General features: G+C 70.9%; 68 protein-coding genes (2 of these 68 cut by a window edge). 55 read left to right on the top strand and 13 right to left on the bottom strand.

Going from position 1 to position 53276, the window contains the following annotated elements:
* The 30 genes from EIO00_RS01085 to EIO00_RS00940 form a co-directional block, all read left to right on the top strand.
* On the top strand, positions 1-252 hold the final stretch of the coding sequence (locus EIO00_RS01085; RefSeq protein WP_140174790.1) for a hypothetical protein. The gene continues 1275 nt to the left of window position 1, outside the view; the window shows 252 of its 1527 coding nt (coding positions 1276-1527); its start codon lies beyond the left edge, outside the window; it ends in the stop codon at positions 250-252.
* 548 nt (positions 253-800) lie between these two features.
* The gene (rpsL, locus tag EIO00_RS01080) at positions 801-1175 is read left to right on the top strand and encodes a 30S ribosomal protein S12 (protein ID WP_019632621.1); all 375 of its coding nucleotides are present in this window, start codon (positions 801-803) and stop codon (positions 1173-1175) included.
* Positions 1175-1645: a 30S ribosomal protein S7 gene (gene rpsG / locus EIO00_RS01075; RefSeq protein WP_140174788.1), complete on the top strand. Its 471-nt coding sequence runs from the start codon at positions 1175-1177 to the stop codon at positions 1643-1645. The genes rpsL and rpsG overlap by 1 nt, the downstream gene beginning before the upstream one ends.
* Before the next feature lie 46 nt (positions 1646-1691).
* Positions 1692-3803: an elongation factor G gene (gene fusA, locus EIO00_RS01070; protein ID WP_140174786.1), complete on the top strand. Its 2112-nt coding sequence runs from the start codon at positions 1692-1694 to the stop codon at positions 3801-3803.
* A gap of 109 nt (positions 3804-3912) precedes the next feature.
* Positions 3913-5106, top strand: a complete 1194-nt coding sequence (gene tuf / locus EIO00_RS01065) for an elongation factor Tu (protein WP_140174784.1) — start codon at positions 3913-3915, stop codon at positions 5104-5106.
* Between the two features lie 135 nt (positions 5107-5241).
* Positions 5242-5550 (top strand): 30S ribosomal protein S10, encoded by a 309-nt coding sequence (gene rpsJ / locus EIO00_RS01060; protein WP_012854632.1) that lies wholly within the window; start codon positions 5242-5244, stop codon positions 5548-5550.
* A 15-nt stretch (positions 5551-5565) separates the two neighbouring features.
* Positions 5566-6216 (top strand): 50S ribosomal protein L3, encoded by a 651-nt coding sequence (gene rplC / locus EIO00_RS01055; protein WP_140174782.1) that lies wholly within the window; start codon positions 5566-5568, stop codon positions 6214-6216.
* On the top strand, positions 6213-6830 hold the full coding sequence (gene rplD, locus EIO00_RS01050; protein ID WP_140174780.1) for a 50S ribosomal protein L4: 618 nt from the start codon (positions 6213-6215) through the stop codon (positions 6828-6830). The genes rplC and rplD overlap by 4 nt, the downstream gene beginning before the upstream one ends.
* Entirely contained in the window at positions 6827-7129 is a 303-nt protein-coding gene (rplW, locus tag EIO00_RS01045; protein ID WP_140174778.1) for a 50S ribosomal protein L23, read from the top strand. The genes rplD and rplW overlap by 4 nt, the downstream gene beginning before the upstream one ends.
* Before the next feature lie 49 nt (positions 7130-7178).
* The gene (gene rplB / locus EIO00_RS01040; RefSeq protein ID WP_140174776.1) at positions 7179-8012 is read left to right on the top strand and encodes a 50S ribosomal protein L2; all 834 of its coding nucleotides are present in this window, start codon (positions 7179-7181) and stop codon (positions 8010-8012) included.
* Between the two features lie 9 nt (positions 8013-8021).
* Positions 8022-8303, top strand: coding sequence for a 30S ribosomal protein S19 (gene rpsS / locus EIO00_RS01035; protein ID WP_140174774.1), 282 nt, complete (start codon positions 8022-8024; stop codon positions 8301-8303).
* Between the two features lie 34 nt (positions 8304-8337).
* Positions 8338-8721 (top strand): 50S ribosomal protein L22, encoded by a 384-nt coding sequence (gene rplV / locus EIO00_RS01030; RefSeq protein WP_140174772.1) that lies wholly within the window; start codon positions 8338-8340, stop codon positions 8719-8721.
* Positions 8721-9539 (top strand): 30S ribosomal protein S3, encoded by an 819-nt coding sequence (gene rpsC, locus EIO00_RS01025; protein ID WP_140174770.1) that lies wholly within the window; start codon positions 8721-8723, stop codon positions 9537-9539. Before rplV ends, rpsC begins: the two co-directional genes overlap by 1 nt.
* A gap of 7 nt (positions 9540-9546) precedes the next feature.
* Complete coding sequence (gene rplP / locus EIO00_RS01020; RefSeq protein WP_140174768.1) at positions 9547-9966, top strand: 50S ribosomal protein L16; 420 nt, start codon at positions 9547-9549, stop codon at positions 9964-9966.
* On the top strand, positions 9966-10223 hold the full coding sequence (rpmC, locus tag EIO00_RS01015) for a 50S ribosomal protein L29 (RefSeq protein ID WP_140174766.1): 258 nt from the start codon (positions 9966-9968) through the stop codon (positions 10221-10223). Before rplP ends, rpmC begins: the two co-directional genes overlap by 1 nt.
* Entirely contained in the window at positions 10216-10494 is a 279-nt protein-coding gene (gene rpsQ / locus EIO00_RS01010) for a 30S ribosomal protein S17 (protein WP_140174764.1), read from the top strand. Before rpmC ends, rpsQ begins: the two co-directional genes overlap by 8 nt.
* A gap of 63 nt (positions 10495-10557) precedes the next feature.
* Positions 10558-10926 (top strand): 50S ribosomal protein L14, encoded by a 369-nt coding sequence (rplN, locus tag EIO00_RS01005; protein ID WP_140174762.1) that lies wholly within the window; start codon positions 10558-10560, stop codon positions 10924-10926.
* Positions 10927-11229: a 50S ribosomal protein L24 gene (rplX, locus tag EIO00_RS01000; protein ID WP_012854620.1), complete on the top strand. Its 303-nt coding sequence runs from the start codon at positions 10927-10929 to the stop codon at positions 11227-11229. It begins immediately after the preceding gene.
* Between the two features lie 5 nt (positions 11230-11234).
* Entirely contained in the window at positions 11235-11813 is a 579-nt protein-coding gene (gene rplE / locus EIO00_RS00995) for a 50S ribosomal protein L5 (RefSeq protein WP_140174760.1), read from the top strand.
* Between the two features lie 2 nt (positions 11814-11815).
* Positions 11816-12001, top strand: coding sequence for a type Z 30S ribosomal protein S14 (locus tag EIO00_RS00990; RefSeq protein ID WP_012854618.1), 186 nt, complete (start codon positions 11816-11818; stop codon positions 11999-12001).
* A gap of 99 nt (positions 12002-12100) precedes the next feature.
* Entirely contained in the window at positions 12101-12499 is a 399-nt protein-coding gene (gene rpsH, locus EIO00_RS00985; RefSeq protein ID WP_012854617.1) for a 30S ribosomal protein S8, read from the top strand.
* 16 nt (positions 12500-12515) lie between these two features.
* The gene (gene rplF, locus EIO00_RS00980) at positions 12516-13073 is read left to right on the top strand and encodes a 50S ribosomal protein L6 (RefSeq protein WP_140174758.1); all 558 of its coding nucleotides are present in this window, start codon (positions 12516-12518) and stop codon (positions 13071-13073) included.
* Between the two features lie 2 nt (positions 13074-13075).
* A complete protein-coding gene (rplR, locus tag EIO00_RS00975; protein ID WP_140174756.1) occupies positions 13076-13462 on the top strand; it encodes a 50S ribosomal protein L18 in 387 nt (128 codons plus the stop codon).
* Positions 13463-13541: 79 nt separating this feature from the next.
* Positions 13542-14162, top strand: a complete 621-nt coding sequence (gene rpsE, locus EIO00_RS00970; RefSeq protein WP_140174754.1) for a 30S ribosomal protein S5 — start codon at positions 13542-13544, stop codon at positions 14160-14162.
* On the top strand, positions 14159-14341 hold the full coding sequence (rpmD, locus tag EIO00_RS00965; protein WP_140174752.1) for a 50S ribosomal protein L30: 183 nt from the start codon (positions 14159-14161) through the stop codon (positions 14339-14341). Before rpsE ends, rpmD begins: the two co-directional genes overlap by 4 nt.
* Before the next feature lie 2 nt (positions 14342-14343).
* Positions 14344-14805, top strand: coding sequence for a 50S ribosomal protein L15 (gene rplO, locus EIO00_RS00960; RefSeq protein ID WP_140174750.1), 462 nt, complete (start codon positions 14344-14346; stop codon positions 14803-14805).
* A gap of 217 nt (positions 14806-15022) precedes the next feature.
* Positions 15023-16318, top strand: coding sequence for a preprotein translocase subunit SecY (secY, locus tag EIO00_RS00955; RefSeq protein WP_140174748.1), 1296 nt, complete (start codon positions 15023-15025; stop codon positions 16316-16318).
* A complete protein-coding gene (locus EIO00_RS00950) occupies positions 16318-16971 on the top strand; it encodes an adenylate kinase (RefSeq protein WP_140174746.1) in 654 nt (217 codons plus the stop codon). The genes secY and EIO00_RS00950 overlap by 1 nt, the downstream gene beginning before the upstream one ends.
* Positions 16972-17036: 65 nt before the next feature.
* Entirely contained in the window at positions 17037-17864 is an 828-nt protein-coding gene (gene map, locus EIO00_RS00945; protein ID WP_140174744.1) for a type I methionyl aminopeptidase, read from the top strand.
* A 19-nt stretch (positions 17865-17883) separates the two neighbouring features.
* Entirely contained in the window at positions 17884-18315 is a 432-nt protein-coding gene (locus EIO00_RS00940) for a DUF1707 SHOCT-like domain-containing protein (protein WP_140174742.1), read from the top strand.
* A gap of 7 nt (positions 18316-18322) precedes the next feature.
* Here EIO00_RS00940 and EIO00_RS00935 read toward each other — a convergent pair whose 3' ends face one another.
* A complete protein-coding gene (locus tag EIO00_RS00935) occupies positions 18323-19138 on the bottom strand; it encodes a phosphodiesterase (protein ID WP_140174740.1) in 816 nt (271 codons plus the stop codon).
* A 113-nt stretch (positions 19139-19251) separates the two neighbouring features.
* Positions 19252-19824: a helix-turn-helix transcriptional regulator gene (locus EIO00_RS00930; protein WP_140174738.1), complete on the bottom strand. Its 573-nt coding sequence runs from the start codon at positions 19822-19824 to the stop codon at positions 19252-19254.
* Positions 19825-20077: 253 nt separating this feature from the next.
* Between EIO00_RS00930 and infA the strand changes: the two genes are divergently transcribed.
* The 8 genes from infA (at position 20078) to truA (ending at position 25144) form a co-directional block, all read left to right on the top strand.
* Positions 20078-20299, top strand: coding sequence for a translation initiation factor IF-1 (gene infA, locus EIO00_RS00925; RefSeq protein WP_067912209.1), 222 nt, complete (start codon positions 20078-20080; stop codon positions 20297-20299).
* 230 nt (positions 20300-20529) lie between these two features.
* A complete protein-coding gene (rpmJ, locus tag EIO00_RS00920; protein WP_103937854.1) occupies positions 20530-20643 on the top strand; it encodes a 50S ribosomal protein L36 in 114 nt (37 codons plus the stop codon).
* A gap of 179 nt (positions 20644-20822) precedes the next feature.
* Entirely contained in the window at positions 20823-21203 is a 381-nt protein-coding gene (gene rpsM / locus EIO00_RS00915) for a 30S ribosomal protein S13 (RefSeq protein WP_140174736.1), read from the top strand.
* 98 nt (positions 21204-21301) lie between these two features.
* Positions 21302-21703, top strand: coding sequence for a 30S ribosomal protein S11 (gene rpsK, locus EIO00_RS00910; protein ID WP_140174734.1), 402 nt, complete (start codon positions 21302-21304; stop codon positions 21701-21703).
* Between the two features lie 20 nt (positions 21704-21723).
* On the top strand, positions 21724-22353 hold the full coding sequence (gene rpsD, locus EIO00_RS00905; protein ID WP_140174732.1) for a 30S ribosomal protein S4: 630 nt from the start codon (positions 21724-21726) through the stop codon (positions 22351-22353).
* Between the two features lie 121 nt (positions 22354-22474).
* Complete coding sequence (locus EIO00_RS00900; protein ID WP_140174730.1) at positions 22475-23488, top strand: DNA-directed RNA polymerase subunit alpha; 1014 nt, start codon at positions 22475-22477, stop codon at positions 23486-23488.
* 102 nt (positions 23489-23590) lie between these two features.
* The gene (gene rplQ, locus EIO00_RS00895) at positions 23591-24109 is read left to right on the top strand and encodes a 50S ribosomal protein L17 (RefSeq protein ID WP_140174728.1); all 519 of its coding nucleotides are present in this window, start codon (positions 23591-23593) and stop codon (positions 24107-24109) included.
* A 174-nt stretch (positions 24110-24283) separates the two neighbouring features.
* Complete coding sequence (truA, locus tag EIO00_RS00890) at positions 24284-25144, top strand: tRNA pseudouridine(38-40) synthase TruA (protein WP_175596079.1); 861 nt, start codon at positions 24284-24286, stop codon at positions 25142-25144.
* 44 nt (positions 25145-25188) lie between these two features.
* Here truA and EIO00_RS00885 read toward each other — a convergent pair whose 3' ends face one another.
* From EIO00_RS00885 to EIO00_RS24705, 3 genes are all read right to left on the bottom strand, one after another.
* On the bottom strand, positions 25189-27264 hold the full coding sequence (locus EIO00_RS00885; protein ID WP_140174726.1) for a hypothetical protein: 2076 nt from the start codon (positions 27262-27264) through the stop codon (positions 25189-25191).
* Between the two features lie 21 nt (positions 27265-27285).
* Entirely contained in the window at positions 27286-28512 is a 1227-nt protein-coding gene (locus tag EIO00_RS00880) for a chromosomal replication initiator protein DnaA (RefSeq protein WP_140174724.1), read from the bottom strand.
* Between the two features lie 237 nt (positions 28513-28749).
* A complete protein-coding gene (locus tag EIO00_RS24705; protein WP_241661040.1) occupies positions 28750-29547 on the bottom strand; it encodes a CAP domain-containing protein in 798 nt (265 codons plus the stop codon).
* Positions 29548-29956: 409 nt separating this feature from the next.
* Between EIO00_RS24705 and rplM the strand changes: the two genes are divergently transcribed.
* The 3 genes from rplM to glmM all read left to right on the top strand — a co-directional run bounded on the left by rplM (position 29957) and on the right by glmM (position 32520).
* Positions 29957-30391, top strand: coding sequence for a 50S ribosomal protein L13 (gene rplM, locus EIO00_RS00870; protein WP_140174722.1), 435 nt, complete (start codon positions 29957-29959; stop codon positions 30389-30391).
* Between the two features lie 85 nt (positions 30392-30476).
* Complete coding sequence (gene rpsI, locus EIO00_RS00865) at positions 30477-30995, top strand: 30S ribosomal protein S9 (protein ID WP_140174720.1); 519 nt, start codon at positions 30477-30479, stop codon at positions 30993-30995.
* Between the two features lie 178 nt (positions 30996-31173).
* Positions 31174-32520: a phosphoglucosamine mutase gene (gene glmM, locus EIO00_RS00860; protein WP_140174718.1), complete on the top strand. Its 1347-nt coding sequence runs from the start codon at positions 31174-31176 to the stop codon at positions 32518-32520.
* Positions 32521-32598: 78 nt separating this feature from the next.
* Here the strand turns inward: glmM and EIO00_RS00855 are convergent, their stop codons facing one another.
* Positions 32599-32916, bottom strand: a complete 318-nt coding sequence (locus EIO00_RS00855) for a hypothetical protein (RefSeq protein ID WP_140174716.1) — start codon at positions 32914-32916, stop codon at positions 32599-32601.
* 98 nt (positions 32917-33014) lie between these two features.
* Entirely contained in the window at positions 33015-33659 is a 645-nt protein-coding gene (locus EIO00_RS00850) for an HNH endonuclease family protein (RefSeq protein ID WP_140174714.1), read from the bottom strand.
* A 250-nt stretch (positions 33660-33909) separates the two neighbouring features.
* Here EIO00_RS00850 and EIO00_RS00845 point away from each other — a divergent pair, with 250 nt between their 5' ends.
* Genes EIO00_RS00845 through EIO00_RS25480 form a run of 4 tightly spaced genes read left to right on the top strand, consistent with a single transcriptional unit; the run spans position 33910 to position 37370 of the window.
* Positions 33910-34857: an ABC transporter ATP-binding protein gene (locus EIO00_RS00845; protein WP_175596078.1), complete on the top strand. Its 948-nt coding sequence runs from the start codon at positions 33910-33912 to the stop codon at positions 34855-34857.
* Positions 34854-35732, top strand: a complete 879-nt coding sequence (locus EIO00_RS00840) for an ABC transporter permease (protein WP_140174712.1) — start codon at positions 34854-34856, stop codon at positions 35730-35732. The genes EIO00_RS00845 and EIO00_RS00840 overlap by 4 nt, the downstream gene beginning before the upstream one ends.
* Positions 35729-36640: an ABC transporter ATP-binding protein gene (locus EIO00_RS00835; protein WP_140174710.1), complete on the top strand. Its 912-nt coding sequence runs from the start codon at positions 35729-35731 to the stop codon at positions 36638-36640. The genes EIO00_RS00840 and EIO00_RS00835 overlap by 4 nt, the downstream gene beginning before the upstream one ends.
* Positions 36641-36653: 13 nt before the next feature.
* Entirely contained in the window at positions 36654-37370 is a 717-nt protein-coding gene (locus tag EIO00_RS25480) for an ABC transporter permease (protein WP_140174709.1), read from the top strand.
* A 58-nt stretch (positions 37371-37428) separates the two neighbouring features.
* Here EIO00_RS25480 and EIO00_RS00825 read toward each other — a convergent pair whose 3' ends face one another.
* Together EIO00_RS00825 and coaA are read right to left on the bottom strand one after the other, a co-directional pair.
* Positions 37429-39657, bottom strand: a complete 2229-nt coding sequence (locus EIO00_RS00825) for a DUF4132 domain-containing protein (RefSeq protein ID WP_140174706.1) — start codon at positions 39655-39657, stop codon at positions 37429-37431.
* A gap of 93 nt (positions 39658-39750) precedes the next feature.
* Positions 39751-40689, bottom strand: a complete 939-nt coding sequence (gene coaA / locus EIO00_RS00820) for a type I pantothenate kinase (protein WP_140174705.1) — start codon at positions 40687-40689, stop codon at positions 39751-39753.
* A 128-nt stretch (positions 40690-40817) separates the two neighbouring features.
* On the opposite strand from coaA, the gene glmS reads away from it, so the two are divergent.
* Entirely contained in the window at positions 40818-42665 is a 1848-nt protein-coding gene (gene glmS / locus EIO00_RS00815) for a glutamine--fructose-6-phosphate transaminase (isomerizing) (RefSeq protein ID WP_140174703.1), read from the top strand.
* A 40-nt stretch (positions 42666-42705) separates the two neighbouring features.
* Here glmS and EIO00_RS00810 read toward each other — a convergent pair whose 3' ends face one another.
* The 3 genes from EIO00_RS00810 to EIO00_RS00800 all read right to left on the bottom strand — a co-directional run bounded on the left by EIO00_RS00810 (position 42706) and on the right by EIO00_RS00800 (position 44311).
* Positions 42706-42900: a DUF397 domain-containing protein gene (locus tag EIO00_RS00810; RefSeq protein WP_140174701.1), complete on the bottom strand. Its 195-nt coding sequence runs from the start codon at positions 42898-42900 to the stop codon at positions 42706-42708.
* A gap of 286 nt (positions 42901-43186) precedes the next feature.
* Positions 43187-43393: a DUF397 domain-containing protein gene (locus tag EIO00_RS00805; protein WP_140174699.1), complete on the bottom strand. Its 207-nt coding sequence runs from the start codon at positions 43391-43393 to the stop codon at positions 43187-43189.
* A 57-nt stretch (positions 43394-43450) separates the two neighbouring features.
* Complete coding sequence (locus EIO00_RS00800; protein ID WP_140174697.1) at positions 43451-44311, bottom strand: helix-turn-helix domain-containing protein; 861 nt, start codon at positions 44309-44311, stop codon at positions 43451-43453.
* Between the two features lie 305 nt (positions 44312-44616).
* On the opposite strand from EIO00_RS00800, the gene EIO00_RS00795 reads away from it, so the two are divergent.
* The 9 genes from EIO00_RS00795 to tsaD all read left to right on the top strand — a co-directional run bounded on the left by EIO00_RS00795 (position 44617) and on the right by tsaD (position 52871).
* Positions 44617-44997, top strand: a complete 381-nt coding sequence (locus EIO00_RS00795; RefSeq protein ID WP_140174695.1) for a holo-ACP synthase — start codon at positions 44617-44619, stop codon at positions 44995-44997.
* On the top strand, positions 44994-46493 hold the full coding sequence (locus tag EIO00_RS00790; protein WP_140174693.1) for an NAD(P)H-hydrate dehydratase: 1500 nt from the start codon (positions 44994-44996) through the stop codon (positions 46491-46493). Before EIO00_RS00795 ends, EIO00_RS00790 begins: the two co-directional genes overlap by 4 nt.
* A 48-nt stretch (positions 46494-46541) precedes the next feature.
* Complete coding sequence (alr, locus tag EIO00_RS00785; RefSeq protein ID WP_140174691.1) at positions 46542-47672, top strand: alanine racemase; 1131 nt, start codon at positions 46542-46544, stop codon at positions 47670-47672.
* A 28-nt stretch (positions 47673-47700) separates the two neighbouring features.
* Entirely contained in the window at positions 47701-48795 is a 1095-nt protein-coding gene (locus EIO00_RS00780; protein ID WP_140174690.1) for an alpha/beta fold hydrolase, read from the top strand.
* 272 nt (positions 48796-49067) lie between these two features.
* The gene (gene tsaE / locus EIO00_RS00775; protein ID WP_140174688.1) at positions 49068-49604 is read left to right on the top strand and encodes a tRNA (adenosine(37)-N6)-threonylcarbamoyltransferase complex ATPase subunit type 1 TsaE; all 537 of its coding nucleotides are present in this window, start codon (positions 49068-49070) and stop codon (positions 49602-49604) included.
* A gap of 116 nt (positions 49605-49720) precedes the next feature.
* Positions 49721-50605: a hypothetical protein gene (locus EIO00_RS00770; protein WP_140174686.1), complete on the top strand. Its 885-nt coding sequence runs from the start codon at positions 49721-49723 to the stop codon at positions 50603-50605.
* Positions 50606-50647: 42 nt separating this feature from the next.
* A complete protein-coding gene (tsaB, locus tag EIO00_RS00765) occupies positions 50648-51340 on the top strand; it encodes a tRNA (adenosine(37)-N6)-threonylcarbamoyltransferase complex dimerization subunit type 1 TsaB (RefSeq protein ID WP_140174684.1) in 693 nt (230 codons plus the stop codon).
* Positions 51337-51837: a ribosomal protein S18-alanine N-acetyltransferase gene (gene rimI, locus EIO00_RS00760; protein ID WP_140174681.1), complete on the top strand. Its 501-nt coding sequence runs from the start codon at positions 51337-51339 to the stop codon at positions 51835-51837. Before tsaB ends, rimI begins: the two co-directional genes overlap by 4 nt.
* Entirely contained in the window at positions 51834-52871 is a 1038-nt protein-coding gene (gene tsaD, locus EIO00_RS00755; protein WP_140174679.1) for a tRNA (adenosine(37)-N6)-threonylcarbamoyltransferase complex transferase subunit TsaD, read from the top strand. Before rimI ends, tsaD begins: the two co-directional genes overlap by 4 nt.
* Before the next feature lie 40 nt (positions 52872-52911).
* Here the strand turns inward: tsaD and EIO00_RS00750 are convergent, their stop codons facing one another.
* Positions 52912-53276: the 3' portion of a phosphotransferase family protein gene (locus EIO00_RS00750; RefSeq protein ID WP_140174677.1), read on the bottom strand. Its footprint extends 580 nt past the window's final position; 365 of the gene's 945 nt are visible here — the last part of the coding sequence; the start codon falls outside the window, past its right edge — the gene reads right to left on this strand; it ends in the stop codon at positions 52912-52914.

Here is a 53276-nt window from a genome sequence, read left to right as displayed (position 1 = left end):
CAGCCGCAGGGCGGGCAGGGGCAGCAGCCGGCCTACGGTGCGCCGGGCGGTCAGCAGGGGTATCCGCAGCAGCCCTATGGTCAGCAGCCCTACGGCCAGCCGCAGGGCGGGCAGGGCCAGTACGGCGCCCAGCAGTACGGCGGAGGCCAGGCCGACGGCAAGGGCGGCGGCAAGAAGGGGCTGTACATCGGGATCGGCGCGATCACCCTGGTGGTGATCATCGTCGTCCTGGTGATCCTGTTCGTGCTCTGAGGACCCGGAGCGGACCGGCCCACCGATCGGAGACTCTTCCCTTCCGGGAATAATCGGGACACAATGCCGACGGGAACCTCCCGTCGGCATTGGTCCGTTCCAAGGACGACTTCCGTTCGGTTTCTCTTCGACCCGGCCGCGGTGCGCGGAACCGATGCACCGGATGGCGCGTTGCATCGGTGCGTCGCGGACCGGACGGCGGCGGCGTACTCGCTTTGACCAACGCCGCCAGGCTGGGTAGTCTCTTCCCTCGTGCCCGTGGTTCGCGGGTCACATGTGCGTGCGCGCCGGCAAGGCCCTCTGGGTGCCAGTCCTAGCGCCGCAATCCACTCCCCGACTTTGATCGGCCCACGCGGGCCGTGGCGGTCTCGTGACGCCCTGGAGCGGGCGACACGCCCGACCGCGGGGGTCGGAGAGGCCGGGAAACCGGCAGGTCACAGCCTCTCCGGGGGCGGTGATTGACGGTCTGAGCCCGAGTCGTCCGACTCGGGCAAAAGGCCATTCAGTTCCAAGACTTACCGGCTCGGTACGAGGAAGACGGAGACGCGGTGCCCACGATCCAGCAGCTTGTCCGCAAGGGCCGCCAGGACAAGGTGACCAAGAACAAGACGCCTGCGCTCAAGGGCAGCCCCCAGCGCCGGGGTGTTTGCACGCGCGTCTACACCACGACGCCCAAGAAGCCCAACTCCGCGCTTCGCAAGGTCGCCCGTGTCCGACTGACCAGTGGGATCGAGGTCACTGCTTACATCCCTGGGGTTGGGCACAACCTGCAGGAGCACTCGATCGTGCTGGTGCGCGGCGGTCGTGTGAAGGACCTGCCGGGCGTCCGCTACAAGATCATCCGCGGTTCGCTCGACACCCAGGGTGTGCGGAACCGCAAGCAGGCGCGCAGCCGCTATGGCGCAAAGAAGGAGAAGAGCTGATGCCGCGCAAGGGCCCCGCTGGCAAGCGCCAGCTCGTCGCTGACCCGGTGTACAACTCGCCGCTGGTCACCGCGCTGATCAACAAGGTGCTCCTGGACGGCAAGCGCTCCCTTGCCCAGCGCATCGTGTACGGCGCCCTGGAGGGCGCCCGGGAGAAGACCGGCACCGACCCGGTCGTCCTCCTCAAGCGTGCGCTGGACAACGTCAAGCCGACCATCGAGGTCAAGAGCCGTCGGGTCGGTGGTGCGACCTACCAGGTGCCGGTGGAGGTGCGGCCCGCGCGCAGCACCACCCTGGCCCTGCGCTGGCTGGTGCAGTACGCCCGGCAGCGCCGTGAGAAGACGATGACCGAGCGGCTGATGAACGAGCTCATCGACGCCAGCAACGGTCTGGGCGCTTCGGTCAAGAAGCGCGAGGACACGCACAAGATGGCGGAGTCCAACAAGGCCTTCGCCCACTACCGCTGGTGATCCCGGCGGACCCACCGACGACGAACGACGCGAGGACGCGAGCACAGTGGCTACCAAGACCGGCGTAGACCTGGCCAAGGTCCGCAATATCGGGATCATGGCCCACATCGACGCGGGCAAGACCACGACGACTGAGCGCATCCTGTACTACACCGGGATGAGCCACAAGATCGGGGAGACCCACGAGGGGTCGGCCACCACCGACTTCATGGAGCAGGAGCAGGAGCGGGGGATCACCATCACCTCCGCCGCCGTCACCTGCCGGTGGCCCGTCGATGAGGTCCAGCACACCATCAACATCATCGACACTCCCGGTCACGTCGACTTCACCGTCGAGGTGGAGCGGTCGCTGCGGGTGCTCGACGGTGCGGTCGCGGTGTTCGACGGCGTCGCCGGCGTGGAGCCGCAGTCGGAGACGGTGTGGCGGCAGGCCGACCGGTACAACGTCCCGCGGATCTGCTTCGTCAACAAGATGGACCGGGTCGGCGCGGAGTTCCACCGCTGCGTCGACATGATCAGGGACCGGCTGAACGCCACCCCGCTGGTGGTGCAGCTGCCGGTCGGCGCCGAGGCCGACTTCAAGGGCGTCATCGACCTGGTCAAGATGAAGGCCCTGATCTGGTCGCCCGAGGCGAAGCTGGGCGAGATGTACGACGAGGTCGACATCCCCGACAGCCACGCCGACGCCGCCCAGGAGTGGCACGACAAGCTGGTCGAGGCGGTCGCCGAGGCCGACGACGAGATCATGGAGCTGTACCTGGAGGGCGACGAGCCCACCGCCGAGCAGCTCTACCCGGCCATCCGGCGCGCCACCATCGCCGGCAAGCTGACCCCGGTGCTGTGCGGCAGCGCCTTCAAGAACAAGGGCGTGCAGCCGCTGCTGGACGCGATCGTCCGCTACCTGCCCTCGCCGCTGGACATCGAGGCCATCGAGGGCCACGACATGCGCGACGAGGAGAAGACGATCGCGCGCAAGCCCAGCGAGGACGAGCCCTTCTCGGCTCTGGCGTTCAAGATCATGAGCGACCAGCACCTGGGCAAGCTCACCTTCGTGCGCGTGTACTCCGGCGTTCTGGAGGCCGGCTCCACCGTGCTCAACTCGGTCAAGGACCGCAAGGAGCGGGTCGGCAAGATCTACCGGATGCACGCCAACAAGCGTGAGGAGATCGACCGCGTCGGCGCGGGCGACATCGTCGCGGTGATGGGCCTGAAGCAGACCACCACCGGCGAGACGCTCTGCGACGAGAAGGACCCGGTGGTCCTGGAGTCGATGACCTTCCCGGCTCCGGTGATCCACGTGGCGATCGAGCCCAAGACCAAGGCCGACCAGCAGAAGCTGGGCACCGCGATCCAGCGGCTGGCCGAGGAGGACCCCTCCTTCCAGGTCCGCACCGACGAGGAGACCGGCCAGACCGTCATCTCCGGGATGGGCGAGCTGCACCTGGAGATCCTGGTCGACCGGATGAAGCGGGAGTTCAAGGTCGACGCCAACGTGGGGCGCCCGCAGGTGGCCTACCGCGAGACGATCACCAAGAAGGTCACCGGCGTCGAGTACACCCACAAGAAGCAGACCGGTGGCTCGGGCCAGTTCGGTCGCGTGATCATCGACCTGGAGCCGCTGGGCGACGGCAACGACGGCTACGAGTTCGAGAACAAGATCACCGGTGGCCGCATCCCCCGGGAGTTCATCCCGTCGGTGGACGCCGGCTGCCAGGAGGCCGCCGAGTTCGGCGTGCTGGCCGGATACCCGATGGTGGGCGTCAAGGTCACCCTGCAGGACGGCGCCTACCACGAGGTGGACTCCTCGGAAATGGCCTTCAAGGTCGCCGGGTCCATGGCGTTCAAGGAGGCCGCCCGTCAGGCGGAACCGACGCTGCTGGAGCCGATGATGGCGGTGGAGGTCACCACCCCCGAGGAAAACATGGGTGACGTGATCGGCGACCTCAACAGCCGACGCGGCCAGGTCCAGTCCATGGACGAGCGTGCCGGCATGCGGGTCGTCAAGGCCCTCGTCCCCCTCTCCGAGATGTTCGGCTACGTGGGTGATCTGCGCAGCAAGACCCAGGGCCGGGCTGTTTTCACCATGCAGTTCGACTCCTACGCGGAGGTGCCGAGTAACGTCGCGCAGGAGATCATCGCCAAGGCGCGGGGCGAGTAGCCTCCGGGCCTAGCCAGATCACCAGGCCGGGCGGTGGCGCGTCACCGCCCGGCGGACCCGGAACGAAACGGTCGCCTCCGGCGATCGAGACGCAGGCAAGGAGACACCAGTGGCGAAGGCCAAGTTCGAGCGGACCAAGCCGCACGTGAACATCGGCACCATCGGTCACATCGACCACGGTAAGACCACCCTTACCGCGGCGATCACCAAGGTGCTCCACGACAAGTACCCGGACATCAACCCGTTCACCCCCTTCGAGGACATCGACAAGGCCCCCGAGGAGCGTGAGCGCGGTATCACGATCTCCATCGCGCACGTGGAGTACCAGACCGAGTCGCGCCACTACGCTCACGTGGACTGCCCCGGTCACGCCGACTACATCAAGAACATGATCACCGGCGCCGCCCAGATGGACGGCGCGATCCTGGTCGTGGCCGCCACCGACGGCCCGATGCCGCAGACCAAGGAGCACGTGCTGCTGGCCCGTCAGGTGGGCGTGCCCTACATCGTCGTCGCCCTGAACAAGTGCGACATGGTCGACGACGAGGAGATCCTCGAGCTGGTCGAGCTCGAGGTCCGGGAGCTGCTCAACGAGTACGAGTTCCCGGGCGACGAGGTCCCGGTCGTGCGGGTGTCGGCCTTCCAGGCGCTGCAGGGCGACCAGAAGTGGGCCGAGTCCATCCTCGAGCTGATGAAGGCCGTGGACGAGAACGTCCCCGAGCCGCAGCGTGACACCGACAAGCCGTTCCTGATGCCGATCGAGGACGTGTTCTCGATCACCGGTCGCGGCACCGTGGTCACCGGCCGGATCGAGCGCGGCGTCATCAACGTCAACGACGAGGTCGAGATCATCGGCATCAAGGAAGAGTCGCTGAAGACCACCGTCACCGGCGTGGAGATGTTCCGCAAGCTCCTCGACCAGGGCCAGGCGGGCGACAACGTCGGTCTGCTGCTGCGGGGCACCAAGCGCGAGGAAGTCGAGCGCGGGATGTGTGTCATCAAGCCGGGCACCAACACCCCGCACACCGAGTTCGAGGCGCAGGTCTACGTCCTGTCCAAGGACGAGGGCGGTCGGCACACCCCCTTCTTCAACAACTACCGTCCGCAGTTCTACTTCCGGACCACGGACGTCACCGGTGTGGTCAACCTGCCTGAGGGCACCGAGATGGTCATGCCGGGCGACAACACCGAGATGCGCGTCCAGCTGATCCAGCCGGTCGCCATGGAGGAGGGCCTGAAGTTCGCCATCCGCGAGGGTGGCCGGACTGTCGGCGCCGGTCGCGTCACCAAGATCATCAAGTAAGTCACCGTCGGAGCGGCGGCCCGGCCGCCTCCCCCTCACCGGGGGAATCGTTCCCGCCACGGGAGCACGGCCGGGCCGCCGCACCACGAGAGCAGAAACCCAGCGGCACTATCAGCAAAGGACACCGAGGCCACCATGGCGGGACAGAAGATCCGCATCCGGCTCAAGGCCTACGACCATGAGGTCATCGACTCCTCGGCGAAGAAGATCGTCGAGACGGTGACACGGACGGGCGCCAAGGTCGCAGGCCCGGTGCCGCTGCCGACCGAGAAGAACGTGTACTGCGTCATCCGCTCGCCGCACAAGTACAAGGACTCGCGCGAGCACTTCGAGATGCGCACGCACAAGCGGTTGATCGACATCATCGATCCGACGCCCAAGACGGTCGACTCGCTGATGCGGCTCGACCTGCCGGCAGGCGTTGACATCGAGATCAAGCTCTAAAAGGACGCACCCACGATGAGTAGGAACAGGAAGGGCGTCCTGGGCGAGAAGCTCGGCATGACCCAGGTGTTCGACGATGAGGGCCGGGTCGTCCCGGTGACCGTCGTCAAGGCCGGGCCGTGCGTCGTTACCCAGATCCGTACGCCCGACAAGGACGGCTACAGCGCCGTGCAGCTCGGCTATGGGCAGGTGGACCCGCGCAAGGTGAACAAGCCGCGCTCGGGCCACTTCGCCAAGGCCGGGGTCACGCCGCGCCGGTACCTGGTCGAAGTGCGGACCGACGACGCCGCCGAGTACACCCTCGGCCAGGAGATCACCGTTGAGGTCTTCGAGGCCGGCCAGAAGGTCGACGTGACCGGCACCACCAAGGGCAAGGGCACCGCGGGTGTGATGAAGCGCCACGGCTTCCGCGGCCTTGGCGCCTCGCACGGCACCCAGCGCAAGCATCGCTCGCCGGGATCGATCGGCGGTTGCGCGACCCCCGGACGAGTGTTCAAGGGTCTGCGCATGGCCGGGCGGATGGGCAACGTCCGCAAGACCGTGCAGAACCTGACCATCCACGCCATCGACGCGGACAAGGGGCTGCTGCTCATCAAGGGCGCCGTCCCCGGTCCCAACGGCGGTCTCGTCTTGGTTCGCGACGCAGTGAAGGGAACGGGCAAGTGACCGCCAAGCTCGACGTCGAACTGCCCGCCGAGATCTTCGACGCGAAGGTCAACGTGCCGCTGATCCACCAGGTCGTGGTGGCCCAGCAGGCCGCCGCTCGGCAGGGCACGCACGCCACCAAGACCCGCGGCGACGTCCGCGGCGGCGGCAAGAAGCCCTACCGGCAGAAGGGCACCGGTCGGGCCCGGCAGGGTTCGATCCGCGCGCCGCAGTTCGTCGGCGGCGGCACCGTGCACGGTCCCCAGCCGCGCGACTACCGGCAGCGCACGCCCAAGAAGATGAAGGCCGCCGCGCTGCGCGGCGCCCTGACCGACCGCGCCCGGCACGGCCGGGTGCACGTGGTCGACCACCTGATCGAGGGCGACGTGCCCAAGACCAAGGTGGCGCTGGCGGCGCTGCGCGAGATCACCCAGGCCAAGCGGGTCCTCGTGGTCACCGCCCGGGGCGATGAGCTGACCTGGAAGAGCCTGCGCAACGAGCCCAGCGTGCATCTGCTGGTGGAGGACCAGCTCAACACCTACGACGTGATGGTGAGCGACGACGTGGTCTTCACCAAGGCCGCTTACGACGCGTTCATCGCACGCGCGACCAAGAAGGGAGGAGGCGAGGAATGAGCAAGATCGCCGATCCCCGGGACATCATCATCGCGCCGGTCGTCTCGGAGAAGAGCTACGGCCTGCTGGACGAGAACAAGTACACCTTCCTCGTCCGGCCGGACGCCAACAAGGTCCAGATCCGCCAGGCGGTGGAGGAGGTGTTCGGGGTCAAGGTGACCTCCGTCAACACCATCAACCGCAAGGGCAAGCGCAAGCGGACCCGGTTCGGCTACGGCAAGCGCAAGGACACCAAGCGCGCCATCGTCGCACTGGCTGAAGGCGACCGGATCGACATCTTCGGCGGTCCCACCGCCTGAGCGGCGGACGGCCACCGGAGAACACGCAAAGACAGGATGAACGAAAGAGATGGGCATCCGTAAGTACAAGCCGACGACCCCGGGTCGTCGCGGCGCCAGCGTCGCCGACTTCGTCGAGCTGACGCGCCGCGAGCCGGAGAAGTCGCTGCTCCGCCCCCTTCCGAAGAAGGGCGGGCGCAACAACCGCGGTCGCATCACCACCCGGCACCAGGGCGGTGGCCACAAGCGGGCGTACCGGGTGATCGACTTCCGCCGCGCCGACAAGGACGGCATCCCGGCGAAGGTCGCGCACATCGAGTACGACCCCAACCGCACCGCGCGGATCGCGCTGCTGCACTACGCCGACGGGGAGAAGCGCTACATCCTCGCGCCGCAGGGGCTCAAGCAGGGCGACCGCGTCGAGAACGGGCCGGGCTCGGACATCAAGCCGGGCAACTGCCTGCCGCTGCGCAACATCCCGACCGGCACCATCGTGCACGCCATCGAGCTGCGCCCCGGCGGCGGCGCCAAGCTGGCCCGCTCCGCCGGCACCGGCTGCCAGCTGCTGGCCAAGGAGGGCAAGTACGCCACGCTGCGCATGCCCTCCGGCGAGATGCGGATGGTGGACGTGCGCTGCCGGGCCACGGTCGGCGAGGTCGGCAACGCCGAGCAGTCCAACATCAACTGGGGCAAGGCCGGCCGCATGCGGTGGAAGGGCAAGCGCCCGAGCGTCCGTGGCGTGGCGATGAACCCCATCGACCACCCGCACGGTGGTGGTGAGGGCAAGACCTCCGGTGGCCGTCACCCGGTCAACCCCAAGGGCAAGAAGGAAGGCCGTACCCGCCGGGCCAACAAGGCCAGCGACCGGCTGATCGTCCGTCGGCGCACCAAGAAGAAGCGGTAGGAGTAGGCCATGCCACGTAGCCTGAAGAAGGGCCCGTTCGTGGACGACCACCTCATGAAGAAGGTGGAAGCCCAGAACGAGAAGGGCACCAAGAACGTCATCAAGACGTGGTCGCGCCGGTCCATGATCGTCCCGGAGATGATCGGCCACACCATCGCCGTCCACGACGGCCGCAAGCACGTGCCGGTGTTCATCACCGAGGCCATGGTGGGTCACAAGCTGGGTGAGTTCGCGCCCACGCGGACGTTCCGCAGCCACGTCAAGGAAGACCGTCGCAGCCGCCGTGGCTGACCGGCAGCAGGATCGTAGGAGAGAGGGAACAGCGATGGAAGCCAGGGCCCAGGCGCGGTACGTCCGTGTCACGCCCAGAAAGGCCCGCCGCGTGGTGGACCTCATCCGCGGCCTGCCCGCCGCGGAGGCCCAGACGGTGCTGCGGTTCGCCCCCCAGGCTGCGAGCGAGCCGGTGGGCAAGGTGCTGGCGAGCGCCATCGCCAACGCCGAGCACAACTTCAACCTCGCCAAGGACTCGCTGGTCGTGAGCCGGGCATGGGTCGACGAGGGGCCGACGCTCAAGCGCTTCCGGCCTCGCGCGCAGGGCCGGGCGTACCGCATCAACAAGCGCACCAGCCACATCACGGTGGTCGTGGAGTCTCAGGAGAAGGCGGCCACCAGCGGTAACGGCAGCGGCAGGAAGAGGAGGGCCCGCTAGTGGGTCAGAAGATCAACCCGCACGGGTTCCGACTCGGCATCACCACCGACTTCAAGTCCCGGTGGTACGCCGACAAGTTGTACAAGGACTACGTCAAGGAAGACGTCGCGATCCGCCGCATGCTGCAGAAGGGCATGGAGCGGGCCGGCATCTCCAAGGTGGAGATCGAGCGCACCCGCGACCGTGTCCGGGTGGACATCCACACCGCCCGGCCGGGCATCGTGATCGGCCGGCGCGGCGCCGAGGCCGACCGCATCCGGGGCGACCTGGAGAAGCTGACCGGCAAGCAGGTCCAGCTGAACATCCTCGAGGTCAAGAACCCCGAGATCGACGCGCAGCTGGTGGCCCAGGGCGTGGCCGAGCAGCTGTCCAGCCGGGTGGCGTTCCGCCGGGCGATGCGCAAGGCCATCCAGTCCGCCATGAAGGGCGGCGCCAAGGGCATCAAGGTGCAGTGCAGCGGCCGTCTCGGCGGCGCCGAGATGTCCCGCTCGGAGTTCTACCGGGAGGGGCAGGTCCCGCTGCACACGCTGCGCGCCGACATCGACTACGGGTTCTACGAGGCCCGTACGACGTTCGGCCGGATCGGCGTCAAGGTGTGGATCTACAAGGGCGACGCCCCGACCACGCGCGCCGAGCGCGAGGCGCGGGCCGCTCAGCAGCGCTCCGGCGCAGGCGGCGAGCGTCGTGGCCGCGAGCGTCGTGGCCAGCGTCGTGGCCGCGGCGGTGGCCGCCAGCAACAGCAGCAGAGTTCGGAGCAGCAGCAGGCCCAGTCCGCCGGCGAGTCGGCGACGCCTGCTCCCAGCGGTGAGGGGAGCTGAGTGATCCATGCTGATCCCTCGCAAGGTCAAGTACCGTAAGCAGCACCATCCCAAGCGCAAGGGGATGGCCAAGGGCGGGACCAAGGTCACCTTCGGTGACTTCGGGATCCAGGCCCTCGAGGGCGCGTACGTGACCAACCGGCAGATCGAGTCGGCGCGTATCGCGATGACCCGGCACATCAAGCGTGGCGGGAAGGTGTGGATCAACGTCTTCCCCGACCGTCCGCTGACCAAGAAGCCGGCCGAGACCCGGATGGGTTCCGGTAAGGGCTCGCCGGAGTGGTGGGTTGCCAACGTCAAGCCCGGCCGAGTGGTGTTCGAGATCTCGTACCCCAACGAGGCCGTCGCCCGTGAGGCTCTGACCCGCGCGATCCACAAGCTTCCTATGAAGTGCAAGATCGTCAAGCGAGAGGTGGGTGAGTCCTGATGGCCAAGGGTCTTACCGCCGACGAGCTGCGGACCGAGCCCGAAGACGTGCTGGTGACCAAGCTGAAGGAGGCCAAGGAGGAGCTGTTCAACCTCCGCTTCCAGGCCGCCACCGGTCAGCTGGACAACCACGCCCGGCTGCGTCAGGTCAGGCGTGAGATCGCTCGGATCTACACCGTGATGCGCGAGCGCGAGCTCGGCATCGTGACGGTCGCCGAGGAGCCCGAGGCGCAGGAGGACGAGAAGAGCAATGGCTGAGCAGACCGAGGGCGCCACGAAGCGGCCCAGCCGCAAGATCGCCGAGGGCCTCGTGGTCAGCGACAAGATGGACAAGACCGTCGTCGTGGCCGTCGAGGACCGGGTCAAGCACCGCAAGTACCACAAGATCATCCGTCGGACGACCAAGTACAAGGCGCACGACGAGAACAACGAGTGCGGCATTGGCGACCGCGTCCGGCTCATGGAGACCCGGCCGCTGTCGGCTACCAAGCGCTGGCGCGTGGTCGAGATTCTCGAGAAGGCCAAGTAATTACCGGTTCCACCAGGCTCCGTCCGAGGCGGCGGAGAACCGGTGTGACGAACAGGAGTTGACGTGATCCAGCAGGAGTCGCGACTCAAGGTCGCCGACAACACGGGTGCCAAGGAGATCCTGTGCATCCGGGTACTTGGCGGCTCGGGTCGGCGCTACGCGGGAGTCGGCGACGTCATCGTCGCGACGGTGAAGGACGCTCTTCCCGGCGCAGGCGTGAAGAAAGGCGACGTCGTCAAGGCGGTCGTCGTGCGCACCCGCAAGGAGCGCCGGCGTCCCGACGGCTCCTACATCCGCTTCGACGAGAACGCCGCTGTGCTGATCAAGGACGGCGGTGACCCGCGGGGCACCCGTATCTTCGGTCCGGTGGGCCGGGAGCTGCGCGAGAAGAAGTTCACGCGAATCATCTCGCTCGCTCCGGAGGTGCTGTAAATGAAGATCAAGAAGGGCGATGAGGTCATCGTCATCGCCGGCAAGGACAAGGGCGCGATTGGCAAGGTCATCCACGCCGACCCGCGTCGCCAGCGGGTGACCGTCGAAGGCGTCAACCTCATCAAGAAGCACACCAAGGCCGACCCGCAGGGCAAGGGCGGCGGGGTCATCACCCGTGAGGCCCCGCTGCACGTCAGCAATGTGGCGTTGGTGGAGGACGGCAAGCCGGTCCGGGTCGGATACAAGTTCAAAGAGGACGGTACGAAGGTCCGGATCTCGCGCCGTACCGGCAAGGAGATCTGACGACGATGACCACCGAGACACTCACCGAGCAGCCGGTGCCGCAGCCGCGGCTCAAGCTTCGCTACCGCGAGGAGATCCGCGCCGCCCTGCAGAAGCAGTTCGGCTACGCCAACGTCATGCAGGTGCCCGGTCTGGTGAAGATCGTGGTGAACATGGGCGTGGGCGAGGCCGCCAGGGACGCGAAGCTGATCGAGGGCGCGATCCGCGACCTGTCGCTGATCACCGGCCAGAAGCCCAGCGTGAACCGGGCCAAGAAGTCCATCGCGCAGTTCAAGCTGCGCGCGGGCATGCCGATCGGCGCGCACGTGACGCTGCGCGGCGACCGGATGTGGGAGTTCCTGGACCGGCTGCTGACGCTGGCGCTGCCGCGGATCCGCGACTTCCGCGGTCTGTCGCCCAAGCAGTTCGACGGCAACGGCAACTACACCTTCGGGCTGACCGAGCAGGTCATGTTCCACGAGGTGGACCCCGACACGGTGGACCGCCAGCGCGGCATGGACATCACCATCGTGACGTCCGCCAAGACCGACGAGGAGGGCCGGGCACTCTTGCGGGCCCTGGGCTTCCCCTTCAAGGAGAACTAGGAATGGCGAAGAAGGCGCTGATCGCCAAGGCCGCCCGCAAGCCCAAGTTCAAGGTGCGCGCTTACACCAGGTGCTCGCGCTGCGGGCGTCCGCGTTCCGTCTACCGTAAGTTCGGCCTGTGCCGGATCTGCTTCCGGGAGATGGCGCACCGGGGCGAGCTGCCCGGCATCACCAAGTCGAGCTGGTAAACGGCCACCAGAGGAAATGGCAACCGGGCGCCCGCGGGGCGCCCATGACCACGCCGTAGGTCCGGGATGGATACCGCGGTGGGGAGGGGCCTGTAGGCCATGACGATGACCGACCCGATCGCAGACATGCTGACACGTCTGCGGAATGCGAACGCGGCATACCACGACAGCGTGAGCATGCCGTACTCGAAGATCAAGGCGCACATCGCCGAGATCCTCCAGCAGGAGGGTTACATCGCCGGCTGGCACGTGGAGGACGCCAAGGTCGGCAAGACCCTCGTGATCGACCTGAAGTTCGGCCCGACCCGGGAGCGCGCGATCGCCGGGATCAAGCGCGTCTCCAAGCCGGGTCTGAGGGTGTACGCCAAGAAGGACAACCTGCCGAAGGTGCTGGGCGGGCTGGGCGTGGCGATCATCTCCACGTCCTCCGGGCTGATGACCGACAAGCAGGCGAAGAAGCGCGGCGTGGGCGGCGAAGTCCTCGCCTACGTGTGGTGAGGGGAGGGCACAGCGCATGTCTCGCATCGGACGACTGCCGATCGCCGTCCCCAGCGGGGTCGACGTCACCATCGACGGCCAGAACGTCACGGTGAAGGGCCCCAAAGGCGAGCTGAAGCACACCGTCGCCGAGCCCATCGAGGTCACGCTCGAGGACGGCCAGATCCGGGTCACGCGGCCCAACGACATCAACACCGTGCGGGCGCTGCACGGGTTGACCCGGACGCTCATCGCCAACATGGTCGAGGGCGTCACCAAGGGCTACACCAAGACGCTGGAGGTCCGAGGCGTCGGTTACACCGCCGCCGCCAAGGGCAACGACCAGCTCGAGCTCAAGCTCGGCTACAGCCATCCGATCACCTTCAAGGCGCCGGAGGGCATCACCTTCCGCGTCGAGACCGTCCGGCGTGACCAGATCAACGCTCTGATCCACGTGGACGGCATCGACAAGCAGAAGGTCGGAGAGACCGCCGCCAACATCCGCAAGCTGCGCAAGCCCGACGTCTACAAGGGCAAGGGCGTGCGCTACCAGGGCGAACAGGTCCGCAAGAAGGTCGGAAAGGCTGGTAAGTAGTCATGGCAGCAGGCAAGACCGTGGCCCGCAAGGCCGGGTCGCCGCGGGCTAGGGCGCGTGCCCGCCGGCACGCCCGGGTCCGCAAGAAGGTGATGGGCACCCCCGAGCGCCCGCGCCTGGTCGTGACCCGCTCCACCCGGCACATGTTCGTCCAGGTGATCGACGACACCAAGGGGCACACCCTGGTCTGCGCGTCGACCATGGAGGCGGATCTGCGCGCCGCCGACGGGACCAAGACCGACAAGTCCCGCCGGGTGGGCGTGCGGGTGGCCGAGCGGGCCAAGGCGGCCGGCATCTCCAAGGTCGTCTTCGACCGGGGCGGCAACAAGTACACCGGACGCGTGGCCGCCGTCGCCGAGGGCGCCCGCGAGGGCGGGCTGGAATTCTGATGGCGGTCCGGGAAACGCAATCGAAGGGCCGGGGAGCGAAACCGATGGCCCTCACCACGACCAGTAACGGAAGGAACCACTGATGGCAGCGCAGAGGCGCGGTGGCGGTCAGGGTGGCGACCGTCGCGACCGGCGCGACGACCGCCGCGGTGGCGCCGACAAGGGACAGTCGTACATCGAGCGCGTCGTAGCAATCAACCGCGTCGCGAAGGTCGTCAAGGGCGGTCGGCGCTTCAGCTTCACCGCCCTGGTGGTCGTCGGTGACGGCAACGGCACGGTCGGCGTCGGATACGGCAAGGCCAAGGAGGTGCCCGCGGCGATCGCCAAGGGCGTCGAGGAGGCCAAGAAGCACTTCTTCAAGGTGCCGCGGATCCAGGGCACCATTCCGCACGCCGTGCAGGGCGAGAAGGCGGCCGGCGTGGTGCTGCTGCGTCCGGCCAGCCCCGGTACCGGTGTCATCGCCGGCGGCCCGGTGCGTGCGGTGCTGGAGGCCGCCGGCATCCAGGACGTGCTGAGCAAGTCGCTGGGCAGCTCGAACGCGATCAACATCGTGCACGCCACGGTGGCGGCGCTCAAGCAGCTGAGCCGGCCGGAGGAGATCGCCGCCAAGCGGGGTCTGCCGCTGGAGGACGTGGTCCCGGCCCCGATGCTGCGGGCCTGGGCCGCCGGCAGCGAGCCCCGGGTGGAGGTCGCCTCATGAGCCGGTTGAAGATCACCCAGGTCAAGTCGCGGATCAGCGAGAAGCAGAACCAGCGTGACACGCTGCGTACCCTGGGCCTGAAGCGGATCGGCGACAGCGTCGTCCGCGAGGACACCCAGCAGGTGCGCGGCATGATCCGGACGGTGGCGCACCTGGTCACCGTCGAGGAGGTCGACTGATCATGGCGGACGTCACCGAGGGCGGCCCCCTCAAGGTGCACGACCTGCGCCCCGCTCCCGGCGCCAACAAGCGGAAGATCCGCAAGGGCCGGGGCGAGGCGTCCAAGGGCAAGACCGCCGGCCGGGGCACCAAGGGCACCAAGGCCCGTGACACCGTGCCGGTCGGCTTCGAGGGCGGCCAGATGCCGCTGATCCGGCGGGTGCCCAAGCTCAAGGGCTTCAAGAACCCGTTCCGGGTCGAGTACCAGGTGGTGAACCTGGACAAGCTGGCCGAGCTGTACCCGCAGGGCGGCGAGGTCACCCCCGAGGACCTGGCGGCCAAGGGCGCGGTCCGCAAGGGCCGGCCGGTCAAGGTCCTCGGCAACGGTGAGATCTCCGTGGCGGTCCAGGTGAAGGCGCACGCCTTCTCCGCCTCCGCCAAGGAGAAGATCGCCGCGGCCGGCGGCTCGGCCGACGTGCTGTAGGCATGATCACGGCGACACCGGGGCTCGGATTCCGTTCGGCACAGACTTTGCGGTCCCTGCCGGACGGAAGGCGAGCCCCGGTCGCGTCTGCTGTTATTGTTCGACCGGCTGGTGTCAGAATCCTGTACCGCACCGCGGTGACGGGAGGAGGCACGGCCAGCACTGCAGGAACCGGCCCGCACCGCGGCCATCGACACCGATTCGCGCAGGAGGACTGGTGCTAACGGCGATCACTCGGGCGTTCCGTACCCCCGACCTGCGCAAGAAACTGCTGTTCACGCTGTTCATCATCGTGATCTTCCGGATCGGTTCACAGCTTCCGACCCCGGGGGTCAACACCGAGGCGATCCGGGAGGCGGTCCAGGGCGCCCGGGAGAGCGGCGACACCGGTCAGCTCTATGGCCTGGTGGACTTGTTCAGCGGTGGCGCGCTGTTGAAGCTTTCGGTGTTCGCGCTGGGGATCATGCCGTACATCACGGCGAGCATCATCCTCCAGCTGCTCACCGTGGTGATCCCCCGGCTGGAGGCCCTCAAGAAGGAGGGCCAGGCCGGCACGAACAAGATCACACAGTACACGCGCTACCTGACCATCGGGCTGGCGATCCTGCAAGCCACGGGCATCGTGGCGATGGCGGCCACGGGACGGCTGTTCCCCAACGCCGGGGACGTGCTGTACCGGACCGACCTGTTCACGGTCATCACCATGGTGATCGTGATGACCGCCGGCACCTCGGTGATCATGTGGCTGGGCGAGCTGATCACCGACCGCGGCATCGGCAACGGCATGTCGATCCTGATCTTCACCCAGGTGGTGGCGGTCTTCCCGGCCCAGTTCTGGGCCATCTACAAGGCCAAGGGGGCGTTCATCTTCGGTGTGGTGCTGCTGGTCGGCCTGGCCATCATGGCGGGCGTGGTGTTCGTCGAGCAGGCCCAGCGCCGCATCCCCGTGCAGTACGCCAAGCGGATGATCGGCCGGCGGATGTACGGCGGCACCTCGACCTACATCCCGCTGAAGGTCAACCAGGCCGGCATCATCCCCGTGATCTTCGCCTCATCCCTGCTGTACCTGCCCGTCCTGGCCACCCAGCTGTGGCCGGAGAACAAGTGGATGATCAAGATCCAGCCCTACCTGCAGCAGGACAACCCCTGGCACATGGCCGCCTTCTTCGGCTTCATCATCTTCTTCACGTACTTCTACGTGGCGATCACGTTCAACCCCACTGAAGTCGCCGACAACATGAAGAAGTATGGTGGGTTCATCCCAGGCATTCGTCCGGGTCGGCCCACGGCCGAGTACCTCGACTATGTGCTGACCCGGATCACCACACCCGGTGCACTGTACCTGGGGCTCGTCGCGCTGATCCCGATGGTCGCGTTCGCCCTCATCCAGGCGACCGACGACTTCCCGTTCGGCGGGACGAGCATCCTCATCGTCGTCGGCGTGGGACTGGATACCGTGAAGCAGATCGAAAGCCAGCTGCAGCAGCGCAACTACGAGGGCTTCCTCCGGTAGTGCGTATCGTTCTGGTGGGCCCCCCTGGAGCGGGCAAGGGGACGCAGGCCCAGTTCATCGCGTCGCACCTGTCCGTCCCGAAGATCTCGACAGGTGACATCTTCCGTGCCAACGTCAGCGGAGGCACTGAGCTCGGCCGACTGGCCAAGCAGTACATGGACCGCGGCGACCTGGTGCCGGACGAGATCACCATCGCGATGGTGCGTGATCGTCTCTCGGAGGACGATGCACGGCACGGGTTCCTGCTGGACGGCTTCCCCCGGAACGTCCCGCAGGCCCAGACGCTGAAGAAGATGCTCGACTCCGAGTGGAACGCCAAGCTGGACCTGGTGCTGGAGCTCGTGGTGGACGAGGACGAGGTCGTCCGCCGGCTGTCGGGCCGTCGCACCTGCGGCCAGTGCGGCAAGATCTGGCACGTCGACTGGGACGACAAGCAGGACGACATCTGCGACGACTGCGGAGGTCCTCTGTTCCAGCGCGATGACGACCGGGAGGACGTGGTCCGGCACCGGCTGGAGGTCTACGAGGAACAGACCGCCCCGCTGGTGTCGTTCTACGCCGATGAGGGCATCTTGGTCGGCATCGACGCGACCGGCCCGGTCGAGGTGGTCACCGAGCGGGCCCTGGAGGCGATCCGCCGGTTCCGTGGGTGACCGTTCCCGCGCCCGGTGCCGTCCGCCGAAGCATGCTCGTGCCCGCATGGGGCGATGAGAGGGGAATGCACGTGTGGGGTAGGCGCCGGCGCGGTCCGGCCATCCAGATCAAGACCGCCGAGCAGATCGAGCTGATGCGGGCGGCCGGCCTGTTGGTCGGCCGGACCCTCCAGGTGCTGCGGGAGGCCGTCAAGCCCGGCATCACCACGGCGGACCTGGACGCCATCGCCGAGGACCACATTCGCTCCAACGGCGGGGTGCCCTCCTTCAAGGGCTACCACGGGTTCCCCGCGACGATCTGCACCTCGGTGAACGAGGAGATCGTGCACGGCATCCCCAGCCCGCACAAGGTGCTGCGGGAGGGGGATGTGATCTCCATCGACTGCGGGGCGATCGTGGCGGGCTGGCACGGCGACGCGGCGATCACCGTCCCGGTCGGCGAGATCGACGCCGAGCGGCGCCGGCTGCTGGAGGTCACCGAGACGGCGCTGTGGCACGGCCTGGCGGCCGGTGTGGCCGGGGCGCGGCTGAGCGACATCTCGCACGCCATCGAGTCCTACATCCGCTCTCAGGGCCGCTACGGCATCGTCGAGGGATACGGCGGGCACGGCATCGGCACCCAGATGCACATGGACCCGCTGATCCCCAACCACGGCCGCCCAGGGCACGGTCCGGTGCTGGAGCCGGGCATGTGCTTCGCCGTCGAGCCGATGGTCAACCTGGGCACCAAGGCGACCCGCGAGCTGGAGGACGGCTGGACGGTGGTCACCGTCGACGGCCGCCACTCGGCGCACTTCGAGCACACCTTCGCGGTCACCGAGGACGGTCCACGGGTCCTCACCGCCCTGGACGAGGGGCGCGGGGGGTTCGCCAGGCTCGGCGCGTCCCGCTGATACCGAGGAAGGTGGCGTCGTGAACTCTCCCGATCCGCGCATGCGGGCCTCGGACGCCGATCGCGACCGGGTGGCCGAGGCGCTGCGCGAGCACTGCGCGGTGGGCCGCATCACGGTGGAGGAGCTCCAGGAGCGGCTGCAGGCCGTCTACGACGCCAAGACCTACGGCGAGCTGGAGGCGGTCACCGCGGACCTGCCGGAGGAGGACCTGTACCAGCGGCCGCTCCCGTCGCCGCGCACGGGGTCCGCCGAGCCCGCCCGGCAGGGCGACGGCGCGCTCGCCAAGGCGGGGGAGCGGGGGGTGTTGGCGGTCTGGGCGACCGTCAGCGCGATCAACTTCGTGATCTGGCTGGCGGTGTCGGTGACCGCCGGAATGGTCTACCCGTGGTGGATCTGGATGCTCGTCCCGTTGCTGCTCCATGCGCTCTTCCGCGGCGGCCGCCGGGGCTGAGGAGCCCTCAGTCCACGTGCATCAGCGGCCGGTAGACGCCGGTGGGGACGAAGTGCGTGACCGCCGGCCGGCCCGTGCCCACGATGTGCACGGCGAATCCGGCGGGCTCTCCGGTCACCGCGGCCTGGCCGGGCGAGGTGGTGTCCAGATAGATCTGCCGGTAGGTGCTGGGGCAGGTGACGGCGGTGACCCCGCCGACCGCGCCGACCGCGGCCCGGTGCACGTGTCCGCTGATGACCCGTTCCACCTGCGGATGCCGGGCGAGCAGGGCGCCGAGCTCGGCGGCGTCGCGCAGCGCCAGCTCGTCCAGGAAGCGCACCCCGATGGGGAACGGGGGATGGTGGACGGCCAGCACGGTCGGCGTGCGGGGGGCGGCGGCCAGCGTGGCCTCCAGCCAGTCCAGCAGCTCGGGGCCCAGCTCGCCGTGGGGACGGCCCGGCACGGTCGTGTCGCAGCACACCAGACGCGTCCCGGCGATCTCGACCGCGTACCGCACCGGCGCCTGGGGGTCGCCGTCCGGCGACTCCAGCGGCGCCCGGTCTGCGAAGGCGGCGCGCAGCAGGGCCCGGTCGTCGTGTTTGCCGGGCAGCGGGTACACCGGGATGGGCAGCGGCGACAGCAGGGCGGTCAGCCGGGCGTACTCGGCGGGCAGTCCCCGGTCGACCAGGTCGCCGGTGAGCACCAGGCAGTCCGGCCGCTCCGGCAGGGCCAGCACGCTGGAGACGGCGTTGCGCAGGGCGCGCACCGGTCCGCTGCGGTCGTCGACCTCGCCGTCCGCCCCGGCGGCGATGTGGATGTCGCTGAACTGCACGATGATCGGCATTGATCCTCTCCCCAGCCGGATGCGGCGCCCGCCGCCGACGACCGGCGGGGCGCGAGCCGCCGTGGTCCGACGCATGCGCCGAAACCGGTCGGGCTCCGGCGGATCGCGACGGATCAGGCCACGTGCGACAGTACCGCCGAGAGGGCGGAGGTGACCTCCTCAGGGGCGGGCGCCACCTGGGGCACCACGTCGCGCAGCGCCAGCCAGCCGTTGATGGCCTGGGAGGTGGGCCCGGCCTCGCGCAGCTGCGGGTCGTGCACGCCGTACCACTCGGCGACCCGGGACCAGCGCCACAGCCGGTGCCCGGCGCTGATCGTCTCGGCCGCCGGGAAGTTGCCGGGGCCGCGGGCGCCGCGGATGGACAGCCGGACCGACTCCAGGCTGCGGCCCACCCGCTCGGCGATGTCGCGCATCGACAGCAGGGGATCGGCCTCCACCGACATCACCCGCAGCGGGGGCGTGTCCTCGGCCGTCTCCAGTGCCTCAAGCTGCGCGATGACCTCCATGATGGCGGCCGACAGCGAGGCCGCCTGCCAGCGGCAGCGGGCGTGGCCGGGGCGCTGTTCGCCGCGCAGTTCGGGCACGAAGGACACGGTGACGTGCCCGAAGGTGCGCTGGAAGAGCAGGTCCAGCTCGGCCTCGAGGAGCGGGCGGCTGAGGATCAGCTCGAAGTCATAATTCGGCATGCCGATCCTCCTCGAATGTCTCCTGATGGAAAGGTACAACGGCTGAGGCGGTAAGCTGGTTCGGGGAGCGGTACCGAGGCCCGAGTCGCGGTGGATTTCGCGTTCGGCGGGTCGGTGACGTACACTCCTAAGTCGGTCCGTTTTCGGTCGCCTAAGCCCCTCGCCGTCGAGCCTGGGTGTGGCCGTCCCGGGGGCGGCGTCCCCGGTCATCGGGCCGAATCCCAGACGAACCGAGCAGTGAAGCGCGGAGGACATGCCCAAGAAAGAAGGGGCCATCGAGATCGAGGGCACCGTCGTGGAGTCCCTCCCGAACGCCATGTTCCGGGTGGAGCTCGACAACGGGCACAAGGTGCTCGCCCACATCAGCGGCAAGATGCGGATGCACTACATCCGAATCCTGCCCGACGACCGGGTCGTCGTGGAGCTGAGCCCCTACGACCTCACCCGCGGCCGGATCGTCTACCGCTACAAGTGAATACGTGCACCTCGTGTGCGGAGCCGCTGGGGCGGCGACTCCGCGCTCTTGATGCTTTCCGGGCTGGTCTCAACCCGGCTGGTGCAGATCGCGGAAGACCCGGGCGTTCGCCTGACGGCCGGGCGGCGTGAGCCAGGAATCCTCCTCGTCGACGAGGAGGAGGAGTCAATGCGGTTGCCTCTCCCCCGTTCGGCAGCGGGGGAGTGACCCTAGCTACTAGGAGACCACCAGTGAAGGTCAAGCCGAGCGTCAAGAAGATCTGCAACAAGTGCCGGGTGATCCGCCGTCACGGCCGGGTCATGGTGATCTGCCAGGACCCGCGGCACAAGCAGCGTCAGGGCTGACGCACTGAACACAGCACAGGCTCATCGCAGCCTTCGCATCGCCGCCGTACGGCCCGTGATCGGGTCGTACGGCACGGCTATGTGAGGGGTACCCCCGGACGGAGGCCGGGGCCGCCACCCGGGCAGGGGTGGGGACGCGATGGGCGAGACCTCCGCGACTTAGAAGGGAACTGCCCACGATGGCTCGCCTCCTGGGCGTCGACCTCCCGCGCGACAAGCGCTTGGAGGTCGCACTGACCTACATCTTCGGCATCGGCCGCACCCGGGCGCGCGAGACCCTGCGCGCCACCGGGGTCAGCGGCGACCTGCGAGTCCACCAGCTCGGTGACGAAGAACTGATCAAGCTCCGCGACTGGATCGAGGCCAACTACAAGATCGAGGGCGACCTGCGCCGGGAGATCCAGGCCGACATCCGTCGCAAGATCGAGATCGGGTGCTACCAGGGCATCCGGCATCGCCGTGGGCTTCCGGTGCGTGGTCAGCGCACGCGGACCAACGCCCGCACCCGCAAGGGCAAGAAGAAGACCGTGGCCGGCAAGAAGAAGGCCGGCAAGAAGTAGTCCGGACCGGCCGGACGCCTTCTCCGCGCAGGCGGGGTGGACCGTAGTTCGGCTTCGCCACGACCGGATCGACGACCTCACAGGAGTAGACCCAACCGATGCCTCCCAGGAGCAAGGCCGGCGCCAAAAAGGTGCGCCGCAAGGAAAAGAAGAACATCGCCCACGGACACGCACACATCAAGAGCACCTTCAACAACACGATCGTGTCGATCACGGACCCGCAGGGGAACGTGATCTCGTGGGCCTCCGCGGGCCACGTGGGCTTCAAGGGGTCCCGCAAGTCGACCCCGTTCGCCGCTCAGCAGGCCGCCGAGGCCGCCGCCCGCCGTGCCATGGAGCACGGCATGCGCAAGGTCGACGTGTTCGTCAAGGGCCCGGGCTCGGGCCGCGAGACCGCCATCCGCTCGCTGCAGGCGACCGGGCTGGAGGTCGGTTCCATCCAGGACGTCACGCCCGTGCCGCACAACGGTTGCCGGCCGCCCAAGCGTCGGCGCGTCTGAGGCCGGGGGGAGAGAGAAACATGGCTCGTTACACCGGCGCGGACTGCAAGCTCTGCCGTCGCGAGAAGATGAAGCTGTTCCTCAAGGGCAGCAAGTGCGAGGGGCCCAAGTGCCCGATCGAGATCCGGCCCTACCCGCCGGGCGAGCACGGCCGCGGCCGTCCCAAGGAGACCGAGTACCTGCTGCAGCTCCGGGAGAAGCAGAAGGCCCGCCGTATCTACGGCGTCCTGGAGAAGCAGTTCCACCGGTACTACGAGATCGCCAACCGCAAGACGGGCAAGACCGGTGACGTGCTGCTGCAGCTGCTGGAGCGGCGGCTGGACAACGTCGTGTACCGGGCGGGCTTCGCCAAGTCCCGCGACATGGCCCGGCAGCTGATCCGGCACGGCCACTTCAAGGTCAACGGCCGCAAGGTCGACATCCCGTCGTACTTGGTCAACGAGCACGACGTCATCGAGGTGAAGCAGAAGTCGCACGAGCTCACCCCGTTCATGGTCGCCAAGGCCGAGGCGGGCGAGCGGCAGGTGCCGGCGTGGATGGAGGCCGTCACCGAGCCGACCATGCGGATCCTCATCCACTCGCTCCCGGTCCGGCAGCAGATCGACACGCCGGTCCAGGAGCAGCTGATCGTCGAGCTCTACTCGAAGTAATTCGGGTCGGGGTCGTCCGGTCAGATCCGCACCTCCCGGGCGGAGTCCTCGCGGCCCGCCCGGGTAGGCACCATCCGACGGCGTCAGATAGCGGGCGCCGTGGACTACCAAGGGAGCAATCATGCTCATCGCCCAGCGTCCCACTCTCACCGAGGAGCAGATCGACGAGTACCGGTCGCGGTTCATCCTCGAGCCGCTGGAGCCGGGCTTCGGTTACACGATCGGCAACTCGCTGCGCCGCACCCTCCTGTCGTCCATCCCGGGCGCCGCGGTCACCAGCATCCGCATCGAGGGCGTGCTGCACGAGTTCTCCACCGTTCCCGGGGTCAAGGAGGATGTCACCGACATCATCCTGAACCTCAAGGAGCTGGTGCTCTCCTCCGAGCACGACGAGCCCGTGGTGATGTACCTGCGCAAGCAGGGCCCGGGCGAGGTCACCGGAGCCGACATCGCGCCGCCGGCCGGTGTCGAGGTGCACAACCCCGACCTGCACATCGCCACCCTCAACAGCAAGGCCAAGCTGGAGATGGAGCTGACCGTCGAGCGCGGTCGCGGCTACGTCTCCGCGGCCCAGAACAAGCAGCCGGGGCAGGAGATCGGCCGGATCCCGATCGACTCCATCTACTCCCCGGTGCTCAAGGTCACCTACAAGGTCGAGGCGACCCGAGTCGAGCAGCGCACCGACTTCGACCGCCTGATCCTCGACGTGCAGACCAAGCCGTCGATGCTGCCGCGGGACGCGGTGGCCTCGGCCGGCAAGACCCTGGTCGAGCTGTTCGGGCTGGCCCGCGAGCTGAACGTGGAGGCCGAGGGCATCGACATGGGCCCGTCGCCGACGGACGCCGCGCTGGCGGCGGATCTGGCGCTGCCCATCGAGGAGCTCAACCTCACCGTCCGCTCCTACAACTGCCTCAAGCGCGAGGGCATCCACACCGTCGGCGAGCTGGTCGCCCGCAGCGAGCAGGATCTGCTGGACATCCGCAACTTCGGTGCCAAGAGCATCGAGGAGGTCAAGCAGAAGCTGGCCGACATGGGCCTGACGCTGAAGGACTCCCCGCCCGGGTTCGACCCGACCGCGGCGGCCGACAGCTACGGCGAGGACGACAACAGCTACGCCGAGACCGAGCAGTACTGACACATGTCCGCGCCCGCCCGCCGGCGCCCCGCCCGCGGGCGGGCGCGTTCGCAGTGAACGAGCCACCGGTACCTGATACGGCCGGTGCAGGAAGGAAACGCAATGCCGAAGCCCACCAAGGGCGCCCGCCTCGGCGGCAGCCCCGCGCACGAGCGGCTGATCCTGGCCAACCTGGCCACCGCGCTGTTCGAGCACGGCCGGATCACCACCACCGAGGCCAAGGCCCGGCGGGTGCGTCCGTTCGCGGAGAAGCTGATCACCAAGGCCAAGAAGGGCGATCTGCACAACCGTCGGCTGGTGGCGCGAGTGATCCGCAACAAGAGCGTGGTGCACTCGCTGTTCACCGAGATCGCCCCGACGTTCGCCGACCGGCCGGGCGGCTACACCCGGATCACCAAGATCGGCCCGCGTCGCGGCGACAACGCCCCGATGGCGGTGATCGAGCTGGTGACCGAGCCGATGTCGGCGGCCTCGCGGCGTCCCGTCGCGACCGAGAAGGCCGACGCGGGCAAGCCCGACCTGGAGAAGGAGAGCAAGCCCGCCGAGGAGACCGCCGCCACGGAGGCCCCCGAGGCCGAGACCAAGGGCGAGGAGACCAAGGGCGAGGAGAACGCCGAGTAAGGAGCCGGGCGACGGCCCAGGCGACCGACAGGGCGTTCGATACGCGGCATCCGACGGGCCCGTCCTCCCTGCACGGAGGGCGGGCCCGTCGCGGTGCCGGACCAGAGCCGCCGTTCACGGCGACGGCGGAGCCGACTTTTGCAAGACTGGGCACATGTCCGGGGACGGGGGAGCATGACAGCGCTGGTGCGGTTGCGGCTCGACATCGGCTACGACGGGTCGGACTTCGCCGGATGGGCGCGTCAGCCCGGGCAGCGCACCGTGCAGGGCGTCATCGAGGAGGCGCTGGGCCGGGTGCTGCGGCTGGACCCGCCGCCCGCACTGACCGTGGCGGGCCGTACCGACGCCGGGGTGCACGCGCGCGGACAGGTGGCCCACGTGGTGGTCCCGGTCGCCGCCTACAACACCGTGGGCGGGACGCTGTCGCGCCGGCTGGCCCGGTTGCTGCCGCCGGACGTGCGGGTGTGGCGGGTGACCCGCGCCCCCGAGGGGTTCGACGCCCGGTTCTCGGCGCTCTCGCGGCGCTATGTCTACCGGGTGTGCGACGACCCGGCGGGGGTGGATCCGCTGCGCCGGCGGGACGTGCTGTGGCATCCGCGGCCGTTGGATCTGGGCCGGATGAACGAGGCGTCGGCCCGGCTGGTGGGTGAGCATGACTTCGCGGCGTTCTGCCGCAAACGGGAGGGCGCCACCACGATCCGGCGGCTGCTGCGACTGGAGTGGACCCGTGAGGAGCCCGCGCTGGCGGCGGCCACCGTGGAGGCGGACGCGTTCTGTCACTCGATGGTGCGGGCGCTGGTGGGCGCCCTGCTGATGGTGGGCGACGGCCGCCGTGAGGTGGACTGGCCGGCGGCGGTGCTGGCGGCGCGGGTGCGGGACTCGGCGGTGAACGTCGCTCCCGCGCACGGGCTGTGCCTGGAGGAGGTCCGCTACCCCGACGACGAGGAGGACCTGGCCCGCCGGGCGCAGGAGACCCGGCGGGTGCGGACGCTGGGCGGCGCCTCCGGGCCGGTGGACCTTCCGGTCTCCTCCTGACCCCGCCCGGCCGGCCGCTCGGTCGTGGTCCGTCCGGCGCCGGATCAGCCCTTGGCGGCCCGCCGCTCGATGGGCCGCAGCCCGTAGGCGATGAACGCCTCGGCGACCTGCTTGAGGACCGGGTCGCCGGGCTTGGGCTTGGTGCCGTCCGCCCAGGTGGCGTAGGCGTAGACGATATACCGCCCGCGGACGGTGCCCGCGGCGTAGCCGCCGGCGCGGTCGATGTCGGGGGAGCGTTTGCCGGGCATCGCCCGGAACCACTCATAATCCGCCGGCCTGCCGGCCCGGTTCGCGGCCAGCGCCGCCTGATGGGTGGGCATGACCGCGACGCCGGTGGTGACGGCGATGGTCTTGATCCGGTTGACGAACGTGGCGCGCACCACGCTGCGGCACTTGCCGCGTTCGAGCGCCTGCACCATGACGCCCCGGGCGGCGAGTCCGCACTGGTGGTTCACCGAGGTCTTGTCCTGGATGAAGAACTTCTCGGCGAGCACCACCTCACGTTCGGGGAAGACCTCCAGCAGCGCCAGCGGCCGCGGGTCGGAACGCTCGTCGTCGATCTTGCTCGGGCCGGGCGAGGAGGGCCGCGGGGTGGCGGGCGGCCGCGTCGAGGCGGGGGGCGGAGCGGCCGGCGGGGTCTTGGTGGGCGTGGCGGCGGCCTGGGAGGCGGCGTCGCCGGAGCCGGAGGCCAGGCCGAACGCCCCCAGCACGATGATCGGGATGGCCACCACCAGCGCCACCACCCCGATCAGCAGGGCGTTGCGGCGGCGCACCTCGGTGTCCTCGGCGGTGTGCGCCGCCGCGGGCGGCCGGTGCGCCTCCTGCGGCCCGGGCTGCTGGAACTGGTGGGTGGTCTCCTGGGACATCACCACCACGAAGCCGTCGCCGGGCTGCCGGGCGTAGGCGGAGGCGTGCGGGATGTCCTCGTGCTTGGGGCCGGTGTACTCCGGCGGCATCACGCCGGGCGGCAGGACGGCGTCGGGGGTCAGCGCGTCGGAGGTGTCGTTGAGCGGGTCGAGCGGACGGGTGCGCGCCCCCTTGCTCCCCTTGTCCTCCTTGCTCTCGCCGCCCTCGGCGTCCTTGCCGCCGGCGCCGACGACCGGGACGGGAAGGGCGGACCGGGCGTCGGGAACGGTCTGGTCGAGCCTGGGACCTTCGGAAGGGCCGGCGGAGGGCTCAGAGGAGGGTCCGGAGGGCGTCCCGGCGGAGGGCCCGGTGGCCGCCCCGGCGGAGGGGGCGGGCGACCCGGCGGCGGAGTCTCTCGGCAGGGACGGGGTGACGTCGGGCCTGGTGGAGTCCAGCGCCGAGGAGTCCTGAGCCTTCTGCGCCGCCTGGGACGCGCCGGGGCCGGGGGCAGCGGGCGGTACGGCCGCCTGGGGTCCCGTGGCCGTGGACGTCCGGGAGGAGGGGTTCTCCGGCGACGAGGCGGCCGCGGCCGCCTCAGGGGCCTCGGGGGCCGCGGGCGGGGGCGCGGACGTCATGGACGCCGCGGGCGATGTCGCCCCCGGTGTCGTGGGCGATGCCGCGGACGGTGCGGCGGGCTGCTCGGCGGGCCCGGGGGCGGCGGGCTGGGCCGCGGGGATCGTGGGGACCCGTTCCGCGGCCGCCGCGGCGGGCTGCTCGGCGGGCTGCTCCTGAGGGCCGGGGTAGAGCGGGATGCCGTCGGGGTCGGTGTCGGGATAGGACGGCAGGGTCTCCGGCTGCAGCGGCTCGGCCGGGACGGCGCCGCGGCTGTCCACCGGCGGTACGCCGACCCCGGCGACCAGGGTGCCTGGCCTGGGAGGGGCCTGCGGCTGTCGTTCGGCGTCCGGCGCGCCGCCCGGCGTCTCCCGGGCTCGGGTCTCCTCCTCGGTCCCGGCCTCGGCTTCGTCCTCGCTCTCGGCGTCGACGGCCGGGGACGCCTCCTCCTCGTCGTCGGCGGCCCACCAGGGCTTGTCGGGGCCGAACAGCGGCACGGTGAGGTCCGGGGACACCAGGCCGGAGGACGACTCCGACTGCGTCCCCGAATCGTCGGCGTCCGCCCGGCCGAAGCTCGGCGGGGCGGTGGTCGGCGGTGCGCCGTCCGAGGCGGGGGAGGCCGAGCCCACGACGGACTCGGGGGTCTCCTCAGGTCCAGACATAGGCAAACAGGGTATTAGCCGTCATCGGCTCGTGAGGGGTTTGCCTGCGATTCCTCGATAGTGCAGGGCCTTGTACAGGTTGCTGCCCAGGACGACCTGCTGCTGGAAGGCGGTGACCTTCTGGCGGTCCCGGGCCGCGATCTCCTTGCCGTCCGGGCGCTGCACCCAGACCATGATCAGATAGTGGCCGCGGGAGTAGGCGGTGCCGAGCGCGAGGCCCTTGCCGAGGGTCTTGGAGATCCCCTTCCTGCCGGGCAGCGGCTGCAGGTGGGTGTCGCGTCCGGCGGCGGTCTTGGCGGCCCGCTCGGCGGCCTCCTCGGTCCTGAGGTTGAGCACGCCCACGGTGCCGATGAGCAGGCCGTCGCCGCGGGCGTAGGAGGCGCGCAGCACCTGGGTGCAGCCGCCCTTCTTGAGCACGGCCTGGAGCTTGGCCCCGGTGACGCCCTTGCTGCAGTCGCGATCGTGCTTCCACGCGGTGCGGGTGTAGACGACGCCCGCTCCCTTGAACGTCCGCTTGCCGAACACCTCGGCGAGGGTCAGCGGCGCGGGGTCGGACGTCCGGTTCTTGAACTTGGCCTGCAGCGGGGCGGGCGTCGGGGTCGGGAGCGGAGTCGCCGACTGCGTGGGGGCGGCCGCCGCGGCGGGCTGCTCGGCGTCGTCGCCCGTCAGCATGCGCGACACCGTGAATCCGCTGCCGGCCAGCGCCACGCCGACCACGATCGCGCCGGCGGCGACCAGGAACCGGTTGGGGCCCCGTCCGGTCCCGGCTGGCTCGGCGGGCGGCTCGGCCGTCGGGACGCCGGGCTCATGCGGCGGCTCCATGGGGGCGTCGACCCCCTCCTGGCCGGGACGGTCGAAGGGGCCCGGCCCGCCGGAGGCGTCGTGGGCGGTGCCGTAGGAGGCGCCGTAGGCGGTGTCGTAGGAGGGGCCCGGCTGCGGCCGGTACGCGTGGGCGTCGCCGGGTTCGGCGGCCTGCAGCCCGGGCGGGGCGTTCGGCGGGAGGTGCGGCGCGGCGTCGAATCCGCCGGCGGGGCGCGACCGGTCGGCGAAGCCGCCGGCGGAGGGGCCGAACGGTTCGCCCGGCCGTGCGGCGAACGCGCCGGGCGGCGGTGCGAAGGGGGAACCGTCCCGGCCGGAGCGGCCGTCGTCGGCCTGCTCGGGGTCGTGCGGTTCCGCTCCGGGGCCGTACGGCGCGGTCGGCTCGCCGAAGCGATCGCCGAAATTGCGTTGATCACCCGGGTAACGCATGATTTGGACCCTACCGTTCCATTTGCGTGGTTTTGGACCACGCCAACGGCACCACCATGGCATGCCGTGGCGCAGCGTGCGGGTGGAACGAGCCCGAAGACGAGGACGGAACGGGTCGGACCGCCTGCCGGGACCGGCTTCCCGGACGGTCCGTCCGGACGTCCGTCCCGACCGCTCGCCTGAGCCGCTCGTGGGGGGCGCTCGATCGGGACGGCGCGCGGCGATCCGGCCCGGAGCTCACTGAGTGCCGAAGTTCTGCGTCCACCAGGGGCCGCCGGAGCCGGTCTTGACGCCGACGCCGATCGCCTTGTAGCCGCAGTTGAGGATGTTGGCGCGGTGGCCGGAGCTGTTCATCCAGCCCTTCATCACCGCTTCGGCGGTGGGGTACCCCATGGCGATGTTCTCTCCGCCGGAGGCCGGGTAGCCGGCCTTCTTCATGCGGTCCCAGGGGGTCTCGCCGCTGGGGGAGGTGTGGCTGAAGTACCCCTTGGCGGCCATGTCCGCCGAGTGCGCGCGGGCGGCCTTCACCAGCCGCTGGTCGACGCGCAGCGGGCCGCATCCGGCCTTGGCGCGCTCTTGGTTGGTCAGCTCGACCACCCGGGCCTCCAGCGCGGTCAGCCCGGAACCCGCGGTCGAGCCGCCCGTGGTGGAGTCGCCGGTGTCGCCGCCTCCGGCGGTGGGGCGGTCGGTGGAGCCGGGGCGAGGGCTGGAGGAGGGCCGTGTGCTCGGGGTCGTCCCCAGCCGCTGGAGCGGGGGGTCGGGCGGCGGGGGCGGGACGATGTCGGCGGGCTGCTCGACGGGCCGCCGCGTGGTCCCGTTGGGGACGGCGGCGGGCGGTGACCCGGTGGCGGCGGGAGTGGGCGCGGCCGCGGCGGCGGGGGCCGCGCGGTCGTCGCCGAGCGCCGGGAGCACCACCCTGTCGAGCGCGACGCCCGAGCCGACCGCGAGCACGGCGCCGGTGAAGGCGGCGGCGGTGGTGAGCCCGCGGCGGCGGCGCGGGGTCCGGCCGGCCGATTCGGAGCGGGGAGTTCGCATCAGGCCTCCCGGAAGGGATATCGGGTGGGTTCCGCACCTTAGTCGCCTCCATCGCCGCATGCGCAACGAATCGGACAAATGGGAACTATGGAGCGTTCCTAGGGGGATCGCTCAGCGGTCTCGATCGGCCTCGGGCGGCCCCCGGTCGGCTCTCGCCCGGTCCTCGGTCGGCCTCCGGTCGGGGTGTGGTCAAGGCGGCCCCGTGGATGGGGCATACTGGAACGTGGCCGGGGGAGTGTCGTGACGGCTCGCTTTGACCCATGCCCACGGGGCTGGGTATCCTGCCAGTTCGTTGCATCCACCGGTGTGCCCTGCTCCGGGGCCCCGGCCTCCAGGGTGTCGCCGCTTCGATCCGTTGGGCGTGCCCCGGATCCGCTGTGAAGTCGACAAGAAACGAAGGCTTACGACCGTGCGCACGTACACCCCGAAGCCCACTGACGTCCAGCGTCAGTGGTACGTCATCGATGCGACCGATGTCGTGCTGGGTCGGCTTGCCAGCCAGGTCGCGACCCTGCTGAAGGGGAAGCACAAGCCGATCTACGCGCCGCACATCGACACCGGTGACTTCGTCATCGTCGTCAACGCCGAAAAGGTGGCGCTGACCGGCAACAAGCGGGAGCAGAAGCGGGCATACCGCCACTCCGGCTACCCCGGCGGCCTGCGCTCCATGAGCTACAAGGAACTGCTGGAGCGGCACCCCGAGCGTGCGGTCGAGAAGGCCATCAAGGGCATGCTGCCCAAGAACCGGCTCGGGCGGCGGATGTTCAAGAAGGTGAAGGTCTACGCCGGCCCGAACCACCCGCACCAGGCCCAGCAGCCGGTCCCCTTCGAGATCAGCAAGTAAAAGAGCCTTCCTCATCCGTGGCCGCCGGGGCACCCGATGAGGATGATCGGGCCCGCCGCCCTGGCTAGAAGACCCTAGGAGCACAGTGGCCGAGAACAGCGGCATCGAGACGCCCGTCGAGGGCGCGGAGTACGACGAGTACTCCGAGGACTACCCGTCGGAGTACACCACCGAGACGCCCGAGGCCCCGGGCGAGTACGGGGCCGCTCCGGTGACGGCCGGCGTCGCCTCGGCCACCGGCCGCCGCAAGGAGGCCATCGCCCGTGTCCGGATCATGCCGGGCACCGGCAACTGGACCATCAACGGCCGCTCGCTGGAGCAGTACTTCCCGAACAAGGTCCACCAGCAGATCGTCAACGAGCCCTTCGTGCAGATCGGCGCCGAAGGCCAGTTCGACGTGATCTGCCGGGTCTCCGGTGGTGGCGTGACCGGTCAGGCCGGTGCGCTGCGCATGGGCATCGCCCGCGCGCTGCAGATCATCGACCCCGACTACCGTCCGGCGCTGAAGAAGGCCGGCTTCCTGACCCGTGACGCCCGGGTCAAGGAGCGCAAGAAGGCCGGCCTGAAGAAGGCCCGCAAGGCGCCGCAGTACAGCAAGCGCTGACGCCGGACACCACGGAGCCGGGCCGTTTGGGGATGCGGACACCGGTTCTGGGGTTTTGATCGCGTTCTGGCATGGAACGCGAACATCCATGGTGGGCGTGAACGTCATATGACCGCGTGGAGCCGGTATCGGCCCACGCGGTCATCGCTTTGCAGACCGCTTTCGGTGGGAGTGAACTGTGGGTCGTCTGTTCGGTACCGACGGGGTGCGCGGGGTCGCGGGCCGCGACCTGACCGCGCGGCTGGCGATGGACCTGTCCGTCGCGGCGGCGCGGGTGCTCGGTGAGGCGGGCGCGTTCCAGGGGCATCGGCCGACCGCGGTGGTGGGACGCGATCCCCGTGCCTCCGGGGAGTTCCTGGAGGCCGCGGTGGTGGCCGGACTCGCCGAGGCGGGCGTGGACGTGCTGCGGCTGGGGGTGCTGCCCACCCCGGCGGTGGCGTACCTCACCCACACCCTGGACGCCGACCTGGGCGTGATGCTGTCGGCCTCGCACAACCCCGCGCCCGACAACGGCATCAAGTTCTTCGACCGGAGCGGCTACAAGCTGCCCGACGAGATCGAGGACCGCATCGAGGCCCGCCTCGGCGAGGACTGGGACCGGCCCACGGGCGCGGGAGTGGGCCGGGTCCGCGACGCCCAGGGCGCGGTCGAACAATACGTGGCGCACCTGCTGTCCACTCTGCCGGCGTCGCTGGACGGGCTGCGCGTGGTGGTGGACTGCGCGCACGGCGCGGCCTCGAGCGTCGCCCCGGAGGCGCTGCGTCGCGCCGGAGCCGAGGTCCTCACCATCGGGACGGCCCCCGACGGCCTCAACATCAACGACGGCTGCGGCTCCACCCACCTGGACGCGCTGCGGGCCGAGGTCGTCGCCCAGGGCGCGGACGCCGGCATCGCCCACGACGGCGACGCCGACCGCTGCCTGGCCGTCACCGCCTCCGGCGAGGTGGTGGACGGCGACCAGATCATGGCGATCCTGGCCACCGAGCTGCGCGAGGCCGGCCGGCTGGCCAAGAACACCGTGGTCGCCACCGTGATGAGCAATCTGGGGTTCAAGCTCGCGATGCGCGAGGCCGGGATCGAGACGGTGCAGACCGCGGTGGGCGACCGGTACGTGCTGGAGGCCATGAAGGAGGGCGGCTACACCCTCGGCGGCGAACAGTCCGGGCATGTGATCATGCTGGAGCACGCCACCACCGGGGACGGGGTGCTGACCGGGCTGCACCTGCTGGCGACCATGGCCCGGCGGGGCCGGTCGCTGGAGGAGCTGGCCAAGGTGATGCACCGGCTGCCGCAGGTGCTGATCAACGTGCGGGGCGTGGACAAGGGCAAGGCGAAGTCCTCGCCGGCCCTGGCCGAGGCGATCGCGCAGGCCGAGCGGGAGCTGGGCGACTCCGGCCGGGTGCTGATCCGGCCCAGCGGCACCGAGCCGATGGTCCGGGTGATGGTCGAGGCCGCCGCCGAGGACCAGGCGCAGCGGCTCGCCGAGCGCCTGGCCGAGGTCGTCAAGATCGAGTGCTCCGCCTAGGCCGGGCGCTCCGCTCCATCGGTCCGGGCCGCCGCCCCGACGGCCGGGCCGGCCGGCCCGACCACGGCGGCCGCCCCGTCAGCCCTCGGTGATCTCGAGGCGGCCGATCTTGAGGTGGGCGATCTCGACGGTGCCCGCCCGAAGCTCCTTCATCACCGCCTTCTTGATCGCCAGCCGGCCGATGGCCAGCGCGCCGACGGACAGCGCGCCCAGCGCCACCGCCCCCAGCGCCAGAGCGCCCAGGCCGGTGCCGGCGCGCAGCGCGGCGCCGGTGGCGGAGGCCCCGGTGACGGACGCACCGGTCGCGCGGGCGCCCACGGCCCGCTCGGTGCGCACCCGCGGAGGCCGGGGCTCCTCCTCCCGCGGCGCGTTCTGCTCGTCCGGTCCGGCGTTCATGGCGTCCCCCTCGGCTCGTCGCCCCGCCGGCCGATCGGTTGGATCATCGGCCGGCTGATCGGCTGGATGACCGCATGCTATGCCCTGGGCCTCCGCCCTCAGCAGCGGCCCAGGAACGTCTGCAGGGCGTTGTGGTCGGCGCGGGTCACCGGCAGCCGGTACTTGGTCGCCACCGCGATGTACTTGATCGCGTACGTGCACTGGTACTCCTTGCGGGGGCGCCACTCGCCCGGACCGGAGTCGCTTTTCTGCCGGTTCGGCACGCCCCACACGGCCAGCAGGTTGTCGGGGTCGTTGGCGAACTGTTCGCGGCGTGACTTCGGCCACCGGGAGGCGCCCATCCGCCAGGCCAGCGCCAGCGGGTACACGTGGTCGATCTGCACCTCGTCGGCGTCGGACTTGCGGAACGAGATCCGCCGACCGGTGTAGGGGTCGTGGAGCGTGCCGGAGACCACCACGCACCGGCCGCGCCTGACGACGTCCGTCAGATCCCGGGCCAGCACGTCGTTGCGCTGATCGCAGCCGTTGCGGTCGATGTCCCGCCAGCGCACTCCGAAGTCCTCCCGGTCGTAGCCGGCCCCGTCGCCCTCGGCGGCGATCGGCAGCGCGGCCAGGTGTCGGCGGGACTGCGCGGCGTCGCCGGGCGCGGGCGTCGAGCCGTTCCCGCCCACCTCCGCGGTGCAGGCGACCGCCGTGAGCGCGGCGGTGATCGCGACCAGACCCGGCCGCCGGGCGTGCCTCATGCCTCACCCTCCCTGCGTCGTGTCGTGCGGATACTCCGCTCTGCGGCGACCAGTCGCCAGCGTAGGGGCGGGCAGTGAACGCTCTGGGGCGGGGGCGGCCGGAGAGGGGACCGCCGGCCCCGGAGGCGACGTCCGCCCGGAGGGCCGGCCGCCGATCCGGGCGGTGGAGACGGACGATGAGGGCGGACGATAAGGGCATACGACCGGAGGATGACGACTTTCCCGGTGCCGGTGCACTAGGTTGCAAGGCATGCCGATCATCGCCACCCGAGGGTTGACGATGCGGTTCCCCGGCGTCACTGCGCTGAACGACCTCACCGTGGACATCGAACCGGGGATCGTGGGACTGGTCGGCGCCAACGGCGCCGGGAAGTCGACCCTCATCAAGATCCTGCTGGGCCTCCAGCCGGCCTCGGCCGGTCAGGCGTGGGTGCTTGACCTGGACGTGGCCCGGCAGGGGGAGCTGATCCGCGAGCGGGTCGGCTACATGCCCGAGTACGACTGCCTGCCGCCGGACGTGTCGGCCACCGAGTTCGTGGTGCACATGGCGCGGATGAGCGGGCTGCCGCCGACCGCCGCCCGCGAGCGCGCCGCCGACACGCTGCGGCACGTCGGCCTGCACGAGGAGCGGTACCGGCCGATCGGCGGCTACTCCACCGGCATGCGGCAGAAGGTCAAGCTGGCGCAGGCGCTGGTGCACGATCCGCAGCTGGTGTTCCTGGACGAGCCGACCAACGGGCTGGACCCGGCCGGGCGCGATGAGATGCTGGAGCTGATCCGCCGGATCGGCACCGAGTTCGGCATCAGCGTGCTGGTCACCTCGCACCTGCTGGGCGAGCTGGAACGCACCTGCGACCATGTGGTGATCATCGACGGCGGGCGGCTGCTGCGCTCCCAGCCGGTGGAGGCGTTCACCACCGACAGCGGCACCCTGGTGGTCGAGGTCGAAGAGGGACGCGACGAGCTCGGGCGGGCGCTGGCCCGGGCCGGGCTGACGGTGCGTCCGGAGGGACGGACGCTGCTGGTCGAGGTCACCGGAGAGCACACCTTCGACCTCATCCGGGACACGGTGGTGGAGCTGGACCTGCTGCTGATCCGCATGGAGCAGCGCCGCCACCACCTCGAGGAGGTCTTCGCGACGCCGGCGCCTCCGGTGCCGCCGGGCGCCGCCGTCTCGCCGAGGGGGCATGCGGGATGACCACGGGCACGATCCACGACATCGGCTACCGGCACTACCAGGGGCGCCGGCTGGGCCGGTCCTATCTGCTGCGGTCGCTGTACGTGCACAATCTGCGGAGCGCCTGGGGGCTGGGCCGGCCGGCCCGCGCCAAGGTGATGCCCGCCCTGCTCGCGGCGATCGTGCTGCTCCCCGCGGTGGGCAGTGTGGCGGCGGTCGCCCTGGCGGGCGAGGCCGACGCGCTGATCCGTTACTCGGCCTACCCGACCTACCTGCAGCCGGTGATCTCGATCTTCGTGGCCACCCAGGCCCCGGTGCTGGCGTCGCGGGAACTGCGGTTCCGGGTGATCCCGCTGTACTTCTCCCGGCCGGTGCTCTCACTGGACTTCGTGCTGGCCAAGCTGGCGGCGATGACCACCGCCCTGGTGCTGCTGATGGCGACCCCCATCACCGTGCTGTACGTGGGCGGGCTGGTCAACAAGGTGCCGGACGCGGGCGCGCACCTGCGGGACTTTTCGCTGGCGCTGGTCGGCGTGCTGCTGTTCGCGGTGGTGCTGGCGTCGATCGGGCTGGTGGTGGCGGCGTTCACCCCGCGGCGCGGATTCGGGGTCGCGGCGGTGATCGCGGTGTTCATGCTGTCGTGGGTGTTCGTGCAGATCGTGCAGGGGATCGCCACCGCGCGGACGCAGTTCGACCTGGCCGGCTGGCTGGGGCTGCTGACGCCGTTCACCCTGGTGGACGCGGTGCAGGTGCGGCTGCTGGGGGCCGAGCGGGCGGGCGGCGCGGTGCCGCCGGGCGCGCTGGGCGGACTGGTGGCGCTGCTGGTGTGCGCCGGGGTGGTGGCCCTTTCGATCGCGATGCTGCACCGCCGTTTCCGGAGGGGGGCCGACCTGTGACCGTGCTGCGCCTGGAGAACGTGTCCCGCTGGTACGGGAACGTGGTGGCGGTCAACGGGGTGTCCATGGAGATCGGCCCCGGGGTGACCGGGCTGCTCGGCCCCAACGGCGCGGGCAAGTCCACGCTGATCCACATGATGGGCGGGTTCATCCCGCCGTCGTCGGGGACGATCACGCTGGACGGCGAGCCGATCTGGCGCAATCCGGCGATCTACCGGCGGCTCGGGCTGGTGCCCGAACGCGAGACCGCCTATGACTTCCTGACCGGCCGGCAGTTCGTGCTGGCGATGGCGAAGCTGTTCCGGCTGCCCGACCCCGAGGCCGCCACCGACCGGGCGCTGGCCTTGGTGGAGATGGAGCCCGCCCAGCACCGGGTGATCGGCAAGTACTCCAAGGGCATGAAGCAGCGGATCAAGATGGCCTCGGCCTTGGTGCACGACCCGCCGGTGCTGCTGCTGGACGAGCCGTTCAACGGGATGGACCCGCGGCAGCGGCTGCATCTGATGGACCTGATCCGGCGGATGGCCGCCGAGGGCCGCACCATCTTGTTCAGCTCGCACATCCTGGAGGAGGTGGAGCGGATCGCCGAGCACATCGAGGTGGTGGTGGCCGGCCGGCACGCCGCCTCCGGGGACTTCCGGGCGATCCGCCGGCTGATGAGCGACCGGCCCCACCAGTTCCTGGTGCGCTCCAGCGACGACCGGACGCTGGCCGCGGCGATCATCGCGGACGGCTCGGCGCGCGGGGTGGAGCTGACCGGCAAGGGCGTGCGCGTGGAGGCCACCGACTTCCGCCGGTTCACCTGGCTGCTGCCGCGGCTGGCCAAGCAGCACGGGGTGCGGCTGTGGGAGGTCAGTCCGGCGGACGAGTCGTTGGAGAGCGTCTTCGAGTACCTGGTGGCCAGGTGAGGGGGAGGACCCGGTGAACGTCACGATCGCCCTCATCACGCTGCGCTCCATGCTGAGCCGGCGGCGGGCGCTGCTGCTGTTCCTGCTGCCGGCGGTGCTGCTGTCGCTGGCCGCGGCGCTGAACATCACCGACAACACCGAGCCCGGCACCGCGGCCGGCGTGCTGCAGCAGTTCGCCCTGGCCACCTTGTTGCCGCTGCTGGCGCTGATCGCCGGGACCGGGGTGATCGGCCCGGAGATCGACGACGGCCAGATCATGTACATCCTCACCAAGCCGATCGGCCGGCACGTGGTGGTGCTCACCAAGCTGGTCGTGGCGATCGCCCTGGTGGTGGCGTTCGCGGTGGTGCCGACGCTGGTGGCGGGACTGCTGCTGCGGGGGACGGCGACGGGGCTGGCCCAGGGTTTCACGGTCGGGGTGCTGGCGGCGGGCGTGGCCTACACGGCGGTGTTCGTGGCGCTGGCGGTGGCCAGCCGCAGCGCCGTGACGATCGGCCTGCTGTACGCGCTGGTGTGGGAGTCGCTGCTGGCCCAGTTCGCCCCGGGCGCCCGGTCGGTGTCGATCCAGCAGTGGGGCCTGTCGATCGCCGACGCGATCACCTCGAGTTCGGCGGTGGAGGCCACGGTGCGCACCCCGGTCGCGGTGCTGCTGCTGGCGGCGGTCACCGTGGCGGGGACGGCCCTGGCGGTGATGCGCCTGCGCACCTTGTCGGTGGCGAGCGCCGAGTGAGCCGGCGGCGTCCCGCGTGCGCGGGACGCCGCTCAGGCCGTCGCTCAGGCCGGTCGGGTCACTCGCCCAGGGCCGCGGTGAGGTCGGCGAGGATCTCCGAGGCGGTCACCGGGTCCAGCTCGCCGAACGGGAGCTGCTCGCCGGACCGGCGGCCGGTCCACAGCAGCACCTGTTCGATCTGCTGCTCGGCGTACTGCTCGGGATCGATGACCCGGATGCCGGGCTCGAAGGACACCATCACGTGGCGCTCGTCGGGGGTCATCTTGGTCACCTGGCGGCGGAACCCGCCGGTCTCCTTCTCGCCGAGCTCCCAGCCGCGCCGGGTCAGGCCGAGGATCCGGCCGAAGTGCACGGTGCGGCCCTCGAAACGCTCCAACCGGCCCTGGGCGCGCTCCTGCTCGGCGAGGGTGAACACGGGGCGCGTCAGCTGCGGGAACGGCTGGATGAGCTCGTAGTCGGCGAACACCTGCGCCCAGGCGCCCACGGCCTCCTCGCCCAGCGTCACCGGGTGCGGCAGCGTGATGCGGGCGTCCTCGGGAAGGGCGAACGCCTCGTCCTCGACGTCGGCCAGGGTGCGGTCCTCGGCCACGCGGAACGTGGTGGTCCGCCCCTCCGTCGTGGCGGCCCACACCAGGCGGCGGGCGAGGTGCCACAGCAGCGGATGGTCGACGAAGATCGACCGGAACTCCTCGGCCGTCCACTCCCGGCCGGTCACCATCGCCTGCTCCAACAGCTTGATCCGCTCGGCGGCGACCTGCTTGACCTGCTTCTTCAGGTCGGCGAACCGCTTGTGGGCGGCGGGCGCCAGCTGTGGATCGTCCTTGGCGCCGGGCTTGGGCAGCGTCTTGCGGCGCTTGCCGGACTCGTCGGTCACATACGGCTTGAGCTGCTCGTCGAACCCGACGATGAACCGGCGCGGCCCGTAGTCCAGCACCAGCGTCCCGTCGGCGCTCAGCCCGAAGGTGGGGACGAGCCGATCGGTGAGCTGCTCGGGGGTCAGCCCGCGCTCCTCGGCGGCCTGCTTGAGCCGCCACTGCGCTTCGGGCCGGATCCGCTTGGCGTCCCGCGCCTTGGTGGCCAGGCGGTGCAGGTGGCGCAGCGCCGAGTCGGTCCCGAGCCGGGCGAACAGCAGCACCGCGGTGGTGCCGTTGCAGTCCCACACGAACGCCTTGCTCCAGCCGACGACCTGCTCGACCAGCCGGTCGGCGGTCTCGTCGTTCCCCCAGTTGATCAGCGCGTACTGCACCCCGGGGGAGGCCCACCAGCGGGGGTGCCGGTCGACCTCGTACAACGCCCAGGCGAACTCGGCGAGCGAGTCCGGATCGAGCGCCGGCTCGACCCGCTTCAGCCCGGCATAGGGGTCATGACAGCCCTGGGTGAGCAGCAGCATGGTGATCAGGTGGCGGGTCGCCGCGGCGGGCAGCGCCAGCTCGCGTCCGCGCAGCAGCACCTGGGGCAGCCGCTCGGGGTCGAACTCCTCGGGGATCTCCGGCATCGGGTCGGGGAGGAGCTCCAGCGGGTCGACGCGCAGCTCCGCGATGGCCTGGACCGCCTCCTCGCCGTAGCAGCGGGCGGCCTCGACGATGGCGTCCCGGCCGTGCACCCGGGCCACCAGGCGGAGGGCGGCCTCGGCACGCCTCCGTTTCGGGCCGGGTTTGCGCAGCGCGTCCGGCACCGTCAGCCGTGCGGCGTCCTGTCCGTGCAGGCGGAACCACTTCGCGGCCTCGCGTGCGTTCGGCCAGACGTCGAAGCTCTTGATCATGATCTGGGCGACGTCGGCGTCCAGGAACGGCGCCAGGGCGGAGAACCCCCGGGAGTTCTTGGCCTCGTACATCGCCGCCGGGTAGGCCGCCACCCCATGGCGGGCCACCGCGCCGCGCAGCACGCTGTGGCCGGGGTAGTGGGTGAACGTCTCCCAGTAGCGCTCGTCGGCGAGCAGCTTCTCCCCGTACTCCGGCGGCGCCTGCAAGAGCAGGCCCGCGGCCAGCCGCAGACGCTCCCTGGTCTCCAGCGACAGCGCCCGGCCGTCGGCGAAGGTCTCGGCCACCTCGTCCCAGTCGGTGTCCTCCGGCAGCGGCTGGAAGCCGTACTCCTCATAGGGCCCCTTCAGCCAATTCTCGCGGAGCTCGGGGTCCCACCGGACGACGGTGGGCTCCTTGGGAGCCTTGAGCTTGAGGACCGCCGGTTCCCGGTTGCCCGGCAGGCGGGTCCAGGGCGGGTTCACCAGCAGGTCGGGCAGAGCACTCTCGGGGGCCTCCGGGACACGGTCCGTGGGAGATTGCGTCATTGCGGTCGATTCTCCAGACGGTCGGATGGAAGCGTTCCCGCGGAGATCCGCGGACACAGGAGTACGACTCCCCGCGGGCCGTGATCGTTCCGGTCAGATCCGGCGAAGGCTGACGCGCTGGACGCTGTGGTCGCGGCCCTTGTGCAGGACCACGGTGGCGCGGGCGCGGGTCGGCAGGATGTTGGAGACCAGGTTGACCTCGTTGATCTCACGCCACACCCGGTGGGCGAACGCGGCCGTCTCGTCCTGGTCGAGTCGGGCGTAGCGGTGGAAGTAGGAGCGCTCGTCGGTGAAGACGGTGCGGCGCAGCGCGAACAGCCGTTCCAGGAACCAGTCGCGGATGTGCTCCACCCGCGCGTCCAGGAAGATCGAGAAGTCGATGAAGTCCGACACCGCCAGGGAGCCGGGCGGCGGGGGCTGCAGGACGTTCAGCCCCTCCAGGATCAGGACGTCGGGCCGCCGCACCGTCTGCCGGGCGCCCGGGACGATGTCGTAGTGCAGGTGCGAGTACACCGGGATGGTCGTCTCCGACGCGCCCGCCTTCACCGCGGTGACGAACTCCAGCAGCGCCCGCCGGTCGTAGGACTCGGGGAACCCCTTGCGATCCATCAGCCCGCGCTCGGCCAGCACCCGGTTGGGGTGCAGGAAGCTGTCGGTGGCGACCAGCTCCACATGCGGCCGCTCCGGCCAGCGGGACAGCAGGGTGCGCAGCAGCCGGGAGACGGTGGACTTGCCGACCGCGACGCTGCCGGCCACGCCGACGACGAACGGGACCCGGTCGACCGCGCCGCCCAGGAAGTCCGCCACGGTCTCGCGCAGCCGCCCCTCGGCCATGAAGTGCAGATGCAGCAGCCGGGACAGGGGCAGGTAGATCTCCTGCACCTCGGTGAGGTCGATCGGGTCGCGCAGCCCGCGCAGCGAGTCGAGCTCTTCGGCGGTCAGCGGCAGCGGGGCGTCGGCCCCGAGCGCCGCCCACTGCGCGCGGGACAACGCCGTGTAGGGAGTCGGCACGGTGTCCCATCCCAGGGTCATGGGGGCGAGACTACAGAGTCAGATGACGATCATGCGGTGCGTGCGCATCACGGTTCGTGAACCGCTTGTAGAACGCCCTGCCCATCCGCTGGCACAGGTATGCCCTGCTCCTCGGTAGTGTGACGGCCATGTGCGGAATCGTGGGCTACGTGGGCTCCAAGCCTGCGCTGAACGTCGTGGTCGAAGGCCTGGCCAGGCTGGAGTACCGGGGATACGACTCGGCCGGGGTCGCGGTCTTGACGGACGGCGCCCTGATGACGGCCAAGCGGGCGGGCAAGCTGGTCAACCTGCGCAATGCGCTGGACGAGGAGCCCGCCCCGGAGGGCACCGTCGGGATGGGGCACACCCGCTGGGCCACCCACGGGCCGCCCACCGACCGCAACGCCCACCCGCACGTCGACTGCACCGGGCGCATCGCCGTCGTCCACAACGGGATCATCGAGAACTTCGCCGCGCTGCGCGCCGAGCTGACCGAGCGCGGGCACCGGCTGGACTCGGACACCGACACCGAGGTGGTCGCCCACCTGCTGGAGGAGGAGCTGCGGGACGGCGCGGGCGGGCTGGCCGAAGCGGTGCGCCGGGTGTGCCGGCGGCTGGAGGGCGCCTTCACCCTCGTGGTGGTGAACGCCGACGATCCCGACGTGGTGGTCGGCGCGCGGCGCAACTCCCCGCTGGTGGTCGGCGTCGGCGAGGGGGAGAACTTCCTGGCCAGCGATGTGGCCGCGTTCATCGCGCACACCCGGGACGCGATCGAGCTGGGCCAGGACCAGGTGGTGGAGCTGCGCCGGGACAAGGTGACGATCACCGACTTCCAGGGCAGGCCCGCCGAGGTCCGCGAGTACCACGTGGACTGGGACGTCACCGCCGCCGAGAAGGGCGGCTACGACTCGTTCATGCTCAAGGAGATCGCCGAGCAGCCGCGTGCGGTGGCCGACACGCTGCTGGGGCGGATCGGCACCGACGGCCGGCTGACGCTGGACGAGATGCGGATCTCCGATGAGCAGCTCCGCGAGATCGACAAGATCATCATCGTGGCCTGCGGCACCGCCTACCACGCCGGGCTGATCGCCAAGTACGCCATCGAGCACTGGGCCGGGCTGCCGTGCGAGGTGGAGCTGGCCAGCGAGTTCCGCTACCGGGACCCGATCCTGACCCGCACCACGCTGGTCATCGCGATCTCCCAGTCCGGGGAGACGATGGACACGCTGATGGCGGTGCGGCACGCCCGCGAGCAGCGCGCCAGGGTGCTGGGCGTGTGCAACGTCAACGGCTCGACCCTGCCGCGCGAGTGCGACGGGGTGCTCTACACCCACGCCGGGCCGGAGGTCGGGGTCGCCGCCACCAAGACGTTCCTGACCCAGCTCGTGGCCGTCTATCTGATCGCCCTCTATCTGGCGCAGGTCCGGGGGACCAAGTGGGGCGACGAGGTCTTCGCCATGGTGCAGCTGCTGGCCACCATGCCGGAGAAGGTCGAGCGGGTCCTGGAGACCATGGAGCCGGTCCGCGAGCTGGCCCGCTCCCTGGCCGATGAGCGGTGCGTGCTGTTCCTGGGACGGCATGTGGGCTACCCGGTGGCGCTGGAGGGCGCGCTCAAGCTCAAGGAGCTGGCCTACATGCACGCCGAGGGCTTCGCCGCCGGCGAGCTCAAGCACGGTCCGATCGCCCTGATCGAGGAGGGGCTGCCGGTCGTGGTGGTGGTGCCGCCGCGCGCCCGGGCGGTGCTGCACGACAAGATCGTCTCCAACATTCAGGAGATCCGGGCCCGCGGCGCCCGCACCATCGTGATCGCCGAGGACGGCGACGACTCGGTCGTGCCGTTCTCCGACACGCTGATCCGGGTGCCCGCGGTGCCGACCCTGCTCCAGCCGCTGGTGGCCACGGTGCCGCTGCAGGTGTTCTCCTGCGAGCTGGCCAGGGCCAAGGGGCATGATGTGGACCAGCCGCGCAACCTGGCCAAGTCCGTGACCGTGGAGTGAGGCGGGCCGTCCCCGTCCGCGGCGGACGCCGGACGGGTCCTCAGGGGATCCGTCCGGCCTTGATGCCCTCCAGCAGCGAGCGCCAGGCGGATGCCGAGAGGCGCAGCACCGGTGCGCGGTCCCCTTGCTTGCTGTCCCGCACCCCCACCCGCGCGGCGAGGGCGGTCACCTCCACGCATGTGTAGTTGGCGCCGCTGTGACTGCTCTTGCGCCAAGCCCGGATCTGGTCGGACACGATGCACGCCTTTTCGGTCGGCTGCGGCCGGTCGACGGGGCCGATATCGGGTGGGTTATGCCGGAAGGCTAGCCATGGGGGATGCGGCGGAATGTGTCGTGTGCCGCGGTCGGGCCCGCTCGTCGCTCTTCGAGGCGTTGTGAGGCGTGCGGAAAACTCCGTCGGAAAAGGTCGGGTCCCGGTGCGGGGAACGGGTGCCCCCGGTGAGCCGTCGCCCGGATCGTTCGCGGCTCACCGGGGCTGATTCACCGGATCGATGCGGATGGGCGCCGGTGCCCGGTACGTGCTATGCGGACGTCGCGGCGGAGTCGTACTCGCCGTTTTTGATTCGTTCCACGAACGCGTGCCAGGCGCCGGCGGGCAGCACCGTCAGCGGGCCGTTCGCGCCCCGCTTGGTGTCCCGCATCGCCACCCGTCCTCCGGGCAGCGCCGCCACCGCCACGCAGTTGCCGTTGGCACACCGCGTGCTGACTCTCCAGCCGACCTCGGCCATGCCGACATGAGACAAGTGATTACCCCTCGAGTGCATGTTCTGCGGAATGTGGAGAATTCACCATTCGTCTCGAGCCGCACGGATGCGTTCCAGAGAATCCGCTCGGTCGAGCGCCCGCTGCATGAGAGTTTCATGAGCGAGCCGGTACATATAAGTGACCGACTCATCAGTCAGCGAGCTCATGGTTAGGCTTTCGGTGTGCACGATATCAGGAAAGATCACATCGTGCACGGGAGCGAACTCCAGCAACGTAAAGGAGTTGGCAAGAATGGGATGAGGGACGGCCAGCGGAAGGATCCGCACCGCGATGTGCGGCAATTGCGCCATGGCGAGCAAATGATCCAGCTGCTCGCGCATGACCGACCGGTCGCCCACCATCCGGTGGAGCACCGACTCGTCGAGGACGATCTCGAGCCGCAGCGGGTCGGGCCGGCTGAGCAGCCGCTGCCGCCGCATCCGCACCTCGACCCGGCGCTCGATCTGCTGGGGCGGCACGGTGGTGATGAAGTTCCAGCTGCGCATCACGTGCCGGGCGTAGTCGCGGGTCTGCAGCAGCCCGGGCACGGCCATGCTCTCCACCTGGAGCGCGGCGGTCGCCTCGTCCTCCAGCGCGATGTAGGTGGCGAAGTCGATCGGCAGGTCCGGGTACTGGCTCCACCAGCCCGGCCGGGTGGCCTCCTCGGCCAGGGTCAGCATCGCGTCCCGGTGCGCACCGGTCACCTGGTACAGGTCCAGCAGCGCTCGTACGTCCTCGACCCGGGCGCCGATGCGGGCGTTCTCGATGCGGCTCACCTTGGAGGGGGACCAGCCCAGCGACTCGGCGACGCTGTCACCGGTCAGGTCGCGCTCCTCACGGAGCCTGCGCAGCTCGACCCCGAGCCGTCGACGGCGCACCGAGGGGGCTCGCGACGTCGCCATCGCTGCCTCCGTCCGGGATTCCGCCCAAGGTTCGCGCTCACCGTACATGCATCAGTACGTGCATATTGCAGCGGTACCCTACACCAGGGCCGTGCCCGGGCATGAACGTTCCTTGAATGGCCGCCCTCGTTCCGGCGGGCATGCCGATCATCGATGTCCCGCCGGAAAAGTACAGCCATTTCCGCATTGTGGATGATCGCCCTCGACCGGACGTGAAGAGCCGCTCCAGAACATCGACGGTCGATTCCTCCCCGTCGTCAGCGGACATCGGGCGCGCCGGGTGCGCGCATGGCAGGCTTGGGTACGTGATCGTGGGTGTGGGGATCGACGTGGTCGACATCGCCCGGTTCGAACGGTCGCTGGAGCGCACCCCCGGGTTGCGCGCCCGGCTGTTCACCGCCGCGGAGCGGCCGCTGGCGACCCGTTCGCTGGCCGCCCGGTTCGCCGCCAAGGAGGCGCTGGCCAAGGCGCTGGGCGCGCCCCCCGGGCTGCTGTGGACCGACGCCGAGATCCGGCGCGCCCCCGACGGCAGGCCGACCCTGCACGTCACCGGCACCGTGGCCGCCGCGGCGAAGGCCCGAGGCGTGAACCGCTGGCACGTGTCGCTCAGCCATGACGGGGGCATCGCCACCGCCATCGTGATGGCCGAGTCGACGGTGGGGCGAGATCTTCAAGAGGAGCCATGAGGTACGCGCACGAGGTCGACAAGGTACGCGCCGCCGAACAGGCCCTGATGGCCCGCCTCCCGGAGGGCGCCCTCATGCAGCGTGCCGCCGCCGGGCTGGCCGCCGCGTGCGCCCGCCTGCTGCCCCGCCTCTACGGGGCGCGGGTGGTGCTGCTGGTCGGCGGCGGCGACAACGGCGGCGACGCGCTGTACGCCGGCGCCCGGCTGGCCCGGCGCGGCGCCGTGGTCGAGGCGGTCCTGGCCGGGCGCAAGGCCCACGCTGCGGGGCTGGCGGCGCTGCGCTCCGCCGGGGGCCGCGTGCTCGACGGCGCCGGCCGGGGCGCCGAACGCGCGATCCAGGCCGCCGACCTGGTGATCGACGGGCTCACCGGCATCGGCGGGACCGGCGCGCTGCGCGAGCCGCACGCGACCCTGGCCCGCTGCACCGAGTACGCCGAGGGCGTGGTGGTGGCCTGCGACGTGCCCAGCGGGGTCGACGCCGGCTCCGGACGGGTGGACGGGGCCGCGGTGCGCGCCGACGTCACGGTCACCTTCGGCACCTACAAGCCCGGCCTGCTCATCGACCCGGGCGCGTCCCACTGCGGCGTCGTCGAGCTGGTCGACATCGGCCTCGGCCCGGACCTGCCCGATCCGGACGTGGTCGCCCCCTGGGCGGCGGACCTGGGGGTGCCGCGCCCTGGGCCGGAGTCCGACAAGTACCGGCGCGGCGTCGTCGGCATCGTGGCGGGCGGGGAGCGCTACACCGGCGCGGCGGTATTGTGCGTGGGCGGCGCGGTGCGCGGCGGGGCGGGCATGGTCCGGTTCGCCTCCTCCCCGCACCCGGTCGAACTGGTCCGGCGGCACTGGCCGGAGGCCGTCGTCACCGTCATCGAGCCCGCCCCCGACGCCCTCGCCGAGGTCGGCCGGGTGCAGGCCTGGGTGATCGGTCCCGGGCTGGGCACCGGCCGTGAGGCCGAGACCCTGCTGGAGGCGGTGCTGCGGACCGACCTGCCGGTGCTGGTCGACGCCGACGGGCTCACCGTGCTGGCCCGCCGCCGCGACCTGCTGCTGCGCCCCGCCCCCACCGTGCTCACCCCGCACGCCGGGGAGCTGGCCCGATTGCTGGGGCCGGGGACCACCCGCGAGCAGATCGAGGCCCGGCGGCTGGAGCACGTCCGGCGGGCGGCGTCGGAGCTGTCGGCGACCGTGCTGCTCAAGGGCTCGACCACGCTGATCGCCGAGGAGGACCGGCCGGTCCGCGTCAACCCCACCGGCACCTCCTGGCTGGCCACCGCCGGGACCGGCGACGTGCTGTCCGGCCTGGCGGGCGCGCTGCTGGCGACCGGGATGTCGGCGATCGACGCCGCCACCGCCGCCGCGTACCTGCACGGGCTGGCCGCCCGGCTGGCCGCCGCCGGCATGCCCGGCCCGGACGACTCCGACCCGGGACGGCAGGCGCCGATCAGCGCCCACGATGTGGTCACCGCCCTGCCGGAGGCGTTCCGTATGCTGGGCTGACCTGGCTGAACGCATCCGGCGGCGGTGGGGGGCGGCACACTGGTCACCATGAGAGAGCCCGTACAGGCACGCGTGGACCTCAGTGCCGTCCGCGCCAATGTCGCACTGCTGCGCGATCGGGCGGCGGGGGCCGAGGTCATGGCGATGGTCAAGGCCGAGGGCTACGGGCACGGCCTGGTCGAGGCCGCCCGCGCCGCGCTCGACGGCGGAGCCTCCTGGCTCGGCGTCGCCCGCGTCGCCGAGGCCCTGCGGCTGCGCGCCGCCGGCGTCACCGCGCCCGTGCTGGCGGCGGTGGTCACTCCGGGCGAGCCGCATGAGGAGGCCGTGGCCGCCGGGGTGGACCTCACCGTGGGCTCCGTCGCCCTGGTGGAGCGGGTCGCCGCCGCCGCCGAACGCGCCGGCCGGCCCGCCCGGGTGCATCTGAAGGCCGACACCGGGCTGTCCCGGGGCGGGGCGACCATGGCGGACTGGCCGTCGGTCGTCGACGCGGCGGGGGCCGCCCAGGCCACCGGCCGGATCGAGGTCGTCGGGCTGATGTCGCACCTGGCCTGCGCCGACGAGCCGGGGCACCCGTCCGTCGCCGCCCAGCTCGCCGCCTTCCAGGAGGCGATCGAGCACGCCGAGAAGGCCGGGCTCCGTCCCCGGGTGCGGCATCTGGCCAACTCGGCGGCGACGCTGACGCTGCCGCAGGCCCGCTATGACATGGTCCGCCCGGGCATCGCGGTCTACGGGCTCACCCCGATCCCGCAGCAGGGGACGTTCGGGCTGCGCCCGGCGATGACGCTGGTCGCCGAGCTGGCCGCGGTCAAGCGGGTCCCGGCGGGCAGCGGGGTCTCCTACGGCCACACCTACGTCACCGACCGGGAGACCACGCTGGGGCTGGTGGCCGCCGGCTACGGCGACGGCGTCCCCCGGCACGGCTCCGGCCTGCTGGAGGTGCTGGTCGGCGGGCGGCGCCGCCGCATCGCCGGGCGGGTGTGCATGGACCAGTTCGTGGTCGACCTGGGAGAGGACGCGCCGTCGCCCGGCGAGGAGGTGCTGCTGTTCGGCCCCGGCGACCGGGGGGAGCCGACCGCGCAGGAGTGGGCGGAGGCGCTCGGCACCATCTCCTATGAGATCGTCACCCGGATCGGCGCCCGGGTGCCCCGGGTCTACCCTGACGATCCGGCGGGCCGCTGACGCCCGCCGTTCGGCGGGAGGACCGTGCATGGACGGCAGGAACAAGCGGCGGCTGGGCATCGCCGGGGCGATCGCCGGCGTCGGCGCGGCCGGGATCGGCGTGGCGGTGGGGGTGCGGCATTTCATCGTCGGTCGCCGCCGGTTCGGACCCGATCCGGAGGCCGACGAGCCGTTCGGTGAGCTGCGCGGCAGGCCGCTGACCGTGCACGCCGACGACGGGGTGCCGCTGCACGTGGAGATCGACGAGCACCCCGGCGATGCCGTCGCCCCGCTGACCGTGGTGTTCTGTCACGGCTACGCCCTCAATCAGGACGTGTGGCACTACCAGCGCCGCGACCTGGTCAGGAGCGTTCCCGGGCCGCTGCGGCTGGTGTTCTGGGACCAGCGCAGCCACGGGCGCTCCGGACGCGGCGATCCGCGGCGCGCCACCGTCGACCAGACCGGCGAGGACCTGCATGCGGTGTTGCGCGCCGCCACCCGGCCGGATGAGCCGGTGCTGCTGGTCGGGCACTCCATGGGCGGCATGTCGATCATGGCGTTGGCCGGCGCCCGTCCGGAGCTGTTCGGCGACCGGATCGCCGCGGTGGCGTTGATCAACACCTCCGCCGGGCGGCTGGCGGAGATGACGCTGGGGCTGCCGCCGGCGCTGGCCCGGCTGGTGCAGCCGCTGGCCGGCGGGGCGCTCCGCGGGCTGAGCCGCACTCCCGCGCTGGTGGACCGGGCCCGGGCGCTGGGCGCCGACCTGGCGTTCATGGTGACCCGGCGGATGGCGTTCGCCGACGCCGCGATCAGCCCGTCGGTGGTGGACTTCCTGGAGCAGATGATCAGGGCCACCCCCATCGACGTGATCGCCGAGTTCTACCCGGCCCTGATGGCGCATGACAAGAGCGCGGCGCTGGAGGCGATCGGCCGCGTCCCGACTCTGGTCATGGTGGGCGGCCGGGACGGGCTGACGCCGCCCGAGCACGGCCGCCGGATGGCCGAGGCGATGCCCGGCAGCGAGCTGGTCGAGGTGACCGACGCCGGGCATGTGCTGCCGCTGGAGCATCCGGGCATGGTCACCGGAGGGCTGCGCCGGCTCATCGCCCGCGTCCGGCCCGCCGCCGAGGAACGTTCCGCGTGATGCGCGGGCGGCCCCGCGTCCGGGGTCTCCCCGGTCTCCTCGCGTCCGGCGGGCCGACGTCGCGCCGGGGCCCGCGTGCCGGGTAGAAGGCATGGGGACGCCCGCTCCGGCGGGCCGGGCCGTCGTGACGCCCCGTCCGAGGCGGACGAGGGCGTCCCGGTGCGGAACGATGGTCGGCGACGGCCGCGGCGAGGGGGACGCCCCGCCGTCGCGCCCGGCAGGGCCCTGATCCTTCCCCGCCCCATCGGGCGGGATCTCCTCGGAGGTGCATGATGAACGACCGCGCTGCACGTGACGAGGCCGCCCACGCGGAGGTGGAGCGGGCCGCCGAGGACGCCCGACGGGCGGTGGTGCTCCGCATCCCCACCGCCGAGGCGATGCGGGAGCTGGGGATACGGCTGGCCGGGCTGTTGCGCGCCGGCGACCTGCTGGTGCTGTCGGGGGACCTGGGGGCCGGGAAGACCACGCTCACCCAGGGCATCGGGGAGGGGCTGAAGGTCCGCGGGCCGATCACCTCGCCGACGTTCGTGATCGCCCGGGTGCATCCGTCCCTGGGCGACGGACCGGCGCTGGTGCACGTGGACGCCTATCGGCTGGGCGGTTTCGCCGAACTGGACGATCTGGATCTGGACGCCTCGACGACCGAGTCGGTGACGGTGGTGGAATGGGGCGCGGGCCTCGCGGAGGGGCTTTCCGAAGATCGGCTCGAAGTCGTGATCATCCGCGATGACGAGGAGACCGAGGAACGCACCGTGAAAGTTGCGGGAATCGGGGCACGGTGGGCCGGTCTGCCCGCCGCATTGGGCTGACAGCCTCTGGAAATGCGGTTTTCGGGGGTGTGGATGTCTTCTTTACCACACCATGCCTTAATCTTTGCCGGAACGACCCCACCTAGTGATCCAAATCTCAGCCAGGGGTGAGCCCGGTGAGTGGAAACCATCGCAGCGGCGGACGCCGTGCCTCCAGCGGCGGCTACCGGACCGGCGGGTACGGCCGCTCTGGCGAGCATCGTGGCCGGGGTTACGACGACGGCGGGTCGTACCGCCGCTCCGGCGACCGTTCGTACCGACGCGCCGGCGGCGGCTATCCGCGCGGCGGCAGCGGAAGCCACCGGATCGTGCACAACCGGCCGCCGCGCCGCCGGCTGGCCGCCGCGCTGCTCGGCGCGGTCGGCGGGGTCGCGATCTGCATCCTGGCCGTCTTCCTGGTGCTGAACATGGGCGGCGACGGCCGGTCGACCGGCGGCGTCGCCGCCACCGGGGCCGCCGACGCCGGCGCCGAGTCGCACGACGAGCGGTCCTCCGTCCCCGACGCCTGCACCGTCATCGGCGACGAGCTCGCCTCCGACCTGGCGCCGAAGGCCGACCGCACCCAGTCGGACAGCTACCAGGCCAGCGACCGGCAGAACCAGTGCGTGTGGGGTTCCTACGTCGGCAGGAACAAGCGGGTGCTGACCGTCGAGCTGCGCGCCATCGCCGGCGCGAACGGACGCTCCGGAGCCGACGTGGCCGGGGAGACCTTCCAGACCGAGCGGCAGGCCGACCAGTCCGGCAAGTCGCTGCTGGTCGGGCACGATCTGAAGACCAAGCGGGTCGTGGAGGGCGTCGGCGAGGAGGCCTACGCGATCTACTCGGTGGACGAGTCGCAGGGCTCCGGTGAGGCCGTCGTCAACGTCCGCACCGGCAACGTGCTGGTCACCGTGCACTACTCGGGCACCGACGGCGGCACCGAGCTGTCGGCCGGCAAGGCCATCGACGGCGCCATCGCCGCCGCCAAGGAGGCGGTGACCGTCCTCGACGCCACCGGCTGAGCGGGAACCGCCCCCGCCCCGGGACCACTAGGCTGAGAGGCCGTGCTGGTCCTGGCTTTCGACACCGCCACCGCCGCGGTCACCGTCGCGCTGTATGAATGGATCCCCGGCGAGGGGGTGCGTCCCCGCGCCGTGGCCGAGACGGTCGACGCCCGCCGCCACGCCGAAGTGCTCACCCCGTCCATCGGCGGCGTGCTCGCCGAGGCCGGCGCCGCGCCGGCCGACCTGAGCGCCGTGGCCGTCGGCGTCGGGCCGGGGCCCTACACCGGGCTGCGGGTCGGCCTGGTCACCGCCGCCTCGCTCGGCGACGCGCTGAAGATCCCCGTGCACGGGGTGTGCACGCTGGACGCGATCGCCTGGGCCTCCGGCCGGGACGAGCCGTTCGTGGTGGCCACCGACGCGCGCCGCAAGGAGGTGTACTGGGCGCGGTACGACTCCGCCCGCGTCCGCGCCACCGAACCGGCGGTCGGCCCGCCCGCCGAGGTCCCCGCCGCCCTCGGCATCGAGCCGGGCGGACTGCCGGTGATCGGCGAGGGCGCCGCCCTGTACCCCAAGGAGCTGGGCGTCACGGGCGACCCGGCCCCGCTGCTGCCGTCGGCGGCCGCGCTGGCCGAGCTGACGGTGGCCCGGCTGAGCGGGGCCGCGGGCCCGCCGCTGCTGCCTCCCCGGCCGCTGTATCTGCGTCGTCCGGACGCCCGCACCCCCGGTCCGCGCAAGAAGGTGACCCGGCCATGACCGCCGTGCTCCGGACGATGACCGTCGACGATCTGCCCGCCGTGCTGGCGCTGGAGCGGGAGCTGTTCCCCCAGGACGCCTGGAGCGAGCAGATGATGCGCGGTGAGCTGGCCCAGCAGCCGAACACCCGGTACTACGTGGTCGCCGAGGACCCGCCCGGCGCGATCGTCGGCTACGCCGGGCTGGCCGCCGCCGGGGAACAGGGCGATGTGCAGACGATCGCGGTCCGGCCCTCCCACCAGGGGCGGGGAGTGGGCGCGGCGCTGCTGACCGAGCTGCTGGCCGAGGCCGGGCGGCGCGGCTGCACCGAGGTCTTCCTGGAGGTCCGGGCCGACAACGACCGGGCGCGCGTGCTGTATGAGCGGTTCGGATTCGAGCGCATCGGCCTGCGCAAGCGCTACTACCAGCCGACCGGCGTGGACGCCGTGGTGATGCGCCGCCGCCTCGGCGGCGCCGGCGCCCGGCCGTTCGGCTTCGCGAGGGGGAACGCACAGTGATCCGTGATTCCGAACCGCTGGTGCTGGGCATCGAGACGTCCTGCGACGAGACCGGGGTCGGCATCGTCCGCGGCACCACCCTGCTGGCCGACGCGGTCGCCTCCAGCGTGGACGAGCACGCCCGGTTCGGCGGCGTGGTGCCCGAGGTCGCCTCACGCGCTCACCTGGAGGCCATGGGGCCCACCGTGGAACGCGCCCTGGAGCAGGCGGGCGTGGCGTTCGACGACGTCGACGCCATCGCGGTGACCGCCGGCCCCGGCCTGGCGGGCGCGCTGCTGGTGGGGGTGGCCGCCGCCAAGGCGTACGCGCTGGCGCTGGGCAAGCCGCTGTACGGGGTCAACCATCTGGCCGCCCATGTGGCCGTCGACCAGCTCGAGCACGGCCCGTTGCCCAAGCCGTGCATCGCCCTGCTGGTCTCCGGCGGGCACTCCTCGCTGCTGCTGGTGCCCGACGTGGCCGCCGACGTGCGTCCGCTCGGCGCCACCGTGGACGACGCCGCCGGCGAGGCGTTCGACAAGATCGCCCGGATCCTGGGGCTGGGCTTCCCCGGCGGACCGCTGATCGACCGGCGGGCCCGGGAAGGCGATCCGGCCGCCATCGCCTTCCCCCGCGGCAAGTACGACGACGGCACCTATGACTTCTCCTTCTCCGGCCTGAAGACCGCCGTGGCCCGCTGGATCGAGGCCCGGGAGCGCGCCGGCGAGCCGGTCCCCGTCGCCGACGTCGCGGCCTCCTTCCAGGAGGCGGTGGTCGACGTGCTGACCGCCAAGGCCCTGGCCGCCTGCCGGGAGCACGGCGTCAAGGACCTGCTCATCGGCGGCGGAGTCGCCGCCAACTCCCGGCTGCGCGCCCTGGCCGCCGAGCGCTGCGAGGCCGCCGGCGTCCGCCTGCGCGTGCCCCGCCCCAAGCTCTGCACCGACAACGGCGCCATGGTCGCCGCCTTGGGCGCCGAGCTCGTCGCCGCCGGACTGACCCCCTCCGCCCTCGACCTGCCCGCCGACTCGGCGCTCCCCGTCACCACCGTCAAGGTGTGAGCCGGGGCCGGGCCGTGGGGACTCGTGCGCCGCGCCGGGCTCAGCGGGTCGAGGCGCCCAGGTGGGACAGCACCGAGGCCAGATGGTCCTCCAGGGCGAGGACCCAGGGCTCGGGGAGGACGCGGTCGGGGGCCTCGGGGAGCACGTCCAGCAGGGTGCGCAGGTCCCAGTACGGATCGTGGACGTAGCCGCCGGAGACCCGGTCGAAGGCGCTCAGGAACTCCTCGGCGGCGGTCCGGCCGTACTGCACGGCCAGCGACCAGCGCATCTGGGCGATGTCGACCGCGGCCGGGCCGTAGGAGGCGGTGGACCAGTCGACGACGCCGGTGAGGCGGCCGTAGGACCACAGGGTGTTGTCCGGGCGGTAGTCGCGGTGGATGAAGCACGGCGCGGCCTCCGGCGCCG

The sequence above is a fragment of the Thermomonospora catenispora genome, from assembly GCF_006363815.1.
Taxonomy (GTDB): Bacteria; Actinomycetota; Actinomycetes; order Streptosporangiales; family Streptosporangiaceae; genus Thermomonospora; species Thermomonospora catenispora.
The sequence above is the reverse complement of the archived record's forward strand: the minus strand, read 5'-3'. Positions and strand labels throughout refer to the sequence as shown.

What these genes read in the sequence shown, in the direction of transcription:
- rpsG (WP_140174788.1), top strand. Translation starts at nt 1,175, where the DNA reads ATGCCGCGCAAGGGCCCCGCTGGCAAGCGCCAGCTCGTCGCTGACCCG.
- rpsJ (WP_012854632.1), top strand. Translation starts at nt 5,242, where the DNA reads ATGGCGGGACAGAAGATCCGCATCCGGCTCAAGGCCTACGACCATGAG.
- rplC (WP_140174782.1), top strand. Translation starts at nt 5,566, where the DNA reads ATGAGTAGGAACAGGAAGGGCGTCCTGGGCGAGAAGCTCGGCATGACC.
- rplW (WP_140174778.1), top strand. Translation starts at nt 6,827, where the DNA reads ATGAGCAAGATCGCCGATCCCCGGGACATCATCATCGCGCCGGTCGTC.
- rplB (WP_140174776.1), top strand. Translation starts at nt 7,179, where the DNA reads ATGGGCATCCGTAAGTACAAGCCGACGACCCCGGGTCGTCGCGGCGCC.
- rpsS (WP_140174774.1), top strand. Translation starts at nt 8,022, where the DNA reads ATGCCACGTAGCCTGAAGAAGGGCCCGTTCGTGGACGACCACCTCATG.
- rplV (WP_140174772.1), top strand. Translation starts at nt 8,338, where the DNA reads ATGGAAGCCAGGGCCCAGGCGCGGTACGTCCGTGTCACGCCCAGAAAG.
- rplP (WP_140174768.1), top strand. Translation starts at nt 9,547, where the DNA reads ATGCTGATCCCTCGCAAGGTCAAGTACCGTAAGCAGCACCATCCCAAG.
- rpmC (WP_140174766.1), top strand. Translation starts at nt 9,966, where the DNA reads ATGGCCAAGGGTCTTACCGCCGACGAGCTGCGGACCGAGCCCGAAGAC.
- rpsQ (WP_140174764.1), top strand. Translation starts at nt 10,216, where the DNA reads ATGGCTGAGCAGACCGAGGGCGCCACGAAGCGGCCCAGCCGCAAGATC.
- rplX (WP_012854620.1), top strand. Translation starts at nt 10,927, where the DNA reads ATGAAGATCAAGAAGGGCGATGAGGTCATCGTCATCGCCGGCAAGGAC.
- rplE (WP_140174760.1), top strand. Translation starts at nt 11,235, where the DNA reads ATGACCACCGAGACACTCACCGAGCAGCCGGTGCCGCAGCCGCGGCTC.
- EIO00_RS00990 (WP_012854618.1), top strand. Translation starts at nt 11,816, where the DNA reads ATGGCGAAGAAGGCGCTGATCGCCAAGGCCGCCCGCAAGCCCAAGTTC.
- rpsH (WP_012854617.1), top strand. Translation starts at nt 12,101, where the DNA reads ATGACGATGACCGACCCGATCGCAGACATGCTGACACGTCTGCGGAAT.
- rplF (WP_140174758.1), top strand. Translation starts at nt 12,516, where the DNA reads ATGTCTCGCATCGGACGACTGCCGATCGCCGTCCCCAGCGGGGTCGAC.
- rplR (WP_140174756.1), top strand. Translation starts at nt 13,076, where the DNA reads ATGGCAGCAGGCAAGACCGTGGCCCGCAAGGCCGGGTCGCCGCGGGCT.
- rpmD (WP_140174752.1), top strand. Translation starts at nt 14,159, where the DNA reads ATGAGCCGGTTGAAGATCACCCAGGTCAAGTCGCGGATCAGCGAGAAG.
- rplO (WP_140174750.1), top strand. Translation starts at nt 14,344, where the DNA reads ATGGCGGACGTCACCGAGGGCGGCCCCCTCAAGGTGCACGACCTGCGC.
- map (WP_140174744.1), top strand. Translation starts at nt 17,037, where the DNA reads ATGCACGTGTGGGGTAGGCGCCGGCGCGGTCCGGCCATCCAGATCAAG.
- EIO00_RS00935 (WP_140174740.1), bottom strand. Translation starts at nt 19,138, where the DNA reads ATGCCGATCATCGTGCAGTTCAGCGACATCCACATCGCCGCCGGGGCG.
- EIO00_RS00930 (WP_140174738.1), bottom strand. Translation starts at nt 19,824, where the DNA reads ATGCCGAATTATGACTTCGAGCTGATCCTCAGCCGCCCGCTCCTCGAG.
- infA (WP_067912209.1), top strand. Translation starts at nt 20,078, where the DNA reads ATGCCCAAGAAAGAAGGGGCCATCGAGATCGAGGGCACCGTCGTGGAG.
- rpsM (WP_140174736.1), top strand. Translation starts at nt 20,823, where the DNA reads ATGGCTCGCCTCCTGGGCGTCGACCTCCCGCGCGACAAGCGCTTGGAG.
- rpsK (WP_140174734.1), top strand. Translation starts at nt 21,302, where the DNA reads ATGCCTCCCAGGAGCAAGGCCGGCGCCAAAAAGGTGCGCCGCAAGGAA.
- rpsD (WP_140174732.1), top strand. Translation starts at nt 21,724, where the DNA reads ATGGCTCGTTACACCGGCGCGGACTGCAAGCTCTGCCGTCGCGAGAAG.
- EIO00_RS00900 (WP_140174730.1), top strand. Translation starts at nt 22,475, where the DNA reads ATGCTCATCGCCCAGCGTCCCACTCTCACCGAGGAGCAGATCGACGAG.
- rplQ (WP_140174728.1), top strand. Translation starts at nt 23,591, where the DNA reads ATGCCGAAGCCCACCAAGGGCGCCCGCCTCGGCGGCAGCCCCGCGCAC.
- truA (WP_175596079.1), top strand. Translation starts at nt 24,284, where the DNA reads ATGACAGCGCTGGTGCGGTTGCGGCTCGACATCGGCTACGACGGGTCG.
- EIO00_RS00885 (WP_140174726.1), bottom strand. Translation starts at nt 27,264, where the DNA reads ATGTCTGGACCTGAGGAGACCCCCGAGTCCGTCGTGGGCTCGGCCTCC.
- EIO00_RS00880 (WP_140174724.1), bottom strand. Translation starts at nt 28,512, where the DNA reads ATGCGTTACCCGGGTGATCAACGCAATTTCGGCGATCGCTTCGGCGAG.
- EIO00_RS24705 (WP_241661040.1), bottom strand. Translation starts at nt 29,547, where the DNA reads ATGCGAACTCCCCGCTCCGAATCGGCCGGCCGGACCCCGCGCCGCCGC.
- EIO00_RS00855 (WP_140174716.1), bottom strand. Translation starts at nt 32,916, where the DNA reads ATGAACGCCGGACCGGACGAGCAGAACGCGCCGCGGGAGGAGGAGCCC.
- EIO00_RS00850 (WP_140174714.1), bottom strand. Translation starts at nt 33,659, where the DNA reads ATGAGGCACGCCCGGCGGCCGGGTCTGGTCGCGATCACCGCCGCGCTC.
- EIO00_RS00845 (WP_175596078.1), top strand. Translation starts at nt 33,910, where the DNA reads ATGCCGATCATCGCCACCCGAGGGTTGACGATGCGGTTCCCCGGCGTC.
- EIO00_RS00840 (WP_140174712.1), top strand. Translation starts at nt 34,854, where the DNA reads ATGACCACGGGCACGATCCACGACATCGGCTACCGGCACTACCAGGGG.
- EIO00_RS00825 (WP_140174706.1), bottom strand. Translation starts at nt 39,657, where the DNA reads ATGACGCAATCTCCCACGGACCGTGTCCCGGAGGCCCCCGAGAGTGCT.
- coaA (WP_140174705.1), bottom strand. Translation starts at nt 40,689, where the DNA reads ATGACCCTGGGATGGGACACCGTGCCGACTCCCTACACGGCGTTGTCC.
- glmS (WP_140174703.1), top strand. Translation starts at nt 40,818, where the DNA reads ATGTGCGGAATCGTGGGCTACGTGGGCTCCAAGCCTGCGCTGAACGTC.
- EIO00_RS00805 (WP_140174699.1), bottom strand. Translation starts at nt 43,393, where the DNA reads ATGGCCGAGGTCGGCTGGAGAGTCAGCACGCGGTGTGCCAACGGCAAC.
- EIO00_RS00800 (WP_140174697.1), bottom strand. Translation starts at nt 44,311, where the DNA reads ATGGCGACGTCGCGAGCCCCCTCGGTGCGCCGTCGACGGCTCGGGGTC.
- EIO00_RS00790 (WP_140174693.1), top strand. Translation starts at nt 44,994, where the DNA reads ATGAGGTACGCGCACGAGGTCGACAAGGTACGCGCCGCCGAACAGGCC.
- alr (WP_140174691.1), top strand. Translation starts at nt 46,542, where the DNA reads ATGAGAGAGCCCGTACAGGCACGCGTGGACCTCAGTGCCGTCCGCGCC.
- EIO00_RS00780 (WP_140174690.1), top strand. Translation starts at nt 47,701, where the DNA reads ATGGACGGCAGGAACAAGCGGCGGCTGGGCATCGCCGGGGCGATCGCC.
- tsaE (WP_140174688.1), top strand. Translation starts at nt 49,068, where the DNA reads ATGAACGACCGCGCTGCACGTGACGAGGCCGCCCACGCGGAGGTGGAG.
- rimI (WP_140174681.1), top strand. Translation starts at nt 51,337, where the DNA reads ATGACCGCCGTGCTCCGGACGATGACCGTCGACGATCTGCCCGCCGTG.